General features: G+C 62.6%; 44 protein-coding genes, 5 tRNA genes and 1 pseudogene (2 of these 50 only partly in view). 27 read left to right on the plus strand and 23 right to left on the minus strand.

Annotated elements, in window-relative coordinates; all coding sequences use genetic code 11:
- Positions 1 to 2: pseudogene (locus QZ613_RS07735) on the plus strand (transposase); its annotated part reaches 328 nt to the left of the window's first position; the annotation flags it as partial.
- Between the two features lie 609 nt (positions 3 to 611).
- Here the strand turns inward: QZ613_RS07735 and QZ613_RS07740 are convergent.
- From QZ613_RS07740 to QZ613_RS07755, 4 genes are all read right to left on the minus strand, one after another.
- A complete protein-coding gene (locus QZ613_RS07740) occupies positions 612 to 1223 on the minus strand; it encodes a hypothetical protein (protein ID WP_291981964.1) in 612 nt (203 codons plus the stop codon).
- A 15-nt stretch (positions 1224 to 1238) separates the two neighbouring features.
- Positions 1239 to 1994, minus strand: a complete 756-nt coding sequence (locus tag QZ613_RS07745; protein WP_291981966.1) for a J domain-containing protein — start codon at positions 1992 to 1994, stop codon at positions 1239 to 1241.
- Positions 1984 to 3819, minus strand: a complete 1836-nt coding sequence (locus QZ613_RS07750; RefSeq protein ID WP_291982129.1) for an SEL1-like repeat protein — start codon at positions 3817 to 3819, stop codon at positions 1984 to 1986. Before QZ613_RS07750 ends, QZ613_RS07745 begins: the two co-directional genes overlap by 11 nt.
- A gap of 80 nt (positions 3820 to 3899) precedes the next feature.
- A complete protein-coding gene (locus QZ613_RS07755; protein WP_291981968.1) occupies positions 3900 to 4685 on the minus strand; it encodes a restriction endonuclease in 786 nt (261 codons plus the stop codon).
- Positions 4686 to 5700: 1015 nt separating this feature from the next.
- Here QZ613_RS07755 and QZ613_RS07760 point away from each other — a divergent pair.
- From QZ613_RS07760 to QZ613_RS07775, 4 genes are all read left to right on the plus strand, one after another.
- Positions 5701 to 6135 (plus strand): DUF5681 domain-containing protein, encoded by a 435-nt coding sequence (locus tag QZ613_RS07760; protein WP_291981970.1) that lies wholly within the window; start codon positions 5701 to 5703, stop codon positions 6133 to 6135.
- Positions 6132 to 6338 (plus strand): hypothetical protein, encoded by a 207-nt coding sequence (locus QZ613_RS07765; protein WP_291981972.1) that lies wholly within the window; start codon positions 6132 to 6134, stop codon positions 6336 to 6338. Before QZ613_RS07760 ends, QZ613_RS07765 begins: the two co-directional genes overlap by 4 nt.
- Complete coding sequence (locus tag QZ613_RS07770; RefSeq protein WP_291981975.1) at positions 6335 to 6601, plus strand: hypothetical protein; 267 nt, start codon at positions 6335 to 6337, stop codon at positions 6599 to 6601. The genes QZ613_RS07765 and QZ613_RS07770 overlap by 4 nt, the downstream gene beginning before the upstream one ends.
- Positions 6602 to 6817: 216 nt before the next feature.
- Positions 6818 to 7273, plus strand: a complete 456-nt coding sequence (locus QZ613_RS07775; RefSeq protein WP_291981977.1) for a terminase small subunit — start codon at positions 6818 to 6820, stop codon at positions 7271 to 7273.
- Positions 7274 to 7645: 372 nt separating this feature from the next.
- Here QZ613_RS07775 and QZ613_RS07780 read toward each other — a convergent pair.
- The 3 genes from QZ613_RS07780 to tsaE all read right to left on the minus strand — a co-directional run bounded on the left by QZ613_RS07780 (position 7646) and on the right by tsaE (position 9709).
- Positions 7646 to 7721, minus strand: a tRNA-Thr gene (locus tag QZ613_RS07780).
- A gap of 129 nt (positions 7722 to 7850) precedes the next feature.
- Complete coding sequence (locus QZ613_RS07785) at positions 7851 to 9203, minus strand: N-acetylmuramoyl-L-alanine amidase (protein WP_291981979.1); 1353 nt, start codon at positions 9201 to 9203, stop codon at positions 7851 to 7853.
- Positions 9158 to 9709, minus strand: coding sequence for a tRNA (adenosine(37)-N6)-threonylcarbamoyltransferase complex ATPase subunit type 1 TsaE (tsaE, locus tag QZ613_RS07790; RefSeq protein WP_324593521.1), 552 nt, complete (start codon positions 9707 to 9709; stop codon positions 9158 to 9160). The genes QZ613_RS07785 and tsaE overlap by 46 nt, the downstream gene beginning before the upstream one ends.
- Here tsaE and queG point away from each other — a divergent pair.
- Positions 9644 to 10774: a tRNA epoxyqueuosine(34) reductase QueG gene (gene queG, locus QZ613_RS07795; protein WP_291982131.1), complete on the plus strand. Its 1131-nt coding sequence runs from the start codon at positions 9644 to 9646 to the stop codon at positions 10772 to 10774. The two genes, tsaE and queG, sit on opposite strands and share 66 nt — an antisense overlap.
- 76 nt (positions 10775 to 10850) lie before the next feature.
- Here the strand turns inward: queG and QZ613_RS07800 are convergent, their stop codons facing one another.
- A complete protein-coding gene (locus tag QZ613_RS07800; protein ID WP_291903360.1) occupies positions 10851 to 12491 on the minus strand; it encodes an electron transfer flavoprotein-ubiquinone oxidoreductase in 1641 nt (546 codons plus the stop codon).
- Positions 12492 to 12747: 256 nt separating this feature from the next.
- On the opposite strand from QZ613_RS07800, the gene QZ613_RS07805 reads away from it, so the two are divergent.
- From QZ613_RS07805 to pcaF, 6 genes are all read left to right on the plus strand, one after another.
- Positions 12748 to 12824: transfer RNA gene (locus QZ613_RS07805), tRNA-Pro, on the plus strand.
- 69 nt (positions 12825 to 12893) lie between these two features.
- Positions 12894 to 12970, plus strand: a tRNA-Arg gene (locus QZ613_RS07810).
- An 8-nt stretch (positions 12971 to 12978) separates the two neighbouring features.
- A tRNA-His gene (locus QZ613_RS07815) sits at positions 12979 to 13054 on the plus strand.
- 39 nt (positions 13055 to 13093) lie between these two features.
- Positions 13094 to 13726, plus strand: a complete 633-nt coding sequence (gene paaY / locus QZ613_RS07820) for a phenylacetic acid degradation protein PaaY (protein WP_291865803.1) — start codon at positions 13094 to 13096, stop codon at positions 13724 to 13726.
- Between the two features lie 202 nt (positions 13727 to 13928).
- The gene (locus QZ613_RS07825) at positions 13929 to 14180 is read left to right on the plus strand and encodes a hypothetical protein (RefSeq protein ID WP_291981981.1); all 252 of its coding nucleotides are present in this window, start codon (positions 13929 to 13931) and stop codon (positions 14178 to 14180) included.
- A 163-nt stretch (positions 14181 to 14343) separates the two neighbouring features.
- Positions 14344 to 15549 carry a 3-oxoadipyl-CoA thiolase gene (gene pcaF, locus QZ613_RS07830; RefSeq protein WP_291865801.1) on the plus strand — a complete coding sequence of 402 codons (1206 nt, stop codon included), beginning with the start codon at positions 14344 to 14346 and terminating at the stop codon, positions 15547 to 15549.
- A gap of 89 nt (positions 15550 to 15638) precedes the next feature.
- Here pcaF and QZ613_RS07835 read toward each other — a convergent pair whose 3' ends face one another.
- The 6 genes from QZ613_RS07835 to QZ613_RS07860 all read right to left on the minus strand — a co-directional run bounded on the left by QZ613_RS07835 (position 15639) and on the right by QZ613_RS07860 (position 23909).
- Positions 15639 to 16361, minus strand: coding sequence for a dienelactone hydrolase family protein (locus QZ613_RS07835; protein ID WP_291981983.1), 723 nt, complete (start codon positions 16359 to 16361; stop codon positions 15639 to 15641).
- Between the two features lie 68 nt (positions 16362 to 16429).
- Positions 16430 to 17572, minus strand: a complete 1143-nt coding sequence (locus QZ613_RS07840) for a M12 family metallopeptidase (protein ID WP_291981985.1) — start codon at positions 17570 to 17572, stop codon at positions 16430 to 16432.
- A 100-nt stretch (positions 17573 to 17672) separates the two neighbouring features.
- Positions 17673 to 19112, minus strand: coding sequence for a heavy metal sensor histidine kinase (locus tag QZ613_RS07845; RefSeq protein ID WP_291865796.1), 1440 nt, complete (start codon positions 19110 to 19112; stop codon positions 17673 to 17675).
- A gap of 163 nt (positions 19113 to 19275) precedes the next feature.
- Entirely contained in the window at positions 19276 to 20658 is a 1383-nt protein-coding gene (locus QZ613_RS07850; RefSeq protein WP_291903754.1) for a TolC family outer membrane protein, read from the minus strand.
- A gap of 2 nt (positions 20659 to 20660) precedes the next feature.
- Positions 20661 to 22049 carry an HlyD family type I secretion periplasmic adaptor subunit gene (locus tag QZ613_RS07855; protein WP_291865792.1) on the minus strand — a complete coding sequence of 463 codons (1389 nt, stop codon included), beginning with the start codon at positions 22047 to 22049 and terminating at the stop codon, positions 20661 to 20663.
- Between the two features lie 18 nt (positions 22050 to 22067).
- On the minus strand, positions 22068 to 23909 hold the full coding sequence (locus QZ613_RS07860; RefSeq protein ID WP_291903752.1) for a type I secretion system permease/ATPase: 1842 nt from the start codon (positions 23907 to 23909) through the stop codon (positions 22068 to 22070).
- 734 nt (positions 23910 to 24643) lie between these two features.
- On the opposite strand from QZ613_RS07860, the gene QZ613_RS07865 reads away from it, so the two are divergent.
- From QZ613_RS07865 to aroG, 9 genes are all read left to right on the plus strand, one after another.
- Entirely contained in the window at positions 24644 to 25594 is a 951-nt protein-coding gene (locus tag QZ613_RS07865) for a metallophosphoesterase (protein ID WP_291981987.1), read from the plus strand.
- Positions 25595 to 25678: 84 nt separating this feature from the next.
- Positions 25679 to 28228, plus strand: a complete 2550-nt coding sequence (locus QZ613_RS07870; protein WP_291903750.1) for an alkaline phosphatase family protein — start codon at positions 25679 to 25681, stop codon at positions 28226 to 28228.
- Between the two features lie 255 nt (positions 28229 to 28483).
- Positions 28484 to 30208: a hypothetical protein gene (locus QZ613_RS07875; protein ID WP_043570164.1), complete on the plus strand. Its 1725-nt coding sequence runs from the start codon at positions 28484 to 28486 to the stop codon at positions 30206 to 30208.
- A gap of 157 nt (positions 30209 to 30365) precedes the next feature.
- The gene (locus tag QZ613_RS07880) at positions 30366 to 33794 is read left to right on the plus strand and encodes a hypothetical protein (RefSeq protein ID WP_291865778.1); all 3429 of its coding nucleotides are present in this window, start codon (positions 30366 to 30368) and stop codon (positions 33792 to 33794) included.
- 320 nt (positions 33795 to 34114) lie between these two features.
- Positions 34115 to 34504, plus strand: a complete 390-nt coding sequence (locus QZ613_RS07885; RefSeq protein WP_291865775.1) for a hemerythrin domain-containing protein — start codon at positions 34115 to 34117, stop codon at positions 34502 to 34504.
- 130 nt (positions 34505 to 34634) lie between these two features.
- Positions 34635 to 35741, plus strand: a complete 1107-nt coding sequence (locus tag QZ613_RS07890; RefSeq protein ID WP_043570156.1) for a two-component system response regulator — start codon at positions 34635 to 34637, stop codon at positions 35739 to 35741.
- A 64-nt stretch (positions 35742 to 35805) separates the two neighbouring features.
- The gene (locus QZ613_RS07895; RefSeq protein WP_291865771.1) at positions 35806 to 36624 is read left to right on the plus strand and encodes a substrate-binding domain-containing protein; all 819 of its coding nucleotides are present in this window, start codon (positions 35806 to 35808) and stop codon (positions 36622 to 36624) included.
- Positions 36621 to 39872: a PAS domain-containing hybrid sensor histidine kinase/response regulator gene (locus QZ613_RS07900; protein WP_291865768.1), complete on the plus strand. Its 3252-nt coding sequence runs from the start codon at positions 36621 to 36623 to the stop codon at positions 39870 to 39872. Before QZ613_RS07895 ends, QZ613_RS07900 begins: the two co-directional genes overlap by 4 nt.
- A 119-nt stretch (positions 39873 to 39991) precedes the next feature.
- A complete protein-coding gene (gene aroG, locus QZ613_RS07905; protein ID WP_043569906.1) occupies positions 39992 to 41071 on the plus strand; it encodes a 3-deoxy-7-phosphoheptulonate synthase AroG in 1080 nt (359 codons plus the stop codon).
- Between the two features lie 162 nt (positions 41072 to 41233).
- On the opposite strand, the gene rpmG is transcribed toward aroG, so the two are convergent.
- The 5 genes from rpmG to QZ613_RS07930 all read right to left on the minus strand — a co-directional run bounded on the left by rpmG (position 41234) and on the right by QZ613_RS07930 (position 43984).
- Positions 41234 to 41389, minus strand: a complete 156-nt coding sequence (gene rpmG / locus QZ613_RS07910; RefSeq protein ID WP_034928807.1) for a 50S ribosomal protein L33 — start codon at positions 41387 to 41389, stop codon at positions 41234 to 41236.
- Between the two features lie 14 nt (positions 41390 to 41403).
- Positions 41404 to 41637: a 50S ribosomal protein L28 gene (rpmB, locus tag QZ613_RS07915; RefSeq protein WP_043569901.1), complete on the minus strand. Its 234-nt coding sequence runs from the start codon at positions 41635 to 41637 to the stop codon at positions 41404 to 41406.
- Positions 41638 to 41745: 108 nt separating this feature from the next.
- Positions 41746 to 42426, minus strand: a complete 681-nt coding sequence (gene radC, locus QZ613_RS07920) for a DNA repair protein RadC (protein ID WP_043569899.1) — start codon at positions 42424 to 42426, stop codon at positions 41746 to 41748.
- Between the two features lie 157 nt (positions 42427 to 42583).
- Complete coding sequence (locus QZ613_RS07925; RefSeq protein ID WP_043569897.1) at positions 42584 to 43021, minus strand: thioesterase family protein; 438 nt, start codon at positions 43019 to 43021, stop codon at positions 42584 to 42586.
- Positions 43022 to 43345: 324 nt separating this feature from the next.
- A complete protein-coding gene (locus QZ613_RS07930; protein WP_291867030.1) occupies positions 43346 to 43984 on the minus strand; it encodes a glutathione S-transferase family protein in 639 nt (212 codons plus the stop codon).
- Between the two features lie 298 nt (positions 43985 to 44282).
- Between QZ613_RS07930 and QZ613_RS07935 the strand changes: the two genes are divergently transcribed.
- The 3 genes from QZ613_RS07935 to QZ613_RS07945 all read left to right on the plus strand — a co-directional run bounded on the left by QZ613_RS07935 (position 44283) and on the right by QZ613_RS07945 (position 48140).
- Positions 44283 to 45722, plus strand: a complete 1440-nt coding sequence (locus tag QZ613_RS07935) for an HDOD domain-containing protein (protein ID WP_291867033.1) — start codon at positions 44283 to 44285, stop codon at positions 45720 to 45722.
- Between the two features lie 136 nt (positions 45723 to 45858).
- Positions 45859 to 45935: transfer RNA gene (locus QZ613_RS07940), tRNA-Asp, on the plus strand.
- Positions 45936 to 46400: 465 nt separating this feature from the next.
- Positions 46401 to 48140, plus strand: coding sequence for a LysM peptidoglycan-binding domain-containing protein (locus QZ613_RS07945; protein ID WP_291867036.1), 1740 nt, complete (start codon positions 46401 to 46403; stop codon positions 48138 to 48140).
- Positions 48141 to 48256: 116 nt separating this feature from the next.
- On the opposite strand, the gene QZ613_RS07950 is transcribed toward QZ613_RS07945, so the two are convergent.
- The 4 genes from QZ613_RS07950 to QZ613_RS07965 form a co-directional block, all read right to left on the minus strand.
- Entirely contained in the window at positions 48257 to 50284 is a 2028-nt protein-coding gene (locus tag QZ613_RS07950) for a dipeptide ABC transporter ATP-binding protein (RefSeq protein WP_043569890.1), read from the minus strand.
- Positions 50281 to 51753, minus strand: a complete 1473-nt coding sequence (locus QZ613_RS07955) for an ABC transporter permease (protein ID WP_043569888.1) — start codon at positions 51751 to 51753, stop codon at positions 50281 to 50283. The genes QZ613_RS07950 and QZ613_RS07955 overlap by 4 nt, the downstream gene beginning before the upstream one ends.
- Positions 51753 to 52730 carry an ABC transporter permease gene (locus QZ613_RS07960; protein WP_043569886.1) on the minus strand — a complete coding sequence of 326 codons (978 nt, stop codon included), beginning with the start codon at positions 52728 to 52730 and terminating at the stop codon, positions 51753 to 51755. The genes QZ613_RS07955 and QZ613_RS07960 overlap by 1 nt, the downstream gene beginning before the upstream one ends.
- A gap of 83 nt (positions 52731 to 52813) precedes the next feature.
- Positions 52814 to 55006: an ABC transporter substrate-binding protein gene (locus QZ613_RS07965; RefSeq protein ID WP_043569883.1), complete on the minus strand. Its 2193-nt coding sequence runs from the start codon at positions 55004 to 55006 to the stop codon at positions 52814 to 52816.
- 181 nt (positions 55007 to 55187) lie between these two features.
- Between QZ613_RS07965 and QZ613_RS07970 the strand changes: the two genes are divergently transcribed.
- From QZ613_RS07970 to QZ613_RS07980, 3 genes are all read left to right on the plus strand, one after another.
- The gene (locus QZ613_RS07970) at positions 55188 to 55988 is read left to right on the plus strand and encodes an SDR family oxidoreductase (RefSeq protein WP_291867043.1); all 801 of its coding nucleotides are present in this window, start codon (positions 55188 to 55190) and stop codon (positions 55986 to 55988) included.
- 97 nt (positions 55989 to 56085) lie between these two features.
- Positions 56086 to 57303, plus strand: coding sequence for a hypothetical protein (locus QZ613_RS07975; RefSeq protein WP_291867046.1), 1218 nt, complete (start codon positions 56086 to 56088; stop codon positions 57301 to 57303).
- Between the two features lie 137 nt (positions 57304 to 57440).
- A protein-coding gene (locus QZ613_RS07980; RefSeq protein WP_043569877.1) for a DUF302 domain-containing protein crosses the window boundary here: on the plus strand, positions 57441 to 57671 show its 5' portion. 222 nt of this gene lie beyond the right edge of the window; 231 of the gene's 453 nt are visible here — the first part of the coding sequence; the start codon lies at positions 57441 to 57443; its stop codon lies off the right edge, out of view.

Raw genomic sequence — 57671 nt, forward strand, 5'->3', positions numbered from 1 at the left:
GAATAGGACGAAAGGCCCGGGAGTGGGCCGAAAACGGTAGAAAACCGCGGAATTTTGAGCGGTTCGACAAAAATCGCGGCGGGATGCAAAAAAAAACCGCTGCCGCGCGGCTAGGTAACGTATCGGCAGCTAATTGATCAGTGCTTCCCTAGCGCGTTTGTCATCACGGACGAATTGATTGAATATGGTATCGCCGAGTCCGAGCTCGTCTTTCATCGTTAACTGACCCGAGCTTCGCTCCATCGCTTTTAAGGGAATCGCGGTTGCCAACCTGAGAGTTTGGCGCAGAAATGTGATTCGTTCAAGCAGCATTTGGCATATTTTGGTGCATCGTTGCCGGCAACGTGGCCAGTCCTCGGGGCGGATAGACACCACTGAGAACAGAGCGTTAACAGGAAGGCCGTAGGGCGAATACGCCACTAACAGGCCCTGCCGCCGCTGCTAGCAGCGACCAAACAGCGGCGAGGGTCAGTTCTTCGGCAGTGCCTGCTGGTAGCCAATGAGTGGCCCTAGGGAAACTGGCTGCACTCCAAGCGCAGGGGCTGTACCTCCTGCCCTGAAGTCTCGATAATAAATCGTGCGTAATCCTGCGGGCGTTGCCTAGGTACCACTTATCTGCACCAACCGCTCCCATCGCAGAAAAGTGGGCGAGGAGGTGCGGCTGCCCTTTCTGCCTGTTCGGCGGCGATTCCTTCCAACTGGCGCAGTCGAGCTTCTTGAAGCGCATTGGCTCTCTGCTGCTCGTAGATAGCTTGTTGCTTTAGCTGGTACTCGCGCTGCTGACGTTCCTGTTCTTGCTGTGCCGCAATTGCTTTCTGTCGGGCAATCTCCTGTTGCCTGCGTTTTTCATCAATTTCATCCGACTGCCTTCTCCAGTACTCCCTGCTTGCTGCAGCATTCTCCTCCTCGCGCAATCGTTGAGCAGCTTCTCGTTGGATTTGTTGTTCAGTGGGCGCGTAGACCACGGTATGTGATGGAGCCTTCTTAACTGGCGCATTGTTGACTGGCGGTTGCGTGACCTGTTCTCGTGTATTAGTCACCACGGCGGGCGTTGGTTGAGCCTTTTTCACGGGGTCCCGATGTTGAGGCTTACTACCGCGCTGCCGCTCAACACAGCGGGCAACCTCCGCGTTCGTCGCAAAATCAAGACAACTACCGGCAGCGCCAGTTGTGACAGCAAGCAGAGCAAGTGCCCCCACCACTGAATAGCGTTTGGCGAACATTTCGCACTCCTAGAGTTAATCTATCAATAGTTCCTTCGCCATTTCTAGCTGAATCTTTCGCTCGGACAATTGCTGTAATAACTGTTGAGCCAAGTCCCCCAATGGATCGCCACCCAGCAACTCGGATTCTTCAACCGTAATCTTTAGCTGAAAAAGTTCGCTTTGTTCTAGCTCTTCAAGTTCTTCATGAAGCTCGCCCAAACGGCGGCGTAGTTGCGCGATACGCCTGATGACCTTCACGAGTCTTGATGCGACGTCCTCGCCCGAAATTGCCTCAGGGTCTTGACCGAATTCCAGAACCAACCTCTCAATGGCCTGCTGGTCGCCGGACTGATACGCAAGGTTGACCTGTGCCATCAGACGAGTACGCCGTTCGATTTCCTGCTTCGTGATGGCACGGTCCGGGTGCATCAATTTAGCCGCTTGCCGGTATGCTTGCTTGAGTTCTGGCGTAATCACCAGCGGCGGAGCAGCCTGCTCTTCGATCAGCCCAGCCTCCTCGGCTGACTGTCGTGCCTTCTCCTGCGCCGCTTCAGCGCGGGCTTGGGCCGCTCGATCACCAGGAGCGTGGCCCGCCAGTGCATCGGCAATCTGCGCGTCGAAGTCATCTATCTCCGCGAAAAGCCGCCCGACTGTTTCATAGTAGCGGCGCTGAAACTGCGCAATCTCCGTTTTGGTGGTTTCGCACTCCAGTTCCGCAGTTGCGACCTGATCCGCCAGCTGCAGTTGTTCTCGCTCCAACCGTGACAGCTCTCTTTCTTCAGGAAGCATTTTTTCTCACCCACTCCAGGCTGCGCGATAAGAGAATGTTGCGCGCATCAGAATGCCCTTGCTCTGCCGCTTGGCGATACCACTTGACAGCTTCCTCGTCGTCGTTCGCCACCCCTCGGCCGTGTTGGTACATCGAGCCAAGCTCGCATTGGGCATCAGGGTCGCCTTGCTCTGCCGCCCGGCGATACCACTTGACAGCTTCCACGTCGTCGTTCGCCACCCCGTGACCGTGTTCGTACATCGAGCCAAGGAAGAATTGGGCACCAGAATGACCTTTCTCTGCCGCTCGGCGATACCACTTGAAAGCCTCCCCGCTGTCGGCCGCCACCCCTCGTCCAAATTGGTACGTCACGCCAAGGAAGAATTGGGCACCAGAATAACCTTTCGCTGCCGCTAGGCGATGCCACTTGAAAGCTTCATCTTCGTCGTTCGACACCCCTCTACCGAATTGGTACATCAAGCCAAGGTTGTATTGGGCATCAGAATGCCCTTGCTCTGCCGCTCGGCGATGCCAGTTGAAAGCTTCCTCGTCGTCGTTCGCCACCCCTCGGCCGTGTTCGTACATCGAGCCAAGGTTGTATTGGGCATCAGGGTCGCCTTGCTCTGCCGCCCGGCGATACCACTCAACAGCTTCTTCGTCGTCGTTCGCCACCCCGTGACCGTGTTGGTACATCCAGCCAAGGTTGCATTGGGCAGCAGCATGCCCTTGCTCTGCTGCCCGACGATACCACTCAACCGCTTCTTCGTCGTCGTTCGCCACCCCGTGACCGTGTTGGTACATCCAGCCAAGGTTGCATTGGGCAGCAGCATGCCCTTGCTCTGCTGCCCGACGATACCACTCAACCGCTTCTTCTTCGTCGTCGTCGTCCGCCACGCCTAGACCGTGTTGGTACATCGAGCCAAGCTCGCATTGGGCATCAGGGTCGCCTTGCTCTGCAGCTCGTCGCAGCCAGTGCTCTGCCTGCGCGTCGTCTTGTTCTGTACCCAAACCCAGCAGAAGAGACTCCCCCAAAAACCACTGCGCCCAAATACAGCCGGCGTTCGCGTGCTTTAGATACCAATCGAACGCAAGTTCGTCTCCTTTCGGGAAGCCGCGAACCTTCCATGAAAGGACAGAGACCTCCTGAAGTGCTGCCCGGTGCCCCCTTTCTGCAGCCTGCAGATAATAGTAAAACGCCTCATCATCGTCCCCCGGTGCACAGCCCATGGTCCCTTCTTTAAAATGGCGTCCCAAGATGTATAGCGCGCGAGCATTCTCGGCAGCCGCCGCCCAAGCCAGCCAGTCGAATGCCACGTCCTGATTCTCTTCAACACCATTGCCATCTTCATACAGGCGAGCGAGCTGGAACATGGCCGGGGCATGATCCGCACTCGCCGCTTTTTCGTACCAGAAATACGCCAGCTTGATATTTTCTTCGACACCCTCACCATGGAGGTAAAGGCTGGCTAAGTCGGTCCAAACTTCCGGGTCGTTAGAAAGCTGGTTTCGGAAGCACCACTCGAAGGTCAGAGCTCTATATTGCTCCGAGCATTGTTTGTCGCCGGGAACACCCTGGAGACCACTGTACAAACGATATAGCGGAAAATAGGCCTTCCCATATTTGCGATCTGCCAATCGTTGGAAAACTGCAAAGACTTCCTTTAGCTCCACCAGCTCGTCACCAGTCCAAATATCGCCCCAGCCATTCTTGTCGCCGTCATCAGTGACTAGGTTATAGGCATCCCTTGCTTTTCGATAGAGTAGATCGTTGTCTTCGGCCAGCGCCAGCCGTTGGCTCTGTCTTATTGCTTGCAAACCACGCACGACTAGGCTTTTGCGTTGCATCGAGGGCACGGAAACTTCCCGAGAAACGCCTTTCGCTGGAAGGTTCTGCCGGTTGCCCATTGTCGTATGAATGGATGATGCTAGGGATTGTTAATGGTGACGGCGTACTTCGCCATGAGATTGCCGATTTCGCTGCGGCCTATCATTTTTACCCCTGATTTCCTCGCCAGCTCAAGCGCATTTGTAGTGAATACGCCGGTCGTAATTACCCAAGCTGCGTCGCATTGATAATAGGATTTTCCTGACAGCGCTTCTTGCACGGCCGAGACTCCAACACTCCCAGCATAGCGCTTGGCTTGGACGCAGATACACTGTCCGTCTTTGCGCAGGATGAGGTCGCCACCGTAGTCTCCCGTTGCGGAAGTAAGGTCTGCCTGATACCCTTGTGCTCGATATAGTCCGGCTAGAAACTTCTCGAACTGTGGACCGCTGAGCTGGTCAAGCTGGATGGCATTCTCATTCCCATACGCTTTTTGCCATGCGTCCTGCTCTCGTCGTTGCACCTTGAGCGTACTGTGTTGTGCTTTGGCAAACTGCAGAGCGCTTTTTACGTGGCGCGCCTGAGGATCTTCACGCGGGGGCGCCGGCGGCACCGGCCTAGTGCCAAACTCTGCCGAACTCTGCTCTTCTGACGATGGCCTTCGCGTAAGCGAGGTAGGCTTCGCGGCAAAAGCTTTCCACGCTGCCCACGCCAGCGCGGCAAAGACTATCAAGAGAGCAAGGGTGGTCATATGGGGGTCAATCGGCAAGCGGGCCTTGCCCGTGTCGTCTGCGGTAGAAAGCGCTACTACAACCGAATCGCCGTTCAGTGTGCATGCCGCCTTTAAGAAATGCAAACTAAACAGACGACTGGCCGCTTTGGCCAATCTCGGACTATGTCCCGCGTCGAGAGGCGGGCACGCGATGAGGGTTCTCGCGCCCGGCACGCACCACGGTTCTCGACCATCAGACCTGCCGCGGCGCGTATGGATCTCTGCCAAGGTTAGCGGCAAGACCCTGCCGCACGTTCGTGTGCAGGACTGCCTTTCCATTGCCATCGGTCTTTGGAAGTTGCAAAGTCGGAGGACGCCGCGGCAGCAAGGCTTTCCCATTGGTCGGCGCGATTGCTGACTTCGGCGAGAACACCAGCCACGATCAGAAAGAAAGCTGATTTGGAGTGGTCGCAGCCTACGCATTAGCACTCAGGGGTCTGGAGACACGGCAAGCGCCGTAACCGCCACCGGGCAATCGAAAAGCCCGTCCGCCCGTACCGATCAGTTGCGTGATGCAGACGCACCTCCGAAGCAACCTCGATAAACTCTTGCGGACCAAACCAGCAGGGAAAGCGTAGCAGACGACTGCGGAGTGTTCATCCCTTTTGCCAAAAAAGCGCAAAGGCCGGTAGAGGCTTGAGCACTGAGCCGGGTGCGATTTCCAGCAGTCTCAAGCCAAAACGGCCTCGGACAGGTTGTCTCTATACGGCGTGTCCGGTGCTTGCAAGATTATTCAAGGGCCTTCGCTTCTGAGCTTGTAGCGCAACCCAACCAGAGCGGGCAATGCACGTTACAGCGTAACGCTGCTATAATGGCACCGTTACAGCCTAACGGATACGACATGGCTACAGCAACGGAACGACAGCGAGCATATCGGGCTCGGCGATCGACAGCCGGCGACAACGGCGAGCGACGTCTGCAGGCTTGGGTGACCACGAAGGCTGATCGGGCACTGGACCGGCTTGCACGACACCACGGCGTCACTCGAAGGGCGATGCTTGAAAAGCTGATTCTCGAAGCTGATGACTCGATCACGCGAGGCTTAGACGATGAGGCTTTCGAAAACTACTCAGACGTAACGCTGTAACACTGTGCAGACCATTGAATTTTCACCGGTGAGATACAGGCAATGAGCGAAACGACGAAAGCCGAAAACCTGCGCCCGGGCTGGAAACCCGGTCAAAGCGGAAATCCAAAGGGCAGACCACCGGGCAGCAGGAACCGTGTCACCCTTGTGGCATTGGCAGCGATGGAAGAAGGTGCCGCCGCTATCGCCAAGAAGATCGTCGAAATGGCCAAACAGGGAGACATGAGCGCGGCCAGACTGGTACTCGAACGGCTTGTGCCACCGGCGAAGGAGCGCCCGATCTTCCTGGACCTGCCGGATACAAGCTCTGCTGATGGCGTCGCGCAAGCTCAGGCGGCCATCCTGCAAGCGGTGGCGGCCGGCGACATCCTGCCGGCTGAGGCGGCGACCTTGACGGGTATCGTAGAGGCACGCCGCAAGGCGGTGGAGACTCAAGAGCTTGAAGCCCGTATTAGCGCACTCGAAGTGAAAAAATGAACGCCTTGCAGAAACGGGTGAGCAAGCTGGAACGTCCAATCGGCGCTGGCGAACAGCTCAACTGCATCGTCCACATGATCGAGCCCGGCACCATGCGGGTAACGTCTCGCCTTCGGCTGATTGCTGGCGCCGGTGTTGTGGAAATCGACGAGGAAGGCAACGCGATCGAAGCGCGCAGCACTGAACTGGAAACAGCGAAATGAGCACCGCGCTGGAGCGTCGCATGACCAAGCTTGAAGCAGGGGCACACCCCGAGGCAAACCGCGTCGCACTCATACTCAGGCGAATTATCCGAGCAGACTCCGGCGAGGTTGTCCGAGCGATCATCGGCGACAAGGTTGTGGACCGCCAGACCGACGAATCGGAAGATGATTTCATGACACGGTCGAAGGTCGAAGCCTTGGCCGGCACTCACCGGCGACCAGCTCGCGTGATTCTTCTGTCCGAACAGGATGTTGCCTTGTGAGCCCCTTGGAACGTCGCTTGACGAAGCTGGAGCAACACCGGCAGCAGAACGACGTGGGGTGCAAACTCGACTGGCTGCTGGAGAAAGCGGGAACCAGTCGCGCGGCCGTGATGGCAGAGCACGGGAGTTTGCAGGCCTTCCGTGACTGCTTGGAGGCGCAAGGCCAAGCGAGCAGCGCCAGTGTCGGAGAGTGGCGACCGTGAGAAGGAAGAGGCAATGACGCCAAGGCAAAGTCGTTTCGTTGACGAGTATCTCTGTGATCTGGTGGCGAGCAAAGCAGCAATTCGCGCAGGGTACAGTTCCCGGCGGGCGTCAGAGATCGGCTATCAGCTGCTGCAGAAAACTACAGTTCAGGAAGCAATCACCGAACGCATGAACGCCCGAGCGCTACGTACCGGAATCACGCAGGACAAGGTGCTGTTTGATCTCGAAGCGGTGAAGCAGGACGCCATGAGCAAGACGATTGGCAAGGATGGCAATGCCTTGATGGCCAGTCATGCGGCAGCGCTACGGGCTCTGGAGCTGCAAGGGCGGCATCTGGGCATGTGGAAAGACCGGCTGGCCGTGACTGGCGAGGTCAGCATTGCTGATGCCATTCGACATAGCGCGGCACGCAGGGCCGCGATGGGACCATCCTTGACGGTGTGTCTGGTTGGTGCCGATAGCGCGTAGATCGACAACCCGGCGACGGGCTAGGCAACCGAAACGCTTGGCACCTTCCACACAGCCTCTAAATCGCTTGCATCATGTGATCGGATCACACGATAGCCCCCCGGAAAACGCAGCTGACGCGAAATCGGAGCTCTGGGAGCATTCGGGGAATTGGCAAGCGCCGACGTCGAAGCGATGATTACCAAGACAGAGCTTACCAGCCGGGATGTGGTCAGCCAGCGCTCAGGATTGGGCGAAGGCTCAGCCTGCGACCGGCGAGGATGAGCCGATCGGCGGGGCAAGACATGCTGCAAAAAAAACCGGCGAGTGCTAGCCCGGTGATAGCCCGACAAAAAGCCCGACCTTGTGAGCCGGGCTAAGTGCTTGATTTACTGGTGCCGCTGGACGGAATCGAACTGTCGACCTTCGCATTACGAATGCGCTGCTCTACCGACTGAGCTACAGCGGCACGGTGATCCTTGAAGCACGTGCAGGGTCGGCATTCTAGCAGCGCCGACGGATATTTGGAACCTCTATTTACCTCTGCGCAGGCCCCACTTGCCGGGCAAGTCGCGCACTGCCGAGAGCAGGGGTCAGACTAATCAAGTCGAGCCAGCGTTGACTTGGCCAGCGGCGGATTCATGGCCAGGTATTTCTTGATTCCCGAGAAAATTGCCTCGGCGAGCTTATCCTGGTAGGCGTCGTCGTTGAGGCGCTTTTCCTCCTCCGGATTCGAGATGAAGGCGGTTTCGATGAGGATCGACGGAATGTCAGGCGCCTTGAGAACGGCAAAACCGGCCTGCTCGACGCTCGCCTTGTGCAAGCGGTTGATACCGCCAATCTCCCCGAGGACCGCCTTGCCGAGCTTGAGGCTATCGCTGATCGTCGCTGTCTGCGACAGATCGAGCAGCGTACGTGCCAGGACCGGGTCCTTGGTGTCGATATTGACGCCGCCAATCAGGTCGGACGCGTTTTCCTTTTGCGCCAGATAACGCGCCGCCGAACTCGACGCCCCGCTTTCGGAAAGAACGAACACCGACGACCCATTGGCGTCCGGCCTGACAAAGGCGTCGGCATGGATCGAAACGAAGAGATCGGACTGGATGCGACGCGCCTTCCGCACGCGATCGCCCAAGGGGACGAAGAAGTCGGACTCGCGGGTGAGGACGGCGCGCATGTTGGGGTGGGCCGCGATCTTCGCCCGCAAGCGCTTGGCCACTGCCAGCGTGACGTGTTTCTCGTAGCTGCCACCGCGCCCGATGGCGCCAGGATCCTCGCCACCGTGGCCCGGATCGAGGGTGATCGTCACCAGGCGATCGATGACCGGCCGGCCACGACTCTTGCTCGCCGGCCGGGGCTCGGCGAGCTGGGGCGCGTTCGCGTCTGCCTTGGCCTCGGCGATCGCTTCGGCACGCGTCTCGGCGGTGATCCCGGACCGGTTCTCGACCGGCGCCTGCCAATCCTTGCTGTCGAGAAGCGAAAGCAAGGGGTCTGGCGGCGTCGAAGGATAGACGTCAAGGACCAGGCGATGCCCGTAGTCGCCCACCGGCGCCAGTTCGAAAACCTGCGGTGCAACCTCTGTCTTGAGTTCCATCACCAGGCGAACGACTCCCGGTTTGTAACGCCCGGCGCGCACCAGCTTGATGTTGGGATCGTCCGGCAGCACTTTCCTGGAAAGGCTCTCCAGCACGCTGGTCAACTCGATACCTTCCAGGTCCACGACCAGGCGCTCTGGATTCTTCACCGTGAAATGGGTGTACTTCAATGGCGCGCTGAGTTCGATCGTCACGCGCGTATATTCTGGTGCCGGCCAGATGCGAACGGCAAGAACGCCTGGACTTCTGTTGGCGGAGGCTTGCGATACGGGGCTGACTGTCAGAAACAGCGAAGCACCGGCAAACTTGATCAGTCGCCGGCGTCCTGCCAACCGCTCTTCAGCGCTTTCAGACATTTTTTCCCCTCCTCGGTATTCGCAACGACGTCCAGCGTCCGACCGTTCGTGCAAATATGGAAGACAAGGACGAGGTCGGCCGCAGGCACCTGGCCTGCAGCCTTGTCCGGCCACTCGACCAAGCACACGGCATCGTCACGGAAATACTCGCCAAGCCCTGCATCCACGAACTCTTCTGGAAAGTTGAACCGATAGAAATCAAAGTGATACCAGTATATCCTCGAAATCACATAAATTTCAACCAGTGTATAGGTAGGGCTTTTGACGGGACCGACATGGCCGAGCAAGCGCAGCATGGCGCGGACCAGCGAAGTTTTCCCGGCGCCAAGGTCGCCGTCGAGCCAGACGACCATCCCCGGCGACAGCAGGGGCGCCAGTCGGCGGCCAAGCCCGGCGGTCGCCGCATCGTCTGGAAGATGCAGGCTGAGAGCCGACTGGTTATCATCGCTGCTATGCAAGAAGGGAACTCCCAAACAGGCGCCGACGGCGGCGTCGCCGACCAGCACGCCACTTACGCCACAGTGGCGCAAAAAATCAAGGACTTGGGTCAGGAACTCGGCTTTGCCTCGATCGGCATTGCGAGGGCCGATGTGGCAGCGGCGGCGCCGTGGCTGATGCGCTGGCTTGCGCTGGGCCGGCACGGCGAAATGGATTATATGGCTAAACATGCGGCCCTGCGCGCGACGCCGCAGCTCCTGCTGCCGGGAGCGCTGTCGGTCATTTCGGTACGGCTGCCTTACTGGCCCGCCGCCGTCGACGGACAAGCGGTGCTCGACGATGGGCAGCTGGCCTATGTCTCGCGCTACGCACTCGGCCGGGACTACCACAAGACCGTCCGGCAGCGGCTGCAGAAACTTGCCGACTTCCTGCGTCAGGAAGTTGCCTCCCTGGAATTGGCAGAGCCCTTTGCCTGCCGCGTGTTTTCCGATTCGGCGCCGGTCATGGAAACCGACTTCGCCCGTCAGGCGGGCATCGCCTGGCGCGGCAAGCATACGCTGTCGCTGACACGCGACGGTTCCTGGCACTTCCTCGGCGAGATCTACAGCACCCTGCCGCTACCCGCCGACGCGCCGATTGCCGAGCATTGCGGCCACTGCCGTCGCTGCCTCGACGCCTGCCCGACCGCGGCCATCGTTGCCCCCTACGAAGTGGATGCACGCCTGTGCATTTCGTATCTGACGATAGAGTTGCACGGCGCCATTCCGGTCGCCCTGCGACCGCTGATCGGCAACCGCATCTACGGCTGCGACGACTGCCAGCTGTGCTGCCCGTGGAACCGTTTCGCCCGCATCGGTGACCCCGACTTCGCCGTGCGCAACGGTCTCGATGCGACGCCGTTGACCACGCTTTTTGCCTGGAGCGAGGGGGACTTCAACGCCCGCCTCGCCGGCAGCCCGATTCGCCGCATCGGGCACCTGCGCTGGCTGCGCAATATCGCTGTCGCCCTCGGCAATGCACCCAGCGCGCCAGCGATTATCGCCGCGCTGTCTTCGCGCCAGGATGACCCCTCGCCGATGCTGCGTGAGCACGTGGCCTGGGCGCTTGCCCGGCATCGCGCATCGACCGGCTGACAGTCAGCGGGCGGCAGCCTCGCGGACTACCCCTGGGCAGGGCCAGAAGCGGCGCACCTGCCCGGGCGCCAAGTGCTCACATGTTCGGATAGTTCGGCCCGCCGCCTCCTTCGGGCGCCACCCAGCGGATGTTCTGCGTCGGATCCTTGATATCGCAGGTCTTGCAGTGGACGCAGTTCGACGCATTGATCTGCAGACGCGGGCCGGCTGCCTCTTCGACGATTTCGTAGACACCCGCCGGGCAATAGCGCTGCTCGGGCGAAGCGTATTCCTTGAAGTTGACGGCAATCGCCTTGCTGCTGTCGAGCAACTGCAGATGGACCGGTTGCTCCTCCTCGTGCGCCGTATTGGAAATGAATACCGACGACAGGCGATCGAAACTCAGGACGCCGTCGGGCCGCGCGTACTCGATCGGCTGATGGCTGGCAGCGGGCTGCAATTGTTCGTGGTCACTCGTCTCGTCCTTGAGGGTGAAGAACATGCGGCCACCGAATAGATTCTGCTCAACCCAGTTGAAGGCGCCACCCAGGAAAGTACCGAACTTGTGCAAGGCCGGCCCGAAATTGCGCGCCTGGTGGAGTTCGGCATACAGCCAGGAAGCCTTGAAGTTCTCCTCGTACGCGAGCAGATCGCTGTGCCCTTGATCGCCCCCCTGCAACGCAGTGTGAACTGTTTCGGCGGCAAGCATCGCCGATTTCATGGCCGTATGAATGCCCTTGATCTTGGCAAAATTCAGCGTACCGGCGTCACAGCCGATCAATAGTCCGCCCGGAAAAGTCTGCTTTGGCAGGCTGTTGAGGCCGCCCTTGGTAATCGCTCGCGCGCCGTAGCACAGGCGTTTGCCCCCTTCCAGATACTTTCTGATCTGCGCCTGCGACTTGAAACGCTGAAATTCCTCGAACGGCGAGAGATAGGGATTGGCGTAGTTGAGGTCGGCGATCAGCCCGACGGCGACCTGATTGTCGGCCATGTGGTAGAGGAAGGAACCACCGGTGGCGCCGTGCTCACTGAGCGGCCAGCCCGCGCCATGAACGACCAGGCCCGCCTGGTGTTTCGCCGGCTCGATCTGCCACAGTTCCTTGATGCCGAGGCCGTAGTGTTGGGCGGTGGCACCGGCCGCAAGATCGTATCTGGCAATCAATTCCTTGCCCAGTTGTCCGCGCGCGCCTTCGGCAAGAAGCGTGTACTTGGCGTGCAGTTCGAGGCCCGGCTGGAAACCTTCCTTCGGCTCGCCGTTCTTGTCACGTCCGAGATCGCCGGTGGCGACGCCTTTTACCGAGGCGTCGTCGTGATAGAGGAGCTCGGCGGCTGCGAAGCCGGGAAAGATCTCGACGCCCAGCGCTTCCGCCTGTTCGGCCAGCCAGCGGCACAGGCTACCCAGGCTGATGATGTAGTTGCCGGCGTTGTGCATCGGTGCCGGGACGGCGAAAGCGGGCAGTTTGACGGCCGCCGTTTCGCTGCGATACAGATAGACCTGATCCTCGCTGACCGGGGTCTGCAGCGGCGCACCCATGGCCTGCCAGTCGGGAAGCAGCTCTTCGAGCGCGCGGCTCTCGAAGAGCGCGCCGGAGAGGATGTGCGCACCCACCTCCGAGCCCTTCTCCAGCACCATGACCGACAGCTCGGAATCGAGCTGCTTGAGGCGAATCGCCGCACTCAAGCCTGCCGGCCCCGCGCCGACGATCACTACGTCATACTCCATCGCTTCACGTTCCATTGCCGCTCCCCAAGGTTTCTCAGTTTTCGTAGGTACCGACCGTCGGCACGACGATCAAGGAATCGTTCTTTCGGCGCCCGCTGCCCCCGTCGCTTGACGCACTCTCAGCGATATACCGCAGGCGGAAAGCGCGGTCAAGGTCGGCGCGCTGCATGGAGGTGCACAATGTCGAACGCCCTGGCGATTTACAGGTCATCAAATTCATGCCGGCCGTCATTGACCCCCGTGATGCCAGCTTGTAGAATGCGCGCTTCCTCGGGGCGTAGCGCAGCCTGGTAGCGCATCTGCTTTGGGAGCAGAGGGTCGTGAGTTCGAATCCCACCGCCCCGACCAGTGGCACCAGCATCAATAAGCGGTACAGGCGGTACTCGCGGGAAATCCTCTCAAGGAAGCCTCGCACTTGCGCCCGTAGCTCAACCGGATAGAGCACCGGCCTTCTAAGCCGGGGGTCGTGAGTTCGAGTCTCGCCGGGCGCGCCAGATCAGTGGCGGTGTTAGCTCAGTTGGTAGAGCCCTGGATTGTGATTCCAGTGGTCACGGGTTCGAGTCCCGTACATCGCCCCAAGAACTCGAATGGCGCCGGCCCCTGCCTGGAGCATCCACATGAACCGCCCACGCGTTTTCGCCATCGACGGAATCATTCCTGTCGTGGATCCCAGCAGCTACGTTCATCCGTCTGCCGTTCTCATCGGCGATGTGATCGTCGGGCCCGGCTGCTACGTCGGCCCCTGTGCCAGCCTGCGCGGCGACTTCGGACGCCTGATTCTCGAGCGCGGCGTCAATGTGCAGGACACCTGCGTCATGCACGGCTTCCCCGGCAGCGATACGATCATCGAGGAGGATGGCCATATCGGCCACGGCGCCGTGCTGCACGGCTGCCGCATCGGCAGGAACGCGTTGGTCGGCATGAATGCAGTGATCATGGACAACGTGGTCGTCGGGGAGTCGTCGATCATCGCCGCGTGCGCCTTCGTCAGGGCCGGAATGGACGTTCCCCCGCGCTCGCTGGTCGCCGGTGTTCCCGCCAAGGTCATGCGCCGGCTCAGCGAGCAGGAGATGGCCTGGAAAGTCGAAGGAACGCTGACCTATCAGGAACTCACCCAACGCTCGCTGGCAACGCTGGTCGAGACCGAAGCGCTGAGCGCAGTCGAGCCGGACCGCAAGCGTTTCGACCTGCCCGGCGTGCAGCCACTGATCGAGTTACGCAAACAAGCACCGGGCAGCGACAGACAATAGCCACCGACCCGCCTTGCGCGCAAGCTTCCTTTTTCCGAAAGACGTTTCATGCCTGGCCTGGCCTGGCAGCGCGAGCGCGAATCACGACCGCGCACTCCTCCACGCCGACCAGCCGGCGAGCGCCATCTGCAGTGGCAACGCGACCTGCAAACCGATTGACCCGCAAGGGGTCAGCATTTGCCCGGCTTACTCGCGATTGACGATGTTCGTGCGACGGGATATGGTCGACGGCCATCCTATCCGTCACGATCGCTCTCTGTTCACGCTCGCCGACTCGGCCTTTGCCTACCCCTGCAATAGATCCAGCCGGAAACCGGCCGCCTCGGCGTGCCCGATCGACTGCCTGAGCCTGGCGCGCGAAAGCGAAGGACGCGCAGCCGACGACAGCACAGATCGCTCGCCAACCGGAACCGCCGCCCTGCTGACGGGCGCGGTTCAGGGAAATCTGCAATGAGGCCTCGACCTCGACGGGCGCTTCCGGCACCTCCCCCGCACTCACTGCAGACGGTCGACGCGACGCCGCGCAACACCGCCGTCGGCTGTCGCCTGCACCAACCCCCGCAGCCCCGGTCGACGCCAGCGCGTACGCGCTCGACCACTTCAAGGAATCCCCGTAAATGAACGAAGCTCTTATCTGCGACGCAGTCAGGACCCCGATCGGCCGCTATGGCGGCGCGCTCTCCGGCGTGCGCGCCGATGACCTCGCTGCGCTGCCGATTCGCGCCTTGATCGACCGCAACGCCGGCGTTGACTGGTCGCTGGTCGATGACGTGATCTATGGCTGCGCCAATCAAGCCGGCGAAGACAACCGCAACGTTGCGCGCATGGCAGGCCTGCTCGCCGGCCTGCCGGTCGAGGTCGCCGGGACGACGGTCAACCGCCTCTGCGCCTCGGGGATGGATGCGATCGGCCTGGCAGCTCGCTCGATAAAGGCCGGCGAAGCCGAGCTGATGATTGCCGGCGGCGTCGAGAGCATGTCGCGGGCGCCTTTCGTGATGCCCAAGGCCGATAGCGCGTTCTCGCGCAGCGCCGCGATCCACGACACGACGCTCGGCTGGCGCTTCGTCAACCCGCTGCTCAAAAAACTCCACGACACGCACTCGATGGCGCAAACGGCCGACAACGTCGCCGCCAAATTCAGCGTTTCGCGCGCCGACCAGGATGCTTTCGCCCTGCGCTCGCAACAACGCTGGGGTGCCGCGCACGAAGCCGAGCGCTTTGCCGACGAGATCATCCCGGTCCGTCTGGCGCAGAAGAAAGGCAGCTCGAACGTCATCAGCACCGATGAACACCCACGACCGGACATGACCCTGTCACGACTGGCCAAGCGCGAAGGAATCAACGGCCCCGGACTCACGGTCACCGCCGGCAACTCGGCAGGCATCAACGACGGCGCCTGCGCACTGCTCATGGCCAGCGAGGAAGCCGCCCTCAAGCACGGCCTGACACCGCGCGCCCGCGTCGTGGCCATGGCCACCGCCGGCGTCGCACCACGCATCATGGGCTACGGTCCGGTCCCCGCGATCCGCAAGCTGCTCGCCAGGACCGGACTACGCCTCGACCAGATGGACGTCATCGAAATCAACGAAGCCTTTGCCGCGCAATGCATCGCTGTGCTGCGCGACCTGTCGATCCCGACCAACGCCGCGCACGTCAACCCAAACGGCGGCGCGATTGCCATCGGCCATCCTCTCGGCATGACCGGCGCCCGCCTGGTGGCCACCGCCACCTGGGAACTCCGCCGCCGCTCCGGCCGCTACGCGCTGTGCGCCCTGTGCGTCGGCGTCGGCCAGGGCGTGGCGATGATCATCGAGCGCGTCTGAGCCGACTCCCGGCCGGAAGCCCGCCCTGCTACCGCCAGCCGCTGCCACCAGACGATCTGCGTCGGCCCCGTAGCAGCCCCCCGGGCCGATCAGCCAACCGATCGGCAAACAAAGCCGGCGAGCCAGGCACTGGCGTCACCCACTGCGCGGGCCCAGTCTTCGCCATTCATGAAGTGCGGGGCGCCAGCAATGACCCGGTAATCAAGCCGCTCCGGGTGCGACGCGTAGTGAATCGCCAGCGCTTCGTGCAGGGTCCGTGCCGCTGCCGGCGGAACAACGCAGTCGTTCTCGGCGGTAATCGAAAGCAGCGCCGTCGGAAAGAAGCGCGCCACGGGAAAGTCGCCCTGTTGCGCAAACAACCAGGCCGGCGAGCCGAGCAGCGCAACCGCCGCACGCAGGCGGCGATCACGGCTGGCCGCCCCGTAAGTGATGCAGCCTCCCATCGAAACCCCGGCGACGGCAAGTCGCTGCCCATCGCTCAGACCGCTGTCGACCAGCGCGTCGAGCAGGCCGGGCAGCTCGGCGACCGTTTGCGCCACCAGCGTATTGAAAAGCTGCTCCCTTTGTTCAGCCGGCCGGGCGAACTGCTGCTCGAAGTCGCTTAGCCGTCGCTGCCCGTGACCCACCGCATCGACGCCGATCGCCAACAGTCCTGCCGCGGCAAAGCGCTGCAGTTCGGGCAGGTGCGACTCCTTGTCTGCGCCGAGGCCGTGAAACCACAGCACCGTGGGTAAAGGCGCCGCCCCTCCTGGCGGGTGAACGATGAGCACCGGCACCTCGCCGAGCAATCGGCATGCACCCGCCCCACTCATCTACGCGCCGGGCTGCGGACGAAGCCGGTCACCCCTATCCGCAACGCCACCAGACGATGAGCACGTCATTACCAGACCATCACCGCTGTTTCGGCGGCCATCTGCGCGTAGTACAAACGGATACCGATCTGATAACGCCGCCCCCTGATCAGGCGCATGTCGATCTTCGCGTTGCGATCGCTACCGCTGTCGTCGTCACCGCCGATCTGCACGTTGCCGCCGCTCCTGACCTCGAAAAGGACCATCAGCGTGTCCGCACTGCCGAAGGTGGCAATGCTGTAGGTCCGCGATATTTTCGGCGCGAAATCGAAGACGCGCGTTTCGCCGGCCCTGAGCGCCAGCTTTTGCGACAAGCCGACTTCGAGTTCCGGGATTTTCTGCGTCGGAGCAGTCCCCGGATACGACTCGACGATCCACGTCTTGTCGGCCGCCGACAGCCCGCCCTTGGGTTGCAAGCCCGCACGATAGGCGGCGGGTTCGACGATCAGGCCAGCGCCAAAAGCGTACTCCATCACCGAATTGGGGTCCCAGTTGGTGCCTTTCACTTCGCCCGGGCTGATCTTGCGCAGGATGTTCCACTCGATGGTCTGCGCATCCCAGTTGTTCGGCGGCCCCTGAAAATAATTGCGCACGGCGTTGATATCCCAGGTGATCCCTGCGAAGGGGTTCTGGTGCTCGTGTTCCAGGCCTAGCGCGTGGCCAATCTCGTGCAGTGCGGTATCGCGTCCGTAGGCCGTGTTCAGCGCCCAGCCAAAATTCATCGTTCGCTGCAGCGGGTCACGAATCCCCAGGTTATCGCGGCCAACATAGGACCACGAGCCGTCTCCCGGCGCAAAGCCGATGCGCAGCATCGCGTCTTCGGGCTCGGCAAGTTCCTTGAAGCTGATGCCGATGCCCAGCTTGAACCAGGCGGCGAAGGCCTGGCGCACTTCTTCGATGTCGCTGGCCTTGCCTTTCCAGGCGTTGGCAACGGCATGCCCGGCCTTGTAGCAACAGTAGGTCAACTGCGTTCCGTTGACCCATTTCTTGCCGCCGGCCAGTATCGCACGCGAACGCAGCACATCGACCGCGGGGTCGAACTGCCGTGGATGCTGGACGGGCTGACAGCAATAGCGCAAGCCGGCAGCGGCGCTCTCAGGCACTGCCTGGCTGGCCTTCCCTGACGCAGCTTTCGCGGCTGCTTTAGAGACCACCTTGGAATCCGTTGGCATCTTGTTCTCCTGTCTGAATAGATTGAGGAACTGCCACTCGCAGCGTCCGCGCAGCCAGCGCGCAGAGACTTCCGCTGTGCCGCCAGCATGCGCCCTGCAGTCAAGCCAGGTCAAGCGGCCGGTCGCCTTTGGCCGTTGCCGCCGGAAGCTGCAACTCGAAGCGGGTGCGTCCGTGCTGCGAGCTGACCCGCACTTCGCCGCCGTGCGCGCGCGCGATCGAGCGCGTAATCGCCAGCCCCAGCCCGGCGCCGTCGCCCAGATGCTGGCGCGAGGCGTCGACACGATAGAAGCGGTCGAAGAGACGTGCCAGATGCTCCTCCGGAATCGTCGCCCCGGAGTTTTCCACCACCAGAGTGACCAGCGTCGGATCGCTTGCGTCGAGCTGCACTGCAAGCCAGCCGCCGGCCGGCGCGTGACGAATGGCGTTGGCAAGCAGATTGCTGATCGCTCGACGCAACATCAGCCGATCGCCGAAAACCACGCCGCTCCCCGAACTGCGCACCGCCAGGTCCTTTTCCTCAGTCAGCACGACGTAGAACTCGAGCAATCTTTCGACCTCGGCGCCCAGGTCGAAGGATTCACGATTGGGAACGATCAGACCATTATCCGCCTTGGCCAGGTAGAGCATGTCGGCAATCATGCGCGCCAGATGCTCGAACTCCTCGGCGTTCGACGCCAGGACATCGCGGTACTCGTCGAGCGAACGATCCTTGGCCAGCGTCACCTGCGTTTGCGTCAACAGATTGCTCACCGGGGTACGCAGTTCGTGCGCCAGATCAGAAGAAAAATCGGACAACCGGCGAAACGAGTCCTCGAGTCGGGCGAGCATTTCGTTCAGCGTTCTGGCCAGTTCGGCGAGTTCGACCGGCACGGCGGCGGCAGCCAGCCGCGCGTCAAGGCGCTGCGCCGTGATTCCCGCTGCCTGGCGCTTGATCGCCTGCAGGGGAGCCAGTCCGCGGCGCACGACGACCCAACCGAGAAAGCCGCTCAAGGCGGCGGCGAGGACCACGAACGACCACAGTGTGGTTCTGAAGGCGGTCATGAAGTGCTCATGGTGGGAAATGTCTATGGCCACAGCGACGACTGCCGACGGCGCCCCGGCGATGCCGGTTCGGGCGGCTGCCGCGATCCCGCGCAGGGGCAGTGCCGTGCGCGTTCTCCAGACCATCGGCGCCAACCGCTCCGCTACCGGATCCTGCGCGCCCCGCTCGAGAAGCGCCGGCGGGAAATCCGCGCCGTGACTGGCAAACAGGGTTTTCCCGGCCGGAGCGATGACCAGAATCGCCAGGCCGGAGTGGCCCACCAGCGAATCGTCGAGGCGCTCCGGAACGAGTTCCAGATCGGCTTCGGAACGCACTTTCTCGAGAGCGTGCTGTGTCAGGCGCAGCTTGCCGGTGAGCACTTCCATATCCTGCTCCTCGAAATGCCGTTCGACCGAGTTGCCGATCAGGAAGCCGAGCAGGAGCAGGACCGCGGCCGAAACCGTGGCGAAAAGCAGCGTCAGTCGAAAAGTGATCGATCGCTCGCCGCCTAGTCGCACTCCGTCCCCCCGAAGCGCAAAGCCATGCTGCCCAGGATCAGCAGATCACAGGCAACACGGCCTTGCGCATGCCAAACCAAGCGTGCGCCGCGCAGAAATCGTGGAAGGCGGAGACGTCGTGGAACTCCCGGCCTCGTCGTTTCTCCGTGCGCGCTTGTCGCCGTTACGACGACGGCCCGCCGGAACGCTTGACCGACACGGGCGTCGACCGCCCACCCTCGTACTGCGGCACCAGCAGCGCCTCGATCTCGGCAAAATCCTTTTCCGAGAGAACTCCGGCAGCCGTTTTCAAGAGTAGCGTACTGGCAAGAAATTCGAAACGCGCCTGCGCGAGATCGCGCTTGGCAAAAAACATCTGCCGTTCGGCGTCAAGAACGTCCGTATTGGTACGGATTCCGGCCCGCATCCCGCGCTTGGTCCCTTCGACGGCGACGACGCTTGCGTCAACCCCTTTGCGATACGCAGCCACTCTACCGACACCGGTCTCGACGGCCAGAAACTGGCGTTTGACCTCGACCATGGCGTCGTTCGTGGCCAGGTCGAGTTCGGCCATCGAGCGCCCGCGATTGGCGATCGCCTGCCCGGTCAGGGCGTTCACCCGGCCACCGGCAAACAACGGAATATTGATTTGTACACCCACGGTGGTGATCGAGCTTTTCTGGTTAAGCGTCGAGATGGTTTCGTTCTCGGCTTTCAGCGCCCGCGCCACCAGATCCAGTTGCGGCAAATGGCCGGCACGCGCGCGGTCCACTTCCAGGCCAGCCAGCTCAACGAGTTTTCTCCGCGCGCGAATCTCCGGGTTGTGCTCCTGCGCCAGCGCCAACCATTCGTCGAGCCGGCCTGGCACGATGCCGGTCGGAATGAAATCCGGCCGCAGCACCCATAGATCGTTCATCGGCGTACCGGTGATGCCTTCCAGTACGCGCCGGGTCACTGCCACCCGATCGAGCGCCTCGGCACGACCGGCGCGGGCAAACTCGAGCCTCGACTCGGCCTCGGCGATCTCGGTAATCGTCCCCTCCCCACCGTACCGCCGACGTTCGGCCAGTTCGCGCTGGGCGCCATAGGCAACGATTTCGGCCTCGCTCAGCGTCAGCCGCTCGAGCGCCAGCAGGGCTTCAAAGTAGGCGGTCGACACTTTGCTCGCCAGCTCCGCCTCCTTGCGATCGAACACCGCATTGCTGTAGGCGGCCTGCACGCCGCCCTGCCGATAGCGCACGTAGCTCTCGAAGTTGAAAAGCGGCTGCCGCAGCGTCAGCGCCGCCTGTTTGTCGTAGTAGTCGAGGTCCTGCGTCACGTCGACCAGCGTAGACTCGCGCTCACCGGTGTTCTTGGCGTAGCTGCCCGTGATCGAAACCGTCGGCAGCAGGCCGGCGAGCCCGATGTCGATCGCGTACTGGCCGGCGTCGCGCTCGAAACGCGCCGCCTGAAAGGCCGGGTCGTGCTGACGGGCGGCACGATAGGCGTCGAGGAGACCGGCAGCGAAGGCACCCGACGACAACAGCACCAGGCCGCAGGCAGCGAACCGGAAAAGGCGGCTGCGCATGCTCATTCCTCGGTCAATGCGGCGTGCATTCGGTCGACGAGGGGCTTGAACAGGTAGTTGAGCATCGTCCGTTCACCCGTCTTGACGAATACCTGGGCCGGCATCCCGGGCCTGATTTCGTGCAGTTTCAGCTTCTTCATGCCGGCTTCCGTGACCACCACCTTGCCGCGGTAAAACGGCGGCACCTTGCCTTGCGGATCGGTCGTCGCATCGGCGTCAACCTGCACGAACTCGCCGGGGATCTGCGGCGTCGTCCGCTGGTTGAAGGCCGGAAAGGTAATTTCCACCGGCAGGCCCAAGCGAACCTTGTCGATCAGGTCGGTGGGAATATGCACCTCGATTCGCAAGGGCTCGTTCTTCGGCACGATGTCCATCAGGAACGTACCTTGCGCCAGGACGCCGCCAACGGTATGCACGCTGAGACCGACGACGACGCCTTCACTCGGCGCGTACACGGTGGTGTTCTCCAGTTCAAAGGCCAGACCCTCGAGCCGACTCTCCAGCGAGGTGGTTTCCTTCTGCACCTCCGCCAGCGCACTCTCCACCTCTTTGTGGTACTCCTGCTGCCGCGCCACCATGCGCATTCGTGTTTCGCCGATGCTCTGCTGCGCGCGGCCAAGATTCCCGAGGTCTTCGGAAATCGCGCCGTTGAGTTGCGCCAGCAGGCGCTCCTGTTCCGATAGGCGATTGCGCGGCAGGTAGCCTTCGGCCGCCAACTCGCGCAGCCCCTTCAGTTCTTCGCGCAGCAGCCGCGCCTGCTCCTCCTTCGAGCGTCGCGTCGCCTCGAGGCCTTTGGCGTACGACTGCAGGCCCGCCAGGGTATTCTGCATCGCTCCCAGCTCGGCTTGCAGTCCCGCCTGCCGCGAACGCAGAAGCTGCGTCTGCACCGCCATCGCGCTGGCCGCCCGTGAATCGTCCTTGCTCTTCAAGAGCTCCGCGGGGAAAACGATCTCCGATTGCCCCGCCACGTCGGCCAGCAGGCGCGCCTCGGTGGCTTTGGCCACCAGCCACTGACTATGGGTGACTTGATGCAGCGAGCGCGCGGTCGTCGGATCGAGCCGCAGCAGGACGTCGCCCTTCTTGACTTCATCCCCGTCCTTGACCAGGATCGCCTCGACCATCCCCGGCCCGAGATTCTGTACGGTCTTGCGATTTCCGGTGACCACCACCTGGCCGCTGGCGGGAACGCCCTGGTCGAGTGGAGCCAAAGCCGCCCACACCATGAAGCCGCCAAAGCCCAGAATCAGGACCACCCAGCCAATTCGGGAAACCCGGTGATGATTGATGTCGACGCCGCTGGCGCCCGCCTTTGCTGGCCGGGCGGAAAGGTCGCTCACTTCGGTAATCTCACTGTCGCCAGCTTTCGCGCCTTCGAACAAGTTGTTGGCCATCGTTCTGTGCCTCGCCAGTCAGACGCCAATGACCGGCGTCGACGGAAGTCCGCCCGCCGGCGCCGCAGTAGTCGTCGCCGGTCTTGCCGCAACCGCGCTCTGCCCGGCCGGCGCTGTAGGCGTTGAATTTGCTGCGCTCGCCGCCTTTGGCGCCGGGGCGGCAGGCGGCGGATTGGGCGGATTGGCTGAGCGCATGGCCGCGAGAATCTGGTCGCGCGGACCGTGTGCCTTCACCGTTCCCTCCTGCATCACCAGAATGCTGTCGGCAACCACCAGGGTGGTCATCCGGTGGGTGACGATGACCACTGTCCGCTTCCTCGCTTTCAGGCGCCGGATCGTTTCGGCCAGGGCCGCCTCGCCCTGATCGTCGAGGTTGGAATTCGGTTCGTCGAGGACAATAAACGCCGGGTCGCCGTAAAGCGCACGGGCCAGACCGATGCGCTGTTTCTGGCCACCCGACAGAGCGCTTCCCGCCTCGCCGAGCGGGGTGTCGTAGCCGTTCGGCAAGAGCAGGATCAAGTCGTGAACGCCGGCAGCCTGAGCCGCCGCCAGAACCTGGTCCGAATCGACTTCGCCAAAACGGGCGATGTTTTCGGCGACAGACCCACCAAACAACTCGATGTCCTGCGGCAGATAACCCAGATAGGGGCCCAACTCATCCTTGTTCCACTTGAAAATCTCAGAGCCGTCCAGGCGCACCGATCCGGCCAGCGTTGGCCAGACACCGACCAGCAAGCGCGCCAGCGTCGACTTGCCGGAAGCGCTGGGACCGATCACGGCGACAACCTCGCCGGCCTGCAACTTGAAGTTCACATTCTTGAGGATCAGCGTCTTGCTGCCCGGCGCCCCCGTCGCCGCGTTCTCGACGACCACGTCACCCAGCGGCCTCGGCAGCGGCATTCCGGCAGCCCGCGCCGGGTACAGGCCGAGCAGCTCGACCAGACGCTTGTAAGCGGCGCGTGCCGACACCAGCTGTTTCCAGTTGCCGATCAGCGCTTCGACCGGCGCCAGTGCGCGGCCGACCAGAATCGACCCGGCGATCATCATTCCCGGCGTGATTTCTCCTTCTATCGCCAGCAGCGCGCCATAGCCCAGCGTCAGGGATTGCATCGAGATACGCGCAAAGCGGGTCAGCGCCGTCAACATGCCGGCGCGATCGCTGGCCAGAGCCTGTTGTTCGAGAAACTTCCGGTGCAGCTTGAACCAGCGCCCGCGAATCGCCGGCAGCATGCCCATGGCTTCGATCACCTCGGCATTTCTCAGGTTGTTGTTGGCCTGCGCATTGGCTGCCATCGACAGCTTTTGCGCCTCGCCCAGCGGCCCCGCCGAGACACGCTCGTTAACAAACGCCAGAGCCACCAGGACAAGCACGCCGATCAGCGCGAAGACGCCCAGTTCACGGTGCATCATGAAGATCGCTATCAAATAGATCGGCATCCACGGCGCGTCGGTCAGGGCCACCAACCCGGCACCGGTCAAGGTCTGGCGCATCGATGCCAGGTCGTGCAGGGCCTGCGCCGGATTCTGGCCTGCCTGCCGCAGATTTCGTTCGAAGGTCGCGTCGAAGATGCGCTGGTTGATGTCCAGATCGAGACGAGCACCGACGCGCACCAGGACCATCGATCGGATCCATTCAAGCAGGGACATCAGCGCCAGCAGCCCAAGCGCGATCAGCGTCAGCATCAGCAAGGTCGTCGGATTACGGCTCCCGAGCGCACGATCGTAGAGCTGCAGCATGTAGATCGCCGGCGTCAACATCAACAGATTGGTGAAGAAACTGAACGCGCCAACGGTCATGAAGGCCTGCCGAAAAGACAGCAGCAGCTGCTCCAGCTCGGGGCGTTGGGACGGACCGGTCATGCGCACTCTTCCTCGAAAAAAACAACCCGGCAGAAAAAACGGGCAGGCGCGCCGCGTGGCGCGGCCAGGTGTCGACTGTTGGTGAGTGCGGCAGTCATCTCGGCAGCAGGGCCAGGCCACCGGCGTGGCAGGCACCTGCTGGCACACAGTCTCGCCAGACGTGATGATGACATAAGCAGCAGGGGTAATCCAGCCCGCCTGACGCCAGCGCTGGCTTCTACACTTTGCCTTCCCGATCTCCGGGGCGTGGGCGGCTGGGGCAAGACGGACCCACCCGGGTCGAACTGCTTCCGCCGCCTTCGGCGCACCGGCCTGACCTCTGCAGCCCTGTTCTGGCGGCAATCCTGGCCGCGATCTGGGCCTGCGGCGACGGTGATTCAGGCCGCCTGGAGTCACCCGCGGCGGGTAGCTTCAGACCCACCCGCGAGCGGACAGCATTTACAGAACTCCTTTTCGATACATGGCGTTACCGGGCTACCAGGAAGTGGCGCGGACCTTGCTCTTATGATCGCATCGTTTAGCGGTTGTGGCTAAATGATGCGCAAAGTAGCTGAAACGTGAACGAGAGCCGATTTCTGCACTTTTTCTCCCGCCAGAAGGAATTCGACATGACGCCGAACATGTTTGCCAAGATTGCCGGGCTCACCCTCGCCCTTGCCGTATGCAGCGAAGTAGCCCACGCCGCCGAGAGCAGCGCGGTCAAGGCCAGCCGCGATTGGCTGAAGCATCCGGCGGTGGTTGAGCTGGACACCACCGAGACGGTCTTCGCAGTCGGCGACCCGCATGGCGATCCGGTGCGGCTGGCCGGGGTGCTGGCCGCGGCCATGCTCACGGAAAGCACGGCGACCGCGCCGGACCAGGTGAAATGGACGGGCGGCAAATCGGTCCTCGTGGTCACCGGCGACATGATTGACAAATGGACCGATTCCCTGGGAGTGATTGCGCTGCTGCGCGCCCTGCAAACCGATGCAGCGCGCCAGGGCGGGCAAGTCATCGTCACCATGGGCAACCACGAGGCTGAGTTTCTGGCCAACCCGTTGGGGAAGAAGACCAGGGAATTCGCCAACGAACTACGGGCCGCCAAAATCGATCCGGTCGAGGTCGCCAGTTGCCAAGGAGACGTCGGGCAGTTCCTGTGCGCCTTGCCCATTGCGGTGCGGGTCAATGATTGGTTCTTCAGCCATGGCGGCAATACCAACAACCGGACCATTGCCGAACTCAGCACCGCCATCGAGAATGGCTTTGCCAAGGATGGCTTCGCGACCAAGGAGTTGAGCGACGAAAATTCCATCCTCGAAGCGCGCCTGAACAAGAAGGGCCCGAACGGGATGCCCTGGTTCATGGACGGCAGCAAGGACACCGACGCGAAAGCCCTGTTGAAAAAATATGCATCCAAGCTGAAGGTGAACCACATCGTCCAGGGCCACCAATACGGCCGGGTGAAGTTCCCTGACAACAAGAACCGGGAGGAAGAAACGCTGTTCCAGCGCTACGGCATCCTGTTCCTGATCGACAGCGGCATGGGCGAGGGAATCGAGGACAGCACCAGCACCGGCGGCGCCCTGCGCATCGCCGGCCCGGCTGGCAAGCAGCAGGCTCTGGTCATTTGCGCCAACGGCTACTGGCGCGAAATGTGGGACAGCAAGGAACAACCGGACCACCAGGAGCAGCACTGCGGCAAGTAGCGGATGCGGCGGCGCGAAGAATTCGTCGGCAATGACGCAGTAATGTAATTCGCATGCTTCCTACACCGAGGGCAGGCCATGGCGATGAACGAGGTTGAACACGTTGTCCTGCTAATGCTCGAGAACCGATCGTTCGACAGCATGCTGGGCTGGCTCTACGAGAACAAGAAGCCGCTCAGCAACACGCCTCCGCTCAAGCCGTCGGAGTCGGCTTATCACGGGCTACAGGAGATCACTCCGAGCGCCTACGCGAACGAGGATCAGACGCGAAACATCAAGGTGCTTCCGACCCGCGGGGCTGAGGGCCTGGGCGTACCGAACGTCAATCCCGGCGAAAGTTTCGAACACGTCACCCGGCAACTCTTCGGCACTACGAAGGCGGGCCCCGGCGACAAACCGACGATGCGCGGCTACGTGCGCGATTACGCAGAATTGCTCGCCAGTCAGGGCAAGGACGCGGCGGCGGTCAAACGCTACGCGGGGCAGGTCATGCAGAGCTACACGCCGGCGCAGCTACCGGTACTCAACGGACTGGCAGAGCACTACGCCGTATGCGACCTGTGGTTCTCCTCGGTTCCGTCGCAAACCAATACCAATCGGGCCTTCGCCCTGTGCGGGACGTCCATGGGCCTGGTCGATAACGGCTTTCTCGAGGACGCCACCAACCTAGCGCTCAAGGCGCTCGAAAAGGTTTCCGGCGAACTGATCGGCGACGACCGCTTCAGGGCGCGGACGATCTTCAATGCACTCCACGACGCCGGCTTGACGTGGTCCGTGGTCAGGCAGAGTGGCTATCTGCCGATCAATTTCAACATGCTTGCCGTGGCCATCGAGGGAGTGCTGCTGGCCGCGCCCGGAAATCTGATCTCGCGCGCGACGGTGGGCATGGTGATGGAGTACCTGCGCTCACTCAGTTCGAGTGAAGTGAGCGCAGACTACACGTACCGGCTTTTTCCCGAGATCGGCAAGATACCGAACGCCAACGCCCATTTCTCGACGCTCGATTCGTTCCTGGTTTCGGCCAGACAGGGACGTTTGCCGCATTTCACCTATATCGAGCCGGAGTGGACCATCGCTCACCAGGGAACCGGAAATTCGGCCGTCTCGCTGTCCACCTACCTGTTTCATCAGGGCAACGACTATCACCCGCCCGGCAACCTCGACGCCGGCGAAAACCTGCTCAAGAAGATCTATTCCAGCCTCATCGCCAACACGGAGGCATGGGAAAAGACCTTGCTGATCATCACTTTCGACGAGCCGGTCGGCACTTTCGACCACGTGTCCCCACCACCGGCAATACCGCCCTGGGGCACGGGGACGCCCGCCTTCGAGCGCCAGCATGACTTCAACTTTGACCGCTATGGTGCTCGGGTACCCGCGATTCTCGTCTCTCCTCGCATCGCCAAGGGTACGGTGTTCCGCTCGCCGGGCAGCATCCCGTTCGACCATACATCGATCATCGCCACCCTCCTCGAGTGGCGCGGGCTGGACAGGGCCGCGGAGGATTTTGGCCAGCGCACGGCAAATGCACCGACGTTCACGAACCTGGTCAGCCTGGCCACGCCGCGTACCGACGCCAGCGACCTCGCCTTCCTGAAACTGGCGCGCAAGAGAGGGGAACCGGTTCACTTCTACGACCGCTTTCGTCTCAGGAACACCCAGGGCCAGTACGTGTCACGCTTTCTCGAACACTATGTGGTGCCATTCAGCAAGGATGACCCGGCGGCGACGGAGTACTTTCCCACGACCAGCTACGAAGCTCCGGTCACTTTCTATTGCCAGAACGCCGCTCACCGCCCTGACGAAGGAGTGATTCTCGGGACCGGCAGTGAGGACACGATCAAGCTCATTTCCAGCGAGGAAGGTCTCGGCTCCTACAACGTCCTTGGCAACTGGAAGAACTCGTCCGATTGCTACTATTTCAACGATTACATGGAAGGCGAATACGATCGCCAGCAAACCTGGGCGATCAGCAAGCTCAGCCCGGCTTCAGGACCCTTGTGTTTTGGTGACAAGGTGTTTCTCGTCAACGGTGGCGAGCGCCTGAATTCCCGGTACAACGCCCTCTACGGCCACTGCTATCTATGCACCGATCGGGACGGCAGCGCCTGGAGCGTGGAACCGGTCGTGGACGGCCTGCCCGTCGAAGGCGCCCTGAAGTACGGGGACGAGGTGTTCCTGAAACACCTCAAGACGAACCGATACATCAGCGCCTTCAAGTCCCAGTGGGGTCAGTGGAAACCTACCCTGGGGCAAGCCAACAAAGTCCGCCTGAAGCTGTCTCTACCGGACAACGCTGGTTATGCATCCACCACCCAAGGCTTTGTCGCGGATGGTGCCTGCGTGGCACTCGTTTCGAGCCGCGAGGATCTCACCAGCAAAGGAACACGCTGCGACCACCTCTTCTCGGGAAGCCGGACCGACCTGTACTACTACTACGCCGACTTTGCGCCACGCTCGTCCACATGGCGCCTGTCGACGGCCGACGGCGCACCCCTGCGCAACGGCAGCACCGTGTACATCGTCAACGACGATACCCAGCAGGTGATCGTTCCCGAGGGTGAGTTCATGACCACCCGGATTTCGGCCGCCGACGACGCGCTGTGGATGATCGAAGGTGTCCCGGAAAAATAGCTGTCAAGTCTGGCGACGCGGCCTTTAGCGGCAGCCGTATCTCTTCCTGTCCCCATCCCGCCCGCCATTGTCTCTGGCAAACTTCAACGCATTCTTCCGTCGCCAACAGGCATGCAAATTCGCTCCTTCGGGGCGAAACCTGGCGCCAAATCATGTCGCCGACAATGTTTCCCGTACCCGTGCTCTCCTTGCCACTTTATCGGGTAACGTCGTCCCTCCCCTCTGCAGTCGAACGACCATAATGCGAGGTAGATCATGTCAGCCAACAAATCCTTTCTTTCAAGTCAGAAATATGGCTACGATTTTGTCGTCGCAACGACCCAGGCAAGCATCAATTCGGGTCTCAAGGAGTATCTCGACACCATCGATCAGCCGACGGCGTCGCTGTGTTTTCTCGCCGATACAAAAGGCAATCCGACCGTCCAGATCAGCCTCGACGACCTGAAGACCAGGACCGGCGGCATCGACCCCTTCGAAATACCCGACGGCACCGATTACAGCGACCCGAGAATCGCCACTCTGACCAAGAACATGTTTGTTGTCGGCCTGAAGCTCAAGCTCGGTCTGCCGCCAGGCGTAATGCCCAAGGATATGCCGGCGATTGTCGATCTGGGGTCGTCTGCGAACAATGTCAGATTCAATCTCTTCTGCTCCGAGTTCGAGGTCATCCAGAACAGCCCTCCCAGCGGCTTTGGCGGCCAAGGCTCCTGGAACGTCTGGTCGCAACCGTCGGGAACCCCGTGGTACTTCAGCACGACGGTTAACCTTGTCTATGAGGCGCTCGACAATGAACTCGATACGCCTTATTTCAACAATCATCCGGCGCAGAAAAAGGCGCTCCTCAACCAACTAAAGAATCTCGGCTCGGGAGCCTTCAGCCTGCAGCAACTGCTCTTTGACCTCGACAATGCGGTGGTCCAGTCAATCCCCAGAATTGCAGGCCTCGACCCCTCTTCCGATGCCGGTCTGATCCTGACCAAGTCCTTCGTTAACCTCTATTTCGCCTCCGCCAAGACCCATGGCGAGCCAGTGCTATCGGTCCACGCAGTGGCCAACGCCCCCGACGGATCGTCGCTACGGCTGACGGGGATGGAGCGTGAAGTCAGCCAGTTTCGTGACGGAAACGGCGTCGTGGTAGCCAACCCGACCCCGGCACAGAAACAGGTGGTGACGCTGGACTATCTCTGTGCTGCGAATAACAACCACCTGCCCGGCGCGGCGGGTTTCGACTGGAATTGGGTAGATCCCGCCAATGTCGACAATGAAAGCGGCATTATATCGATTAACCGCAATACACTAGCCAACTATTACAGAACGCTTCTCGCCTCCGAGGTGTCGCGCTCGTGCTTGAAACCCTGGACATCGGTTACCGCACACATGATGGGGAGTCTCGATACAAACATGCGCTTGACGCCGGGGCAAACTCCACAGAATTCGATCATCGTGCCGACGGGACCGACAGTGCTCAAGATTTCCTACGCCAGCAACGCCGACAATCACGACAAATCTGGCCTGACCTACGGTGAATTCGACCTGCACAGCTCATACGATTGCTCGGTTTCCTTCGCTGGCAGCACGATCACGATCGTTCAACACCTGGTGCTATATATCTATCTCCAGTTTGATTACACCTCCGCATCGGGAAACGTCGTGGATACGACGATCACCGACACGTACACGCTATCGGTTGGACAGAATGGTCAGCTTCAATCCACAGCCAGCAGCTCGACCCAGGATCGCTCTACGACTCCGGACTATGGCTGGTTTTTTGACATTCTTGCGGGAGGAAGCTCCCAGAAACAAATCGCAGGAATAAAAAACTATTCGAATAGCGTAGCGAAAACGACGCTCAAAGATATTCCCGCACAAGATATCCAGAATTTCGTTTTCCCCGGGGCCAGGGTTTTTACGTACAAGGATGTGCAATTTTCCGAAAATCAAGATTTGGTTACTGCTGTGACCTACGTCAAACCTGGCTGACAAGAGGCTCTGCTTTTCTGATGCGACCGGAAATGCGGTCGCTTGAAGGAAGGATCGCTTGCTTCGCTGGCGATCGTCCAGGCTGGACAAGCGCGAAACGAGTGCCGAGGGGCGACAGGCCTGCGATAAAGCCGGCACAAGCAAGGAGAATTGGGACATGGAAAAGATGAATCTGACTTACTCCGCTGAAATGATGACCAACCACCTGCAAGCCGAGGTTATATCGCCTCAGGCGAAGTTCGAGGCCTTGCAGAGCAGCGACGGCCATTCGCTTCTGTTCTCTGTCGGAACCGACGGGGCCTTCTACCTCACTCGTGAAGCAAGCGGACAGTCGGCTGCAGGCTGGTCGAAAACGGACCTGAGCAGTACTCGGATCAAGGCCGACTTCTCCGGTCAATCCGGCGTCACCTGTCGGACGTTCGACGCCGGACAAAGCGTGCAGAACGGTTCACTTGGCCTGGCCATGGTCGTCACGACGAGCGCCGGTGACCACCTGTATTTGTCTCTCGGCAATTCCAACAAGGATATTTCATGGGCAGACTCACCGAACTGGGTGTCGTACGCGTACGACGATCCAGGCGCGCCGTTGTCCAGACTTGAAATCGCCAACGTCTTCTTTTGTGAGACGACCGGGAAGGTGCAGTACATCGTCGTTGATATCGTTCGCGATCCAAACAGCACCGTGAAAAACGTCAGCAGATACTATATCGACCCCGGCAAAGCCAACGGACACTACTGGAACAAGCACGATCTGCCGATTGATATCGAGGTCGAAAGCTATGACAGCTGTCTCGGCAGATTGCCAAAGGGATATGTTGACGGTCTGTATACGGCTGGTCACGCGGGGGCAGGCGGTCAGTTGGAGTTTCGTCCGGTGATCAATGTTTACGGATCTGGCCCGCCCCTACCTGTGCGACTGAACCTGCCTGGGGGCGTGGTGCCAGGCGCCATTGCCGCAACGCGAAATGCGGACCTGTCGACGGATCTATTTGCGCTCAGCGGCAGCACCCTGTACTACTTCGCCAGCACCAACCAGGCCGACGGTGCAACAGCAACTCCTTTGATCACCAGCGATGTGCTGTCAGACACAAGCAGGCTCGCGGCGATGTATCACGACGGCGTGATTACCCTCTGGGGGCGCAATGCGAGTGACCAGGTCTACTACACCAGTTGCCTGCAGTCGCAGGTCTCGCACCCCTCGGCGTGGAGCGTTCCGCTGCCAATTCTCTCCGCTATCGAGGAAATCTCGCCCTACGTCAATCGGGTTGACGGGGGCAATACGATCTTCGCCAGTGGTGCGGGAAAGCTGCAAAGGATTACTCAGGCTTCCCGATCGACGTCAAAACTGTGGCAGACCGACCAGATCACCCTTCCCGTTCCACCGACGAGCAAGTCCATCTCGTTCAACTCCTACACGACGACCATTCAGGTGGCAGACGAGCAGCGTCTCCCGCTGAAGAATGCCTCGCTCAGCCTGAGTGCGAACAGCCGATGTGCAGTGCATATCAATGGCCTTTACTACATCGTCGACCGCACACCGATTCACATCAAGACCAACTCCCTTGGCTCGATTACGATCGTCGAGTCCACAGCGACGCTGAACGGCACGATTTTCACCGTATCCACCGGCAGCGGCGCTTCGCTGACCATCAACCCGATGGTCGCGCCGTTCAACAAGCTCGCCGCACTGGGTGATGACAAAGGGAACAGCGGAAAGCTCAAGGCGGCAACGATCAACGACGGTAACGGAAGAACCAGGCCCCTCGTTCCTAGCGCGCCCGCTAACGACCTGAAGGCGGTTGCCAGAGGGCTGGCCAATCTCGGCACGAGCTTTAGCTCCATCGGCTCGGCGACTCCCGGGGCACTCGCACTTGCCGCCGCTGGCCCCGCGCCTGCTCCGGCCGCCGCAAGAAACCTGGGTAATGACATGCTCGTCGCAGCTGGCGATCTGTTCCAATGGCTGGAGTCCGGAATAGACGCGGTCATCGAGGTGATTGAAGATGCAGCGACAGCAGCATGGCATTTCGTCGCCACGATTGCCGGCAAGGTGTATCGAGCCATTCTGGATACCGCTGAAGCGGTCGTCGGTGCCGTTGTGTGGGTATTCAACGCGATCAAGACAGCGGTTCAGGACATCATCAAGTTCGTCGAGTTCCTGTTCGAATGGGACGATATAAAGCGCACCAAGGACGTCGTCCACAATCTGACCAAGGCCTTTCTTCAGGGCCAGGTGGATTCGATAGCAAGCTTCGAACACGCTTTCGACAACATGATTGACGACGTTGAATCGCGCATCGACAGTTGGGCAGGAATTCAGGACTGGTCGAATCTCGGCCCCGCCGCGTCCAAGCCGCCAAGTCGTAGTGCAAGCAATCCGATGCAAGGCCAGAACTCGGGATCATTGCATCTCTCGCACCATTTCCAGAACAACGCGAACAACATCTCCATAAAGAGCGGCGCACCGTCGCCGAGCCTGGTTCAGAACCTGATCGACGATCTGCTGAACGCGCTGAAGCAGGAAGGCCAGGTGCTCGATACGCTGATCACACGACTGGAAACGCTGGCCCATGACTTCCCGAAGCTCAACGTCGAGGATGTGCTCAAGCGCTTGCTTGGCATCCTGGTCGACGGGGTACTCAGCAGTGCCAAGGTCGTTGTCGATGCCCTGTTGAAGATCCTCCACGACGTCGCCTCGGCGGCGATGAGTATTCTTGACGCGAAGATCCATATTCCGATCATTTCCGACATCCTCAATGCAATCGGAATTCCCGACATCTCCTTCCTGGACCTGTTCTGCTGGATCTCGGCCGTGGCTTATACCGTGGTTTACAAAATTGCCGCCGGCAGCGCGCCGTTCCCGGACGACATGAACACCGACTTCCTGATCAACACCCGCAGTCTGGAAGACCTGCAGCACGGTTTTGGCCCCGCCGGACAGGGTTCGGTGGGCGCGGCCATGTTCAAGATATCGGACAGCGCGCAGACAGCCGTCTTTGTTTCAGGCCACGCGATCGCCGGTTTCATGTCCTTGATGAGCGACTTCGTGGCCACCTTCGAGGCGGCCGAGGAATCCGGCGAGAATCCGTGGGGCATCCCGTCGGCGGTCATGGGAATCATCATGGGTGGCTCGGTTGGCATTGCCAACTTCCTGGTCCCCAAGGATCCCATAAAGCAGACCGCCGTGAGCACGATCAGCACCGCGACGACCGGTCTGGTCATTTTGTGCAAGATCGTTTTCTCGGGCCCACTGCAAAAGGAGTTCGGCGCCTCCAAAGGCGTCATGAGCAAACTCAAAGCGGCCGATGGGCGGGCAACCGGGGCAATCGTGAACGCCGTTCTCGTCATCCCGGCACTGGCCTGCACGGGTTGGCATTTCTACGAGTTGTCGCAAGCGCCAGCCGGGAAGACCCGCTCTGATGCCATCATTGAAGAGGTGAGCAACCTGACGTCTTACATTTCCCGCGTTTCCTACACCCTCGCGGTCAATGACGACGATCCGGAATCCAAAGCCATCGCCATCGGCGTGATGGCGGTTGCCAACATCGCCTATTCAGGTCTGCAAACCGCGGAAGCAATCGTCGACTGATCGGGAGACGGAAGGTCGAACGTGCGTCGCCCGGGGCCGCCGTTTTCTCGCCGCGCCCCGCGCCCGGCACCACTCCCGCGGCTACCGGTGCATGCAGTCCGGAAACGACGCACCCGAAACGCCGGCACTGCTGGCGGTCATTGGCTACAATCGCAGATTGTCGACTCGCGCTTGCGGCCGCTGGCCGCGTCAGCTGGCCGCCCGGGGACTCTTTCGACCCTCGCAACGAATTCCGGCACAACCAGCGCAACCGACATCGGCCAGGAGCTGGCTGCATGCCCGCCCCCGGCTGTCCCGAACAACGACCACGGACCCTCGCAATGAAACGCCACGACACCCTCCAGGACCTCTCTCGCGAGCACCATACGGCGCTCAAGCTGGCGCTCGATGCCCGCCGTGCGGCCACTTCGGGCGATGCGGAGAGGGTCGCCACGGCAGCGGCGACCTGCACCAGGGTTTTTGCTGCCGCCCTCGAACCTCATTTCCGCAGCGAGGAATCCGGCCTCCTGCCGGCCATGCTCGCGGGCGAAGAGGCGCTGGTCGCGCGCACATTGCGTGAGCACGCCGAACTGCGCGCCCTGGTCGGCCGCTTGCCGGATGCCGACGCGACCACCCTGCTGAGTTTTGCCGACCTGCTCTCGGCGCACGTACGCTTTGAGGAGCGAGAACTGTTCGCAGCCGCGCAGCTGCGCCTCGATCAGCAAGACTGAGCGTTGACCCTGCGCCACCGGCCCAGGCTTGCGCAAGGCAGCGGCGCGGCGAGACTTTATTCACAGTTCAGGCTTGGCAAAGCGGCCATAATTCACTCTGGCCGCGTGTGACTTCCCCAGCAGGATCCTGATGGCAACACTTCTGATCGTCGATGACGCCCCCGAAAACCTGTCGGTCCTGAGCGGCCTGCTCAGCCCGCTGTATCGGGTGCGCGCGGTCAACTCGGGACAGCGGGCCTTGCAGGCAGCCGCCAGCCAGCCGCGACCCGATCTGATCCTGCTCGACGTGATGATGCCGGAAATGGACGGCTACCAGGTACTCAGCCAATTGCAGGCCAACCCGGCGACCGCCGACATCCCGGTGATCTTCGTCACTGCGCTCGACAGCAGTGGCGCCGAGGAGCGTGGACTGGCACTTGGCGTGGCCGACTACATCACCAAGCCGATCCGGCCGTCGATCGTCCTGGCTCGGGTAAGGGCGCAGATCGAGCTGAAAGCCGCGCGTGACTTGCTGCGTGATCACAACCGCAGCCTGCAGCGGGAGATCGACCGGCGGATGGCCGAGAACCTCCAAATCCAGGATGTCAGCATACGCGCGCTGGGGCGACTGGCAGAGATCCGCGACCCGGAAACCGGCAACCACCTGCGCCGCACGCAGGGCTATGTTCGCACGCTGGCCATGCAGCTTCGCTTCCACCCACGTTTCGCAGCCTTCCTGACCGCCCACAACATCGAGGTTCTGGTCAAGTCGGCGCCGCTGCACGACATCGGAAAAGTCGGCATTCCCGACCACATTCTGCTCAAACCCGGCCAGCTGACGGCGGACGAATGGGTAATCATGAAAACGCATTCCCGCCTCGGTTACCTGGCCATCGAACAGGCCGAGCAGGATGCCGAACACCGAATCGAATTCCTCAGCATGGCCAAGGAAATCGCCCACTACCACCATGAGAAATGGGATGGTTCGGGCTACCCGGACGGTCTCGCTGGCGACGTCATTCCGATTTCGGCACGGCTGATGGCGCTCGCCGACGTCTTCGATGCCTTGCTTGCACATCGGGTCTACAAGGCAGGACTCCCCGTCGAAGAAGCGCTACAGATTATTCGCGGCGGGCGAGGCTGCCACTTCGACCCGGACGTGGTCGACGCCTTCTTTGCCCGCCAGAACGTGTTCCTCGCCATTGCCGCCCAGCACGCTGCTGGCGAAACCCCACCGACCAGCGGAGCCAAGAGCTGAGAGCGATCGACACCAACGCCTCTGGCCGCCCGCGCTGCCTGCTCACCCGAAAAGGAGGCGATTGATGCGCAGGTCGTTCTGGCAGCTGCTCGCCCTGCTCCCTCTATTGCTGGCCGTACTTTCGGCAAGCGCAGAGGAACTGCGGGTCGGCGGCACCGGATCCTCGCAGCCGATCATCCAGCTCCTCTTCGACGAGTTTCGCAAGCAGGCACCGGAAGTCGCTCTCAGGCAACTCTCCCCTCCCATCGGCTCGGGCGGCGCGCTCAAGGCGCTGGCCGCGGGCAGAATCGATCTGGGCGTCATCGGGCGTCCGTTGCAACCCGGAGAGTCGCCAGGCGTCGGCGAGCATTTCCAGCTTGCCGACACGCCTTTCGTCCTCGCCACGCGCGACGGGAAACAGGCGGATGGCTTTACCCTCGAACAGCTGACACAGATCTATGAAGGGCACGTGCGAAACTGGCACGACGGATCGCCAATCCGGCTGATCCTGCGCCCGAGCTTCGAGAGCGATACGCGGGTGCTGAGAAGCATGTCGCCAACGATGGACAGGGCTGTCGTGGCAGCGGCGCTACGGCCAGGGATGGTTACCGGCGACAACGATTTCCACACGCTGAAGCTGATCGCCGCCACTCCCGGCTCGCTCGGCCCGACGACGCTGGGCATGCTCAAGACCACCGACACACGCGTATCTGTCATCCCGATCAACGGCGTCACGCCTTCGCTGGACAACCTGAAGAATGGCTCCTACCCCTGGTGCAAGGCGCTTACCGTCGTTCTGCCCCGGGAACCTGGCGCGCTGGCCGCGCGCTTCGCCGCTTTCCTGCGCTCCCCGACAGCCGCCCGCATCCTGCAAGCGCACGACTATCTGGCAGGCGTGCAGTGACAGCAGGCCTGCACCAGCCGATGGTCAGGTTGCTGACGCGCCTGGCAGCAGTGCTGGCGCTGGTCGTCGCCGTCGTGCCGAGCGCCGTCTACCTGCTCTATGTCCGCGCCAGCGTCAGCGAACAGCTCAGCGAGTCACTACGCTTTCAGGTCGGCCTTCTCGAGGAGTTCATCGCCACCCAGCCCGAGCAGTGGGATCTGGTTTCGGATCGCATGAAGAGCTTGCTGGAACGTCACGCATCGCCGCTTTCCCACTATCGGATCTTGAATCTGGCCGACGAAGTGCTCATCGAATCGGCACCGCCCAGCACCGGTCCCACCCTGTCGCGCAGCCAGACACTGCACTCGTACGGTCAACCGGTTGGCCGCCTGACCACCGAGAAAGCGATCGGCAGTGAGCTGCTCAAGGGCCTGCCGCTGCTCGCGGGCAGCCTACTCGTCGCGTGGCTGATCTGGAACCCGCTGCGCCGTCTCCCGCTGCGTGCGCTGGCGGCAGTCGAAGCGGAGCTCGTCGTACGCGATCGGTACCAGCGAGCGCTGCTCGACAATTTTCCGTTCATGGTCTGGCTGAAGGACACCGAGAGCCGCTTTCTGACCGTAAACCAGCGCTTCGTCGACAGCCTGGCGCAGCCTTCAGCGGAATCGCTGGTCGGCAAGACCGACTTCGACATTGCCCCGCCTGAACTCGCCGAGAGCTACCTCGCCGACGACCGGGCGGTCCTTGCCAGCGGCCAGGCGCGACGCTTCGAGGAGCCGATTGAAGCAGCCGGCGAGCGGCGCTGGTTCGAAACCTACAAGTCTCCCGTTTCGGTCGACGGGAAGCTCATCGGCACCGTCGGCTATGCCCGCGATATCACGGAGAGCAAACTGGCAGCGGATGCCCTGCGCGAATCGGAAGAACGATTTCGCCGAGTTCTGCACAACGTGGACTCGATCGCCCTGCAGGGCTATCTCGCGGACGGTACAACGCGCTTCTGGAATCCGGCCTCGGAAAAGCTCTACGGCTACTCGGCCGAGGAAGCCATTGGCAGGAATCTGCTCGATTTGATCATTCCGCCGGAAATGCGCGCGGGCGTCAAAGAGGCGATCACCCAGATGCAGCAAACCGGCGTCGCCATCCCACCGGGCGAGCTGTCGCTGATGCGCAAGGACGGTTCACGAGTCGCCGTCTTCTCCAGCCACGTCCTGATCGCCATTCCCGGACGCCCGGCAGAAATGTTCTGCATCGACGTCGACCTAACCGAACGCGACCGTGCCGCCGCCGAACTGGCGCAGCACCGTCATCACCTGGAAGAGCTGGTGCACACGCGCACCGCCGAACTGGCCGACGCCAAGGACGCAGCCGAGGCGGCGAACCGCGCCAAGAGCACTTTCCTGGCCAACATGAGCCATGAGATCCGCACGCCGATGAACGCCATCATCGGCCTCACCCACCTGCTCCTCAAGGAGCTCACGCAGCCCAGGCAGCGCGTCCAGCTGGCCAAGGTCAGCGAAGCCGCGCAGCACCTGCTGGGGATCATCAACGACATCCTCGACCTGTCGAAAATCGAGGCCGGAAGGCTGGCGCTCGACGAGAGCGAGTTCTCGCTGCTACGCGTAATGGACCATACGCTGAGCATGCTCGGCGAGCGGAGTCGAGCGAAAGGCCTGCAACTGCAGCTGGAAGTCGACCCGCAGATCCCCGCCCGTCTGCGCGGCGACCCCCTGCGCCTAGGACAAATCCTCCTCAACTTCGTCAGCAACGCGGTCAAGTTTTCCGATTACGGCCAGATTGCCGTGCGTGCGCGCCTGATCGAGCTGCGCGGCGCGACGGCCAGCGTGCGCCTGGAGGTCGAAGATCAGGGAATCGGCATCAGCGCCGAGCAACAGGAAAGCCTCTTCCAGCCCTTCGCGCAGGCGGACCAATCGACCACCCGCAAATACGGTGGCACCGGTCTCGGGCTGGCCATCTGCAAACGCCTGGCAGCGCTGATGGGCGGTCAGACCGGCGTCGTCAGCGAACCCGGCAAGGGCAGCATCTTCTGGGCCACCGTCCGTCTCGCGCGCAGCGCCAGCGACGCCCAGGCGGCCGCCGTTCAAGCCGCGCCGGGGCGGGCACTAGCGGCGATTCCGGCGATCGCGGGAGGCGCCTCGGCGGCGCAGATTCTTGCTCGCCACTACCAGGGTACGCACGTACTGCTCGCCGAGGACGACCTGCTGAGCCAGGAGGTCATGCGCGAGCTGTTACGAACGGTCGGGCTGGAGGTCGACGCTGTCGGCGACGGTCAACAGGCGATCGACCGGCTCGCCGCAAGCACAGGGCCCGGCGGCGGCGACTACGCGCTGGTGCTGATGGACATGCAGATGCCGGTAGTCGACGGCCTCGCCGCAAGCCGGGCGATCCGCCGGCTTCCCGGACGGGAATTGCTGCCGATCGTTGCCGTCACCGCCAACGCTTTCGACGAGGACCGGCGACGCTGCCTCGACGCGGGAATGAACGACCACCTCGCCAAGCCGGTGAGCCCCAATCAACTCTACGAAACGCTGCTGCGCTGGTTGCCAGGATCGGCCGCGCCGGCGAAGGCGGCAGCAGACGCCCTGCCGTCGACAGCCGGCGCTGGTCAGCCGCGGAGCACGCTGGGCGACATCGTCGGGCTCGACGCCGCCGCTGGTCTGCAGGCCGCCGACGGCGACCGCTCCCTGTACCTGCGCCTGCTGCAGCTCTTTGCCGCCCAGCATGGCAACGACGGCGAGCGCCTGCGCGCCCACCTGGCGGCCGACAGGTGGGACGATGCACGACGGCTGGCCCATACCCTCAAGGGTGTGGCGGCGACGATCGGCGCGACGACGCTGCGCGAGCGGGCGCTGGCGCTCGAGTCCGCGCTGCGCGCGCCAGTTCCGGGGGCCGGCCTGGGGCGTGCGATTGCCGCGCTGGACGCCGCCCTGCTTCCCCTGGCGGCGGCGATCGGCCAGCTCGATGCCGTCGACCCTGGCGAGCAGGTGACGCCCGAGCCGCCGCAGCTGGAGGGCGAGCGCTTGCGGGCACAGCGAATCCTGATGCGCCTGGAAGTGCTGCTCGCCGAGGACGACACCCGCGCCTGCGACCTCTGGTGCGAATCGGCAGCGCTGATCGAGGCGCATCTTGGAACGGTGGCCAAACGCCTCGGCAACCAGATCGACAACTACGACTTTGCCAAGGCACTGCAGACGCTGCGCCAGGCCAACCAGGCCGGAGCAACGGCGCCTTGGTCAGCACGCAGGAACAGCTGAGCGCAGTTCCCGAGAACCGCCCCGGAGCACTTCCCGAGCAGTCGCAAAGCACAATCCGTGCCGTGATTCCATTAGAATCGAGCCTTTGCCGACTCCGGTCGCCCCCAGGAGAATGCCTAATGACCTTGCAGAGCAAGCCCAACACCGACGACGTTCGCATCCGGGAAATCAAGGAGCTGGTCCCGCCAGCGCACGTTTTTCGCGAATTTCCGGTCGGCGTTCGCGCTGCAATGACCACCTTCGAAGCACGCCAGAACATCCATCGCATCCTGCACGGTGCCGACAACCGCCTGCTGGTGGTGATTGGCCCGTGCTCGATTCACGATGTCGATTCGGCGATCGAATACGCCACCCGACTGCAGAAGGAAGTGCCCCGCTTCGCCGACGACCTGCTGATCGCCATGCGCGTCTATTTCGAAAAACCGCGCACCACCGTCGGCTGGAAGGGCCTGATCAACGATCCGCGGCTCGACAACAGTTTCCGGATCAACGAGGGGCTGCGTCTGGCACGCGGCTTGTTGTTGCAGATCAACGACATGGGGCTGCCCTGCGCGACCGAGTTTCTCGACACCATCACGCCGCAATACACCGCCGACCTGATTGCCTGGGGAGCGATCGGGGCGCGCACCACCGAGTCGCAGGTGCATCGTGAACTGGCCTCCGGCCTGTCGTGCCCGGTCGGCTTCAAGAACGGCACCGACGGCAACATCCGCATCGCCATCGACGCCATCCGCGCCGCGCAATCGCCACACCACTTCCTCTCGGTGACCAAGGCCGGCCATTCGGCAATCGTCTCCACTGCCGGCAACGAGGACTGCCACGTGATCCTGCGTGGTGGCCAGGAACCAAACCACGATGCGGCGCACGTCGACGCGGCCTGCAAGCAAATCGCCGCCGCCGGCCTCGCCGCGCGGCTGATGATCGACGCCTCGCACGCCAACAGCAACAAGCGCTTCAAGCAACAGATCGAGGTCGCCAGGGATACCGCCAGCCAGGTGACCGCCGGCGACGAACGGATCATCGGCGTGATGATCGAGTCGCACCTGGTCGAAGGACGCCAGGATCTGGTACCCGGCCAGCAGCTCGAGTACGGCAAGAGCGTGACCGACGCCTGCCTGGGCTGGGAGGACTCGCTGCTGGTCCTGGAAGTCCTCGCCAAGAGCGTCCGCGACCGCCGCCTGGTCGAAGCCGCCGAGTAGCGAGCAGCGATTGGCATAGCCCGCGCGGCTGCTCGTAGCGGCGACGGGCGATGGCGAGCGAAAGCGCGGGCGACAAAAAGCGGAGCCACCGCTTTCGCGGCCGCCCCGCCCGTGGGAACAGCTTTCCGCCAGGAGCCGCGCGAGCACGCTCGCGCGCGTCGCTCAGCGGAGCTTGATTTCCTTGTAGATCACGTGCTTGCGGGCCTTGGGATCGTACTTCTTGATCTCCATCTTGCCCGGCATCGTGCGCTTGTTCTTGGTCGTCGTGTAGAAGTGGCCGGTTCCGGCGGTCGACTCGAGCTTGATCTTGTCACGCATAGCTGCTCTCCTGGTCAGATCTCGCCGCGCGCGCGCAGGTCTGCGAGCACCACGTCGATACCGTTCTTGTCAATAGTGCGCAAACCGGCGTTCGATACGCGCAAGCGCAGCCAGCGGCTCTCGCTCTCGATCCAGAAACGGCGATACTGCAGATTCGGAAGGAAGCGGCGCTTCGTTCTATTGTTGGCATGGGAAACATTGTTCCCCACCATCGGGCCTTTGCCCGTGACTTGGCAAACACGCGCCATGATTGTCGCTCCAATTGTCTGAGGGAAGAAAACCCGCGAGTTTAGCGCAGGCAGGGGGTCTACTTCAAGCGTTTTGGTCCCGGCGGCCGGGCTTTTCTCCGCCACGACCTACAACAGGCCTCGCTCGGCAAACGACAGCGGCGGCGATTGCCCGGCCACGATGAAATGATCAAGCACGCGCACTTCGACCAGCGCCAGCACCTGCTTCAGCTCGCTGGTCAGCAGTTCGTCGGCGCGCGAAGGCTCGGCCACCCCCGACGGGTGATTGTGCGCCAGCACCACCGCCGCCGCATTGTGCCGCAGCGCGTGCTTGACCACCTCGCGCGGATAGACGCTGGTCTGCGTCAGCGTCCCGCGAAACAGCTCTTCGGTGGCAATCAGGCGGTTCTGGGCATCGAGCCACAGGGCCAGGAAAACTTCATGCTGCAGGCCAGCCAGATGTAGCCGCAGGTAGTCGCGCACACCGCCGGGCGAGGCGAAGGCCAGCCCCTGCTCCTTCAGACTTTCGCCGAGCGCCCGCCGCGCCATTTCGAGCACCGCCTGCAGCTGCGCGTACTTCGCCGGACCCATCCCCGGCACTGCAGAAAAATCGGCCAGGCTGCTCGCAAACATGCGGTTCAGCCCGCCAAAGCCGCCAATCAACTCGCGCGCCAGATCAACCGCGCTTTTCCCCTTGCTGCCGACGCGCAGGAAGATCGCCAGCAATTCGGCATCGGACAGGGCGGCGGCACCGCGAGCCAGCAGTCGCTCGCGTGGTCGCTCGTCTTCAGGCCAGTCGCGGATCGCCATCTCGACACCTCAAGTGGTAGCCTCGGTCAGGCGTATTATCCGCCGTTGGGGCGAGCGATACAGGTGGCTTCGCTGCCGACGCCCGGTCCGGCCGCTTTCCATCGATAGCGCTCCTTTCCCCCTTCTCCATCTGCTTCGGCGACCAAGAGCCTGCCGGCTAATGGTCCTGTTGAGCGATCTTGTATGCGTTTTCCAACGCCTGCCTGATTGAGGCCGGAATTTCTGTTGCCCGGCGCGTTTTCGGGTCAAAGAAGACTTCTACGGTCTCGTATGTGGCATGCACTTCCCTAGTGTCAACATGCAGCATTCGCTCGGTAAAAGTACAGCTTTTGCGGCCAACACGGGTCAGCAAACTATCTACCAAAATCAGATCCCCTGCGAGCAGCTCCTGCAAGAACTGTACCGTCGCAGAGGCTGTTACGGTATGAACGCCAAACTCATCCTGCATTTTCCTGTGACTCCCCCAGTACAGCGGCCACAGGTGAAACGCGGCGTCATCGAAAAAATGACTATACCAACGGACATTCATATGGCCAAAGTTGTCGCAATACCACGGATGTACGACTCCGCGCAGGATCTCTATGGGTTCAGACATGATTCCTCTCCAGCAACTCTTTGCCTTTCAAAGCGATGACCTCCGTGTACGAAAATGCGCCAGATCGACATTTTCTGCGCCAGAAATCAGCATCGGCCACCATGCGCTTCGTTGCAAGCGCGGATTTGCTTGGTGAGCGAGATACTGCTCCAGGCCAACATCTCCATCGTCCACTCCGGGCCGAGCGCCCGTTGATGGCACCAGCCATGGCACGCGCAAGAGCCCCGCAGGCCGAGGATCGCGCCAGCTGTAGCGCCGCGCGATCGTCCCGACGGGCGCAACGCGACATCGCCCGCTGCATCGGCATCCTGCCGGGAGCCGTTCTCAATTGGCCGGCATCACCGCCTGGACGCTGCTGCGCTCGTTCATGCGGCCCATCCAGGCCTCGATGGTCGGCGTCGCCGCCAGCAAGGCCTGGCCTTCCGGGGTGGCGCGAAGGTAAGTCAATACCGGCAGCAGATGCAGATCGGCGAGACTCACGCTCGCGCCGCCGAAGTAGCTGCCCGCGCCCAGCAGCCGCGCGATCTCCTTGAGGAACAACGCGGCCCGCGGCTTTGCCGCCTCGACCAGGGCTTCGTCGGTCTGTCCGCCGAGCGAGGGCACCAGTACGCGCGGAATGAAGATGTCGGTGATCGACGCCGGGTAGCCATAACTTTCAACGATGCTCATCACCTGATTCATCCGCGCGCGTTCAACGGGCGTCGATGGCGTCAACGCCGGCCCGGGAAATACCTCGTCGATGTAACGCATGATCGCCGAAGCCTCGTAGAACGCGTTGCCATCGTGCTCGAAGGCGGGCATCTTTCCCCACGGATGGCGGGCGAGATGCTGGCCCTCCAGATGCTCACCCTTGACCAGGTCCACGCCGACGAGCGTGTGTGCGACCCCCTTTTCCGCCAGCGCCAGGCGCACGGAACGCACGTAGGTGCTGATGGCATCGCCATAAACAGTCGGTTGGCTCATGATTTGTCTCCTTTGCGGTGTTTGGGTGGTTCGTGAATGGCGTACGTCGGCTGAGGACCGCCGTACGCCCATCATTGTGCTCGCTGATCGCGCTTCCTGCACGCCGTCAATGGACACCAGGCTTGCGCGGGCGCGCTATTGCCAGCGGCCAGGATGGCCGTGATCGCGATTGACGGTGGTGGCCGTAAGCCCGGATACTCGCGTCGGCACGGTCAAATTCCTGACCCTTCGGTGGCCATACCCGTCGAGCAATCAGCGACGGCAGCTGATCGCCGACCACCAACGAGCGAGGCTGTGAATGGGACCGGCAGAACTTACCTTGGGCGATGCGTCGCTGATCACGGTCACCTTTCTATTTACCGACATCGAAGGCTCGACCAACCTCTGGGAGACCGAATCGCAGGCCATGCGCACAGCTCTGCAGCGTCACAACACGCTGCTGTCGGCGGCGATCGAGCGTCACCATGGCTATGTCTTCAAGACCGTCGGCGATGCTTTCTGCGTCACCTTCGACGATGCCGCCGAGGCGCTGCGGGCGGCCTGCCAGATCCAGGCCAGCCTTGCTGCCCAACGCTGGACGACCAGTTCCCCGCTGCGCGTGCGGGTCGCGCTGCACACCGGCCCGGCGTATCTCAGCAGTGGCGACTACTTCGGGACAACGGTCAACCGCTGCGCCCGCCTGTTGGCGGTCACCCTCGGCGGGCAGACGCTGCTCACCTCGCCGACCGAAGCGCTGGTCCGCGAATCCCTGCCGGCGGACACCAGCCTGCGCGATACCGGCATGCTTCGCCTGCGCGATCTGCCGCACCCCATGCACGTCTTCCAGCTGATCCATCCGGGGCTCGCGCCGGGCCTGTGCGAGCTTGGCGACACCTCGGGCGGACACAAGCTGACCGCCGAGCCGCTGGCGCGTTTCCGGCCGGTCGACCTCTACGAAGTCCCGACGCTGCCGGCAATCATCGTGCAGGCGCTGAAGGTCCTGCAGAACCCGAGCAGCGACGCCCGAGCGGTCGAGCGCGTAATCGTCAATGACCCGGCGATCTCGGCCAAGATTCTGCGCGTCGCCAACTCCGCGTTCTTCGGCTTTTCGCGCCGTATCCGCACCATCGCCGAAGCGGTGCGCGTGCTCGGGTTCACCAATGTTCAGGGGATGATCTTTTCGGTTGGCGCCTTCGACGCCTTCCGTACCGAGCGCCTGAACCTGACCGAGTTCTGGAAGCACTCGATCGCCACCGCCACCGCCGCCCGCTTCCTTTCTCCGCGCGTCGACTGCTCGCCGGACGAAGCCTTCATGGCCGGCATCCTGCACGACATCGGCAAGCTGATCTTCGCCATCCAGGCCGAACCCGGCTACCATCAAGTGCTCGAACTCAAGCGCGGCGCGACGCCAATGAGCAGTCTCGAAGCCGAGCGAACGCTGTTCGAATTCACCCATCCCGAAGTCGGCGAGATGGTCGCCGAACGCTGGGATCTGCCTGCGCGCTACGTCGCCGCCATTGCTCACCATCACGACCCGCAAGCGGCCGGCGACGAGCGCGTCTTCTGCGCCCTGATCGGACTCGCCGACCAGGCCGCCTACGCGGCGCTCGCTGGCCAGACACCGCCAGCGGAGCACGACGCCGAGCGCGCCGCGCTGCTCGAGACACTGTCATTGAGCCACCGGCAGTGGGACGATTGCCTGCAACACCTGCGCGACGCGCGAACCGAGATCGACAGTTTCGTCGGTGCGATCCGCTGATCCGAGGCGAGCTGGCAAGGCGCTTTTTTGCACTTGCTTGCCCGCTGAAATCCGCTATAATGCGCAGCTTCCCGGGTGGCGAGGGCGTCGCTGAGCAAGCACCGTGCAGCCGACAGAAGGGAAAAGCAGCAAACAAGGAGTGGTAGTTCAGTTGGTTAGAATACCGGCCTGTCACGCCGGGGGTCGCGGGTTCGAGTCCCGTCCACTCCGCCAGCACAAGAGAGAAAAAAGCCCAGCCAGACTGGGCTTTTTTCTTTTCGGGCCGTCCCCTGGCAGGTCCCAGAGGGCGAGGGCACCGGCTGGCGCGGTCGGCGGGCAAGCCGCTGGCGCTGCGCAAGCGCCCCTCGGGAGCGGAAATGATCGGCACGGCAACGAGATGTTTGTTCTATAATCATAGGCTTGTAGGGCAAAATTCAACCAGGTAACCCGAAGCAGGGAAACCACGCGGGCAAACCGGTTTCGTCGGGATCAACTGGCACCGCCCGAGAACGAGGACAGGACCTACGGATGACGCCACGAATAGCTTTCGCAATTGTTGCTGCTCTTGCCTGCGGTAGCGCTTGGTCGAACGAAGCGCAGAGTGAGAATCTTCAGTCCGATGTTCCAGCCCTGCGCAGTTCGGCGCGGGCCGAGGCAGTCACCACGGCAGTCCCGGCAGGAACCGATGGCCCCCTGCCAGTGATTGAAGTCGCTGCGCCCGCCCCACTCCCCGAAACCATCGACCTCACCTACGAGTCGGCAGAAATTTTCCAGCACCTGCGTCGCGGCTTCGCGATGCCGAACATCAGCAACTCGCTCGTTCTTCACCATCAGCAGTGGTACCTGAACCGTCCGGACTACCTGCGGCGGATGATCACCCGCAGCAGCCGCTACCTGCATTTCATCATCGTCGAGCTCGACAAGCGCGGCATGCCGTTGGAAATTGCCCTGCTGCCGATGGTCGAGAGTGCCTACAATCCGACCGCCTATTCGCGAAGCCATGCTTCAGGTCTGTGGCAGTTCGTTCCGGCGACCGGCAAGCAGTACAAGCTGGAGCAAAACTGGTGGGTTGACGAGCGGCGCGACATCGTCGCCTCTACCGGCGCCGCTCTCGATTACCTGCAATATATCTACGAGCTGCACGGCGACTGGCACCTGGCGCTGGCCTCCTACAACTGGGGCGAAGGCGCGGTCGGGAGAGCGATCAAGAAGAACGAGGCGCAGGGTCTGCCAACCGATTACCTGAGCCTCAAGATGCCTGAGGAAACGCGCAACTACGTCCCCAAGCTGCAGGCCTTGAAGAACATCTTCAGCAATCCAAACATCCTCGCCGACCTCGACATGCTCGGCGTCCCCATGCGCCCCTACTTTGCGACCGTCACCAAGCCCACCAATATCGACGTCAAACTGGCCGCCAAGCTCGCCGAGATGCCGGTCCAGGACTTCGTGGCACTGAACCCCTCGCATAATCGCCCGGTGATCAAATCCGAAACACCGCTGGTGATCCCGGCCGACAAGCTCGAAACCTTCAATCACAACCTCGAGGCGCACGAGGAAAGCGACAAGCCGCTTTCTTCCTGGCAGGCCTATACCTTGCGCCCCGGGGAGAAACTCGAACAGGTGGCGCCGCGCTTCGGCATGACCGTGGCCGGCCTCAAGGCGGCCAACGGCATCCAGGGTCGCGTGCGACTGGCGTCGGGAGCGACGCTCTTGGTCGCCGGCGAAGAGAATGATCCGCATGATCCGGCCCAGGCCGTCCAATTGAGCGCCCTTGGCGCCTCGTCCGAACCGGCACCGGTCGTTGAAAAGCCTGCGCCCGTCGACAAGCACGCCGTGACGAAGGCGGACGCGCCGCCAGCCGCGCCGCCAGCCGCGCCGGCGATGGTCACCCGCACGCGCACCCACAAGGTGGCTAAGGGTGAAACGCTGCTCGGCATCGCCGAGCGCTACGACATGAGCCTGGCGGACCTCAAACAACGCAACAAGCTACGTTCCAATCACGTGAATTACGGTACCCGGCTGACGGTGGTCACCAGCGAACCCGTGCGTAGCGCACCGGTGGCCACGGCACAGCGCCGTGTCCAGGTAGAGGTGGCCAGCAAGCCGGCAGCCCCCAGCGATGCCAAATCGGCGACGGGACACCGCACGCACGCACACACCGTACGGCGCGGAGAAACGCTGTTCAGCATTGCCCAGCGTTACGAAATGACCGTGGCTGAACTCAAACAGCTCAACAAGCTGCGTTCCGATCAGGTCACGTCCGGCAGCAAGCTGCTGGTGGACGCCCCCGCAGCAGCAGAGAAGCTCTCGTCGGTGAAGTCGGCCGCCGAGCCTGTCAAAGCCGGCGGCAAGCAGGACAAAGCAGCGGGAATCAAGGCCAACGTGGCCAAAGTCAGCTTCACGCCGGGCAAGAACTCCTCCAACGCTCCCGTAAACTAGCCCAACCCACAGACCGGGCAGACGAGCGGGCCCCTGCCGGCAGTCACTGCCCGGCAGAGCGCCGCGGCACGCGGCACTGCCGACCGTCGGGTACGAAGGCATCGCCCTCGCCTCGCTCACCTGGCAGCGTCCTGCGAATACAGGTGGCAACGCACGCTATGCGTCGCCGATAGCACACTCGTTGCGGGATAGCGCTCACGACAGGCGTCAGTCGCTTGTCGGCAACGCGGGTGAAAATGGCAACCCGTCGGCGGATTGGCCGGCGACGGCGTTTCCCCCGGCAAGCGAATGAACTCGGGCTGCGCGTCGAGGCGGGCGCTGGGAACTGCCGACAACAAGGCCCGCGTATAGGGGTGCTGTGGCGAACGCAGCACCTCGTCGACGCTCCCGCGTTCGACGATGCGGCCAAGGTACATGACCGCCACCTCGTGAGCGAGATGGTCGACCACTGCAAAGTTATGGGTGATGAACAAATAGGCCAGCCCGAGATCGGCCTGCAGCGTCGCCAGCAGATTGAGAATCTGCGCCTGTACCGAGACGTCTAGCGCCGAAGTCGGCTCGTCGCAAATCACCAGATCAGGCTGCACGGCGAGCGCGCGCGCGATCGCGATGCGCTGCCGCTGACCGCCGGAGAATTCGTGCGGATAGCGGTGGGCGGCAGCGGCCTCGAGGCCGACCTGGTCGAGGACGGCAGCGATCGCCGCCGCCCTTCCCTGGCGTTGCATGTCGATGCGCAAAGCGCCCATTCCCTCGCCAATGATTTCACCGACCGACATGCGTGGATTGAGCGAGGCGAAGGGATCCTGAAAAATCATCTGCATGCGACGACGCAGCGGCCGGCGTGCCTTGCCCGCCAGGCCGCCCAGTTCCTGCCCGAGCAGGCGCACGCTGCCAGCGCTGGCAGCGATCAGCTGCAGGATCGCCTTGCCGACCGTCGTCTTGCCGCAGCCCGACTCGCCGACCAGCGCCAGGGTTCGCCCGCGCGCCAGTTCCAGCGAAACGCCATCGACCGCCCGCACGTGCCCGACCGTGCGCTGCAGGATACCGCGCCGAATGGGGAAGTGCACGCGCAGCGCGTCGACGCTGAGCAGGGGCGTCGCAGCCGCTTCTTCGACCTCGACGGCCGCGGCAACGCCGGCGCTCGCGCCGGCGTCCGGCAAGGCGTCGAGATGGCAGCGCAAGCGATGGCCAACGGCGACCTGCCGCCATTCCGGCGCCTGCCGCCGACAGCGCTCCCAGGCGTACTCGCAACGACTGGCGAAGCGACAACCGCCGGGCATTTCGGCGAGCGGCGGCACCTGCCCGGGGATCGTCTCCAGCCGCCCGCCGCGGCGCGCCAGATCGGGCAAGGCGGCGAACAGCTTTTGCGTGTAGGGATGGCGCGCTGCCGAGAAGAAAACCGCGCGCGGCGCCTCCTCGACGATCTGGCCGGCGTACATCACCGCCACCCGCGTCGCCATCTGCGCGACGACGCCAAGGTCGTGGGTGATCAGCAACATGCCCATCGCCCGCTCGGCCTGCAACTGGCGCAACAACTCGAGGATCTGCGCCTGAATGGTCACGTCGAGCGCGGTGGTCGGCTCGTCGGCGATCAACAGGCGCGGATTGCCGGCCAGCGCGACGGCGATCATCACCCGCTGCTTCATGCCCCCGGACAGCTGGAAAGGGTACTCGCCGAGGCGACGTTCCGCGTCGGCGATGCCGACCGCGCGAAGCAGTTCGAGCGACCGCTCGCGCGCCGGCTGACCCGACAGGCCGAGGTGGCGCGCGAGCACTTCGCCGAGCTGATGACCGACGGTGAGCACCGGATTGAGGCTGGTCGCCGGCTCCTGAAAAATCATCGCCATGCCGCCGCCACGCACGCCGCGCATCTCGGCTTCGGGCAAGGAAAGCAGATCGCGGCCCTCGAAACACACCTCGCCACCGGCAACCCGCCCGGCAGCGGGCAGCAGGCGCAGCAGGCCGAGCGCGGTGGCCGACTTGCCGCAACCCGACTCGCCAAGCAGGGCCAGCGTTTCGCCGGCGGCGACCTGGAAATCGACGCCGTCGACCGCCGGCAGCAGCGAGCGGCCACTGACGAAAGCAATGCGCAGCCGCGCGACTTCGAGAAGGAGCCGTTCGTTCAACGTCGCCCCGTCGCTCATGCCGACCCCGCGATACGTGGATCGAAAGCGTCGCGGACGGCGTCGGCGAGCAGGTTCGCCGCCAGCACCAGGGCAAACATGAAAACGAAAGCGGCGGCCAGCGACCACCACACCATCGGTTCGCGCGCCAGTTCCATGCGCGCATTGTTGATCATCGTTCCGAAGCTGATCATCGTCGGGTCGACGCCGATGCCGACGTAGGACAGCACCGCCTCGGCAAGCACCAGGCTCGAAAAGTCCATCACCAGCGCGATGATCACGATGTGCATCAGGTTGGGCAGGATGTGGCGGCCGATGATGCGCAGATCGGCAACCCCGAAAGCCTGTGCCGCCTGGATGTACTCCAGTTCGCGCAGCTTCAGCGTCTCGCCGCGTAACAGCCGGCAAAGACCGGTCCAGCTGGTCACGCCGAGGATGAAGCACAGCGCCAGCAAGCGCAGGTCGGCACGTTCGGCGGCGGTGGCGAACCACTGCGGGTGGTTGTCGATGAGCACCTGCATCATCAGCACCGCAGCGGCGATCAGCAGCACCCCCGGAATCGAACTCAGCGTGGTGTACAGGTACTGGATGAGGTCATCGACCCAACCGCGAAAGTAGCCGGCGAGGACACCCAGGAAGATCGACAGCGGCAAGGTCACCAGCGTCGTCACCAGACCGATGACCAGAGCGGTGCGCACGCTCTTGAGGACCTGATAAAGGACGTCCTGACCAACCTTGTCGGTACCGAAAACATGGTAGTGGACGGCGAGCATGCCCAGCGGCAGGGCGACCAGCAGAACGGCGCCGGCAGCGGCGAGAACCGCGTTCCAGGCGAAATCGCTCTCGTTGCTCCAGATGCGCCGCCAGGCTTCCCTGTGCGCGCAGGCTTCCCGGTGCGCGAGACGCGCCGCGGTCGCCGCCGCCAGCGCCCACCAGGCGAGAATAGCCAGCGCCAGCGCCCTTAGCAAACGCTGCCCGATGTCGGCATCGCGACCCGCTTCGTCGGCGCCGAGATGAATGCCACCGTGCTTCAGGCGCGGATAATCGCGCGTTTTCTGCAGTTCGCCAGCGGCGTCGCGCGATTCGATCGACTCCTTGGCGTAGGCACGTGTCGCCAGCGGTTCCGAATAGGTTTTCTCGTTGCGCGTGCGCAGCGGCGTCAGGATCGCGTCGAGCAGCGACAGCACCTCGACGGCATACGCCGCAGGCGGCTTGCCGGCCGCACTTTCCCCGGGCACGGCGTCGCTGCTGGCCAGATGCCCGGCATCGTTTTCCAGGCGCGGCCGATAATGAAGCGAATCGAGCAGACCGACAAGAACGAAGACCAGCAACACCGTCGCCGAAGCCATCCCCGACCGACTGCGGCCGACCCGCTGCCAGGCGGTCCGCCACAGCGGATTGCGCAAGGACAGCCAGCCGAAAACGCCCGCCGCGACGAAGAGCAGCCAGATCAGCACATCCGACCAGAGGATGACGGGAAGGAAAGCCATCAGTTGAAACGAATCCGCGGGTCAACGAAGGTGTAGGAGAGGTCGGTGAGGATCAGGCCGACGATGTACAGCACCGAGCCAATGAAGACCATCGCCCGCACGACCGCGAAGTCCTGGGCGTTGATGGCGTCGATGGTGTAGCTGCCGAGACCGGGAATGCCGAAGAACGATTCGGTGAGCAGCGAGCCCATGAACAGCAGCGGGATGACCACCACCACGCCGGTCAGGATCGGAATCATCGCGTTGCGCAGGACATGGCGGAAGAGCACCGCCAGCTCGGAAAGTCCCTTGGCGCGCGCCGTACGCACGTAGTCGCGGGAAATTTCCTCGAGGAAGATGGTCCGATACCAGCGGGTGGACGAACCGATCCCCGAGATGACGCCGATCAGCACCGGCAGAATGACGAATTTCCAGGCGTCGAGACCGCCACCGTAGCCCGAAATGGGTACCAGCTTCCACATCTTGCTGATCAGAAACTGGCCGCCGATGATGTAGAACAGACCGGAGATCGACATCATCGCCACGCACAGCACGACGCCCCAGAAATCGAGGTAGCTGGCCCGAAAGAAGGTCAGCATCAGCGCGAACGAGACGGTCACCAGCAGGCCGATGACGAAGGTCGGCAGCGCGATCGCCAGCGACGGACCCATCCGCGAGGTAATCTCGCGGGCGATGTCGCGACCATCCTCGGCGCGCCCGAAATCGCCGGCAAACATCAGCGCCGACTTGCTGAAGAAAATGGTATCGGTGAACACCGCGCTGCCACTCGCTGCTTCGTTGATGAACAGCGGCTTGTCGTAACCACGTTGAGCCTTCCACTTTTCGATCGCCTCCGGGGTCACGCGCTTGACGCCGAGCTGCATGCGCGCCATGTCGTCGGGGGTGTTGACCACGAAAAACAGGGCAAAGGTGATCACGTTCACGCCAAGCAGAATCGGCAAGGCGTAGAGCAGGCGGCGAACGAGGTAGGCGAGCATGGTCGGCGACTATACCGCAAGCAACGCCGACGGACCGCCGTTGCGGCAAGACAGGCCGATCGCGGGCAACAGCAGCACCCCCATCAGCGTGCGGTCCCGCGCTCGCGGCGCCGATAACCGATCGCTGCCGGCAGGATCACGGCGACCAGCAGCAGCAACGCGACGAGCAGCGGCCAGAGCACCGGCTCGTTCCATTCCTGCCGCAAGCGCGCGCGCCGGGCGACGTCGATACGCTGATACTTGAGGATGTTGTTGCCGACGTCGGTCGACTTGCGGTTGTGCAGCCAGCTATGACCGAGGGTATAGCTCTTCGGATGAAAACCGTAGATCCACGGCGCATCGTGCTGCAGCAAGGCGATCGCCTCGCGGATGATGGCCAGGCGCTCGGCGCCGCGCGGCCCGTCGCTTTCCATGTTCTTCATCCGTTCGAAGAGGCGGTCGTACGCGGGGTTGGCGTAGTTGGAGGCGTTCTCGCCACCGACCGCGACCTTGCCGTCGGTGCCGTCGAGCAGGAAGAGGAAGTTCTCCGGATCGGGATAGTCGGCGTTCCAGCCCAGGTAGTAGAGCTGCACCGCACCCTTGCGGAGTTTCTCCTGGAAGCGGTTGAAGTCGGTCGAGCGAACGACCAGCTGGATATCGAGCTTGGCGAACTGCCGGGTCAGCCAGTCGAGGCGCGACTTCTCGCCCATGCCACCGCTGGTGGTATCGAGATTGACGACCAGCGGTTCGCCGGTCGTGGCGTTGCGGCCATTCGGCCAGCCGGCTTCGGCGAGCAGTTTGCGCGCCACTTCGATTGCCTTGCGTTGCGGGCGCCCATCGACCCAGTCGTACACCACTGGATTGTTACCGTCCTCACCGTCGAGATAGCCGAAGATTCCCGGCGGCAAGGGGCTGGTCGCCGCGATGCCGCGACCGTTCATGAAGATGGAGATGAACTCCTCCTGGTCGACGGCGATCGACAGGGCCTGGCGCAGCTTGATCGCCTGCTCCGAGAGGCCGCCGACGACCGGATCGAGCATGTTGAAACCCATGTAGAAAACCGAGGGGCGGACGCTGGTCAGCAGGTGGATTCCCTTGGCGCGCATCTCGTCGGTCAGGCTCACGTCGCCGCCGACGCCGAGGCGCACCGCCTGGTCGAAGCTGTCCGACGAAATCCCGGAAGCGTCGTAGTAGCCCTGCAGGAACTTGTTCCAGTAGGGAATCGCCTCCTTCTCGCGAGAGAAAACCGCCTTGTCGATGAACGGCAAGGGCTTGCCGCAGTCGGCCAGCAAGCCTGCCGCCTCGTCACCGGGTTCGCCGACGCAGGGATAGGTCTCACCATGGAAATTCGGATTGCGTTCGAGCACCATGCGGCTGTTCGGATCGTTGCGCGTGAGCATGAACGGTCCGGTGCCGACCGGATACCAGTCCAGCGTCAGGTTCTTCTCGGCCATCCCCGGCATGCTGTAGAAGCGGTCCACCTCGCGCGGCACCGGCGCGAAAAAGGGCATCGCCAGCCAGTAGGGGAACTGCGGATACTTGCCGTGCAGCTCGATGCGATAGGTGTAGCGATCGACACGCGTCACGCCGGCGAGCGGGAAGCGATCGAGATCCAGCCAGGCGTCTGACGGCATCTCTTTGGCCGCCTCGCGCAGTGTCTCACCGAGTTCGCCCAGTCCGATGATGCGCTCGCTCATCATGCTGAAGATCGGCGAATGCAGGCGCGGGTGCGCCAGACGCTTGATCTGGTAGATATAGTCGTCGGCGACCAGTTCGCGCGTGCCGGCGTCGGGAAAGTCAGCGATCTGATCGATGCCGCGCAACTTCTCGGCGTCAAGATCACGATACACCGGCTGCCCGGCGGCATCGGTGGCGAAGGCCGGATGCGGCTGGTAACGGATACCCGGGCGAATGCGAATGTCGTAGACACTGCGCGCAATCTCGGCCACCGGCGCGTCGGCCGGCAACTCGTCGCCCCGTGCGTCGTAATAGCGCGCGACCGGCACCTCCTCACTGGTCGCCGGGATCAGCGTGTACGGCCGCTTCAGATAGTGGTACTGCAACGGTGGCTCGTAGATCTGCGCCGTGAAGGTGATCTCGTCTTCGCTGTACGACTGCACCGGATCGAGGTGTTTCGGACGGTCGGTGAACGCCGCATAGAGAATGTTTTTGCCGCGCTCGGCCTGCGGATAGGGGTCGTTCTGTTCGCTGCTGCACGCCGCGAGCAGGAACAGCAGCGACAGCAGGAGAAGGACAGGCTGGAGGAGCCGTCGAACGGCAAGGCGAAGGGCGGGCATGACCTGCAGTTTACCGCGAAGTCAGCTGCCGTGGCGGCCGCGGGCCGCATTGACCAGCGGCCGACGCCCGACGGAGCGCGGGCTTTTGGACGGCGGGCCATGCAATTCCCTTATAATGCGTCGGTTACGCTGATTCGCAACCAAGCTGCCAACGCAACCCCTTCTAGTTACGGGAGAAGTCATGGGATTCCTCGCCGACAAGCGCATTCTGATCACCGGCGTACTGTCGAAGCACTCGATCGCCTACGGCATTGCCAAGGCCTGCCACCGCGAAGGCGCGCAGCTGGCCTTCACCTACCAGAACGAACGCTTCGAAACGCGTGTCGCCAAATTCGCTGCGGAGTTTGACAGCACCCTGGTCTATCGCTGCGATGTCGCCGAGGATGCCGACATCGACGCCCTCTTCGCCGCTCTCGCCGAGCAGTGGGACGGCCTCGAAGGCCTGGTGCATTCGATCGCCTACGCCCCCGGCGAAGCGATCGAGGGTGACTTCCTCGACGGCATCTCGCGCGACGCCTTCCGCATCGCGCACGATGTTTCCTCGTACAGCTACGCCGGACTGGCCAAGGCCGCCCGACCGCTGCTTCTCAAAGGCCGCAACCCGGCCCTGCTGGCGCTCTCCTACCTCGGCGCCGAACGCACCCTGCCCAACTACAACACCATGGGCCTGGCCAAGGCCAGCCTCGAAGCGGCCACCCGCTACCTCGCTTTCTGCCTCGGCCCGCAAGGCATCCGCGCCAACGCCATCTCGGCGGGACCGATCAAGACCCTGGCCGCTTCCGGCATCGGCAACTTTTCGCGCCTGCTCGCCTACAACGCGCACAACGCGCCGCTGCGTCGCAACATCACCATCGACGAAGTCGGCAACGCCGCCGCCTTCCTGCTCTCCGACCTGGCCAGCGCGATTACCGGCGAGATCATGTACGTCGACGGCGGCCTGAATACGACTGCGCTCGGTAACGCCGACCCGATGCCGGGCTGAACGAGTGAACGCCTGGGCCGCTCTAGCGGCGCCAGGCGTCGCACCGCCTCACTGGCTCGCCATGGCGTGCTCCCAAGCCACCAAGGAGACCATCAACATGAAATCCCCCAGTCCACGGACCGCTACCTCGGGGCTCGCCAAAGTGGCTCGCAGCGCCGCTCCAGCACTGTTCGCTCTGGCCGTCGCCGGCTGCGCCGGCCCACCGGTGCTGGAGCGGCAGGTGCTCGGCTACGACGAAGTCACCAGCCGCCTCGACCAGAAACTTCTGCTGCTGAACATCGCCCGCACCGACAACGGCAAGCCGGTACACTTCACCTCGACCTCGACCATCGCCGCAACCTTCAACTGGACGACCACGCTCGGTGTCGGCGGCGAGTGGCACCGAACGTCGGGCGATAGCTTTCTGGGCCTGAACGCCGGCACCGGCGCCTCCGAGAACCCGACCTTCAGTATTCATCCGCTCTCCGGACAGGCGTTCACCGAGCGCGTTCTGACGCCGTTCAAGGACCAGTCATTCGAGTTCCTGGTCTTCCAGGGCGGTGCGATTGACCGCGTGACGCGGCTGCTCGCTTCCGGGATCGAAGTGCAAAACAGCGACGGCAGCTTCGCCCGCTTCATCGCCAACGACCCGGCGCTAGACCAGGAGTACACCGAGTTCCGGCGCATCGCCACGCACCTGCGCTGGCTGAATGACAACCGCAAGCTGTTCGTGCGAACGCTGGTCTTCGAGGAACCGATAGCGCCGGCGTTGAAGACGGCACCGAGCGCGGCCGACGTCATCAATGCCGACAAGGAGGGTCTGCAGTGGCGACGGACCGCCGACGGCAGCTACCAGTTGGCGCGCTTTCAGGCAGGGCGTGTAGTGGTGATGAACGTCGATCCGATGTCGCTCAGCAATCAGGCGCGTTTCGAGCTCAATGAGCGCATCAAGCGCAACCCGCGCGGCTTCGTCTTCCTCGACGTCCGGCCGGACGGCCCCGGCGGCGATTTTGCCATTCGCGGGGCAATCAAGCTGCGCAGCATGCTGCAGATGCTGGCCTTCGTCGCCAACGGCGCGCGTGCGGTTCCCGAGTTTGACGTCGCTCCCGACCCGCGCACCGGGCCGACCGCGGAGAATCCCCGCTCCTCACTGCACATCGAGATCTCCGATTCACCCCCACCAGGAACGATCGCCTCGGTCGACTTCGCTGGGCGCAGCTACAGCGTCGGCGACACGCAATGGGACCGCGCCACCTTCGCCATGCTCGGCGACCTCTTCCAGACCGCCGTCGGCGAGGTCAAGGGCGTCGACCTGCCGATCACCATATCCAAGTGAGTGCCTGGCAAAACCGCCACCGCGGTGCACCGCACTGAGGTTGGTCGCGAACGACGCGGCGCGGTGCGGCGCTTCTCGGAACCCTGATTTGCTGGCATAGTGAATGAACCCCCGAGCCAACCTGAAAGGAGTTCTCCATGAAGACCCTGCACTCGCTCGTCGCCCTCGTCCTGATGGCACTCGTCTCGCTGGCCTCGGCTGCCGACGGCCTGGTGCTCGTCAAGAGTCCGTACAGCGCGACGGAGACGATGACCCGCTTCGAGAACGTCGTCAGGAAACGCGGGCTCACCGTCTTCGCGCGTGTCGATCACGCTGCGGGCGCGGCCACCATCGGCAAGTCGTTGCGGCCGACCGAGGTGATCATCTTC

Origin of the sequence: Candidatus Accumulibacter sp. ACC005 (assembly GCF_907163215.1) — a bacterium.
In the GTDB taxonomy this organism is placed as follows: Bacteria; Pseudomonadota; Gammaproteobacteria; order Burkholderiales; family Rhodocyclaceae; genus Accumulibacter; species Accumulibacter regalis.

Excerpts from the sequence above, each read along its gene's own strand:
- radC (WP_043569899.1), bottom strand. The coding sequence starts at position 42,426 with ATGGCGATCCGCGACTGGCCTGAAGACGAGCGACCACGCGAGCGACTG.
- QZ613_RS07855 (WP_291865792.1), bottom strand. The coding sequence starts at position 22,049 with ATGGCCAACAACTTGTTCGAAGGCGCGAAAGCTGGCGACAGTGAGATT.
- QZ613_RS07880 (WP_291865778.1), top strand. The coding sequence starts at position 30,366 with ATGGAAAAGATGAATCTGACTTACTCCGCTGAAATGATGACCAACCAC.
- QZ613_RS07745 (WP_291981966.1), bottom strand. The coding sequence starts at position 1,994 with ATGCTTCCTGAAGAAAGAGAGCTGTCACGGTTGGAGCGAGAACAACTG.
- rpmB (WP_043569901.1), bottom strand. The coding sequence starts at position 41,637 with ATGGCGCGTGTTTGCCAAGTCACGGGCAAAGGCCCGATGGTGGGGAAC.
- QZ613_RS07875 (WP_043570164.1), top strand. The coding sequence starts at position 28,484 with ATGTCAGCCAACAAATCCTTTCTTTCAAGTCAGAAATATGGCTACGAT.
- paaY (WP_291865803.1), top strand. The coding sequence starts at position 13,094 with ATGAACCGCCCACGCGTTTTCGCCATCGACGGAATCATTCCTGTCGTG.
- QZ613_RS07885 (WP_291865775.1), top strand. The coding sequence starts at position 34,115 with ATGAAACGCCACGACACCCTCCAGGACCTCTCTCGCGAGCACCATACG.
- QZ613_RS07975 (WP_291867046.1), top strand. The coding sequence starts at position 56,086 with ATGAAATCCCCCAGTCCACGGACCGCTACCTCGGGGCTCGCCAAAGTG.
- QZ613_RS07750 (WP_291982129.1), bottom strand. The coding sequence starts at position 3,819 with ATGCAACGCAAAAGCCTAGTCGTGCGTGGTTTGCAAGCAATAAGACAG.
- QZ613_RS07890 (WP_043570156.1), top strand. The coding sequence starts at position 34,635 with ATGGCAACACTTCTGATCGTCGATGACGCCCCCGAAAACCTGTCGGTC.
- rpmG (WP_034928807.1), bottom strand. The coding sequence starts at position 41,389 with ATGCGTGACAAGATCAAGCTCGAGTCGACCGCCGGAACCGGCCACTTC.
- pcaF (WP_291865801.1), top strand. The coding sequence starts at position 14,344 with ATGAACGAAGCTCTTATCTGCGACGCAGTCAGGACCCCGATCGGCCGC.
- QZ613_RS07930 (WP_291867030.1), bottom strand. The coding sequence starts at position 43,984 with ATGAGCCAACCGACTGTTTATGGCGATGCCATCAGCACCTACGTGCGT.
- QZ613_RS07825 (WP_291981981.1), top strand. The coding sequence starts at position 13,929 with ATGTTCGTGCGACGGGATATGGTCGACGGCCATCCTATCCGTCACGAT.
- QZ613_RS07960 (WP_043569886.1), bottom strand. The coding sequence starts at position 52,730 with ATGCTCGCCTACCTCGTTCGCCGCCTGCTCTACGCCTTGCCGATTCTG.
- QZ613_RS07970 (WP_291867043.1), top strand. The coding sequence starts at position 55,188 with ATGGGATTCCTCGCCGACAAGCGCATTCTGATCACCGGCGTACTGTCG.
- QZ613_RS07835 (WP_291981983.1), bottom strand. The coding sequence starts at position 16,361 with ATGAGTGGGGCGGGTGCATGCCGATTGCTCGGCGAGGTGCCGGTGCTC.
- QZ613_RS07765 (WP_291981972.1), top strand. The coding sequence starts at position 6,132 with ATGAACGCCTTGCAGAAACGGGTGAGCAAGCTGGAACGTCCAATCGGC.
- QZ613_RS07925 (WP_043569897.1), bottom strand. The coding sequence starts at position 43,021 with ATGTCTGAACCCATAGAGATCCTGCGCGGAGTCGTACATCCGTGGTAT.
- QZ613_RS07965 (WP_043569883.1), bottom strand. The coding sequence starts at position 55,006 with ATGCCCGCCCTTCGCCTTGCCGTTCGACGGCTCCTCCAGCCTGTCCTT.
- QZ613_RS07895 (WP_291865771.1), top strand. The coding sequence starts at position 35,806 with ATGCGCAGGTCGTTCTGGCAGCTGCTCGCCCTGCTCCCTCTATTGCTG.
- QZ613_RS07840 (WP_291981985.1), bottom strand. The coding sequence starts at position 17,572 with ATGCCAACGGATTCCAAGGTGGTCTCTAAAGCAGCCGCGAAAGCTGCG.
- QZ613_RS07770 (WP_291981975.1), top strand. The coding sequence starts at position 6,335 with ATGAGCACCGCGCTGGAGCGTCGCATGACCAAGCTTGAAGCAGGGGCA.
- QZ613_RS07870 (WP_291903750.1), top strand. The coding sequence starts at position 25,679 with ATGAACGAGGTTGAACACGTTGTCCTGCTAATGCTCGAGAACCGATCG.
- QZ613_RS07740 (WP_291981964.1), bottom strand. The coding sequence starts at position 1,223 with ATGTTCGCCAAACGCTATTCAGTGGTGGGGGCACTTGCTCTGCTTGCT.
- aroG (WP_043569906.1), top strand. The coding sequence starts at position 39,992 with ATGACCTTGCAGAGCAAGCCCAACACCGACGACGTTCGCATCCGGGAA.
- QZ613_RS07950 (WP_043569890.1), bottom strand. The coding sequence starts at position 50,284 with ATGAGCGACGGGGCGACGTTGAACGAACGGCTCCTTCTCGAAGTCGCG.
- QZ613_RS07800 (WP_291903360.1), bottom strand. The coding sequence starts at position 12,491 with ATGGAACGTGAAGCGATGGAGTATGACGTAGTGATCGTCGGCGCGGGG.
- QZ613_RS07850 (WP_291903754.1), bottom strand. The coding sequence starts at position 20,658 with ATGCGCAGCCGCCTTTTCCGGTTCGCTGCCTGCGGCCTGGTGCTGTTG.
- QZ613_RS07760 (WP_291981970.1), top strand. The coding sequence starts at position 5,701 with ATGAGCGAAACGACGAAAGCCGAAAACCTGCGCCCGGGCTGGAAACCC.
- QZ613_RS07775 (WP_291981977.1), top strand. The coding sequence starts at position 6,818 with ATGACGCCAAGGCAAAGTCGTTTCGTTGACGAGTATCTCTGTGATCTG.
- QZ613_RS07955 (WP_043569888.1), bottom strand. The coding sequence starts at position 51,753 with ATGGCTTTCCTTCCCGTCATCCTCTGGTCGGATGTGCTGATCTGGCTG.
- QZ613_RS07785 (WP_291981979.1), bottom strand. The coding sequence starts at position 9,203 with ATGTCTGAAAGCGCTGAAGAGCGGTTGGCAGGACGCCGGCGACTGATC.
- QZ613_RS07935 (WP_291867033.1), top strand. The coding sequence starts at position 44,283 with ATGGGACCGGCAGAACTTACCTTGGGCGATGCGTCGCTGATCACGGTC.
- QZ613_RS07860 (WP_291903752.1), bottom strand. The coding sequence starts at position 23,909 with ATGACCGGTCCGTCCCAACGCCCCGAGCTGGAGCAGCTGCTGCTGTCT.